The following is a 57,671-nucleotide window of genomic DNA, read 5'->3' on the forward strand; positions in this document are numbered from 1 at the left end:
CACGTCCTTGCCGTTGAGGATGTACGAGCCCGTCGACGGCGTGTCGAGGCAGCCGACGATGTTCATAAGGGTGGACTTGCCGGAGCCCGAAGGCCCCATGAACGCCACGTATTCGCCGCGCGGGATGCGGATGCTAACCGACCGTAGCGCGTGGATTTCCTCCGTGCCCATCCGGTACACTTTGGAGATGTTGGTAGTTTCGATGACAGGCGGCAGCATGAAAGTAGGGGTTAGTTCCAGGGTGCTACGGCGGCCTGGTGGATGGCGCGCCGCTTGTCGTATTGGCTACGAAAGATAGTATATTCTGTGGATGGAAGCAACGTGCCAAGTTTGCTCAGCGCATTGGCCGCGTATTCGTCCAAACCCGCATCAACAGCGGTCAAAACAAAGCTTTTCAGCAGTGGTACTGACTCGGGGTTATAGGACAGTGCACGCTGTAGCAGCTCGTAGGCCGTGAGGGGATCCTGTCCGCGGACAAAGAACTCAGCAGCCTGCAACACGCCTGCTTCGTCGAAGGGGTCGGCGGCGACCAGACGGCGGTACTGCCGAGCGGCCGCCTTGGAGTCGGAAGCCGCTAGCTTGGCGGCAGCAGCAAAAGCGGCCTGGAACGGGCGGCCGACGGCGGCTGGACGGGGCGCCGCACCGGTCAGCAATTGCTGCAGGCCGGCGGTCGGTGTGACTTTGAGGGCGCGCCGGGCGGCGGTACGAGCCGAATCCGGTTGGCCGGCCCACGCCAGGGCGTACGATTCAGGCAAAGCTGCGGCGGAATTGCCCGCTGCTTCGGCCGCAGCAAAGCGTGCCGCTGCCGAGGCATACAGGCCGCGCGTGAGCAGGTAATTTCCCAGTACCTGCTGGTAATAGCCCGCCGACTCGCCGGTGGCCAACGCTTCCAGCTGATCAAAACCGGCGGCGGGCTGAGTGCTGCGCAACTGCTGCAGGCCGCTCAAAAACGCCAACTGATCGGCAAAAGCATCGTTGCTGCGCACCTGGCGCAGGCGGCGCACGGCCGGCAGCAGCGTGGTGTCGTGACGGGCGGCCTGGGCCAAGCCCACGTGGTAGAGCTGCGCAAACTGTGCCACCGTCAGCGTGGTATCGATGGCCGGCTGGGTGGTAGCGACGGGCTGAAACTGGCCTTGCAGCAGGTTGAGTACCCACGCGTTGTTCTGCCAGGCGGGCCAGTCCGTTTGCGGTTTATCGGCCGCGGCTTGCCGGGCGGCCGGGAGCTGCGTGCTTTTCAGCAGGAAGGCCAGCCAATTGGTGCGGGCCACAGGGTTGGCTTCGTCGGCTGCCACGGCGCGCCGGTAGTAGTACTGCACCGAGTCGGCCAGCGTGGAGCGGGCAAACAGCTGAGCCAGCTCGGCGTTGACGCGGCTGCTGGCCGGGAAGGCGCGCAGGGCCTGCCGCAGCACCTGCTGACGGTCAAAAAAGTCGGTGGGTTGATCGAAGCGGGCAGCTAGGCGCAGCAGGACCTTTTCGTTGGGCTCACGCTGCAGGGCGGTATGCAGAATGTTCAGCTCATTTTGGCGCTGAGCGCGAGCCTGGTAAAGGGCCGCCCGGCCCCAGGCGGCGCGGGCGTTGCGCGGGTCCAGTTGGTCGGCTTCGGCGTAATAACGCTCGGCGAGGGCCGCCAGGTAGAAATTATCCGGTTGCTGCTCGCTTTGGTAGCGCGTCAGGTCGCCAAGCTGGATATAAGAGCCGGCCCGGGCAAAGTCGAGCAGGTCGAAGTTGTTGCGCATCAGTACGGCCGCAATGATGCCGATGCCCAGCAGGTACGCCGCGAAGAAGGGTACGCGGCGCGGGTCGTAGGCCACGCGGTGCACTTGCAGCTTCTGGCGAATCAGCGGGGCAAAATTCAGCAGCAGGTATAGGAAGAACGCCACGCCAATGCCCGCCAGCGCCAGGTTGACGAACTGCCGGCTGGCGCGCAGCAGCGGCTCGTTGGCCGTGGCCGCGGCGTACGCAACGGAAGCCGTGGCCAGCGTCACCAGCACGAGATACAGGGGCGCGGCCGCACGCAGCGGCACCAGGGCCTGGTAAGTGGGCAGGCGACGCGGCAGGCTCCACCAGCCCACTACGGCCGCCACCAGCAGCAGCAGGAAGGGTTCCAGGTGAATGCCGGGCAGCACGGCCAGCTGGCCGTTGTTCCAGTAATACAGCGTGAGGATGCCCAGCAGCAGCACGCTGGAAATAAGGAAAGGTGGCAGACCGAAACGCCCGCCGGGGCTGGCGCCCTGGGTATTGAGCCACAGCAGGCCGTAAATCAACTCACCGCCCAGCCACAGGCTCAGCAGCACCAGCGCCACCACGCCGGCCAGCGTGCCGTAGGCGGCCAAGTGCAAGACGATAAAGTCGGCGGAATGCGGGGCCTTGACGAACAGCACGGCAGCCAGTATTGCCACCAGCACCAGCATCAGCAGCACGCGCCAGCCAAGGCCGACCTGCTCGAAGAAGGCGTGCAGCAAAAAGGACGGGACCAGCAGCAGGCCCAGCGCCAGCAAGAGGAAATATTGACTTTGCGCGCCGAATACGTCCAGCACATCCGCGCTGAGCGACATCAGCAGAAATATCACCAGGCCCGCGCCCACCACGAAGGGCAGGCGCTGCAACTGGCTAATCACCGCCAGCCACACAGCGAGGCAAACGCCCAGCACCCCCGCCCAGATAGCCGCTGCGGCGGGCCAGAGCTGCGGGCCGGCTACGTCGTAGGTCTGGGTGATGAGGTAGCCATTAGCCTGTAGAGCCAGGCTGTCGGTGCCGGCCGCGAGGCGGTCGAGGGTGACGGGTAGGGGCGTGAGCTGGGCCACCGTACCGATGGGCAGGGTGTGGTCGTCGCCGGTAAAGTAGCAGTACAGCGCCCACCCCAGCACCAGCAGGAGTAGGGCGCCGAGCCCGCCCACCAGCGCGCGTTGGCTGAGGGGCCGGGCCGCAGAAGCGTCGCGCACGCCTTATTCGAGAACTTTGGGTACGCGGAAGTAGTCCGAATCCTTGCGCGGGGCGTTTTTGAGGCCCTCGGTGTGGCTCACCGTGTTGCGCGGCTCATCGGTCCGTAGTACGTTGAGCTCGTGCGAAAGGTGCACCAGCGGCTCCACGCTGCTGGTGTCGAGGCTGTTGAGTTGGTCAACCCAGTTGAGGATTTCGTTGAGGTCGGAAAGCATTTTCTGCTCATTCCGCTCGTCGAATTCGAGGCGGGCAAGGTGGGCCAGTTGGCGCAGGGTATTCAGGTCGGTGCTCACGGAAAGCGGAACGTTAGGGTCGAAGAAAAGGAATCAGCGGGCCACGGATTTGGCCTGCTCGGGCTCGGGCGGGGTAGCCCGCAAACGGCTGGGACCGGGGATGCCGGCCGCCGCCGGGTCAAATTCGCTGGCAATGATACGCGCCACGCGCTCTTTCAGGGCGGGAATGTCGGCCGGCGTCATGCCCAGCGTGGAAATTGGCTCGTGCAGCACGATGCGCAGCTTGGAATAGCGCACCCGCAGCCCTTTGACGCCGGGCATGAAGCGGTGGTTGTAGGGCATCGTGACGGGCACCAGCGGAGCGCCCGTGGCAATGGCCAGCTGAAACGGACCGTCCTTAAAGGGCATCAGCTCCTCGCCGGGCTTTTCGGCAATGGCGCCTTCGGGGAAGATGACCACGGAGCGGCCGGCCAGCAGCGTCTGGCGGGCCTGCACCACGGAGCGGCCCCGGCTCACGGCGCTGTTGCGGTCGACGGTGATGTAGGCGCGCCCGAAGATGGGCCCCCACAGCGGCGTTTTGGCCAGTGAGCTTTTGCCCATGATGTTCAGGTGCCCGGGAATGGCCTTGAACAGCAGCGGAATGTCGATGTAGGAGCCGTGGTTGGGCACGTATATCACCGGCTGGCCCGGCGGAATGCTGCCGCGGCGCTCCACCGATACGGGCATGCCCCACATACGAATGAAGAGGATGGACCACCACCGGTTGAGCCCGTGCAGGTAGCGGTGCCAGCGGGGCTGTTTCGACAACAGCACCTGCAGCGGATAGGTCACGATGAAAGGAAACACAAACCAGAACGTCGCCCAGGTTGTGTACAGGCGGTGACCGAGGTATTGGAGCAGCCGACGCATACCTACAAAGGTAACAAGCCGCGGGCGGACGCCCGCTACTTCCGCTACAGCGGCCCCATTACCCCCAAACTATCTACTTCGTGCCGGCTTGGCGGGCGGCCAGAACATGGGCCGCTTTGAGCAGGCCCGCCACGCTGATGGCGTCGGTGATGCGGCTGTCCAGGGCCATCTGCACCGCTTCGTGGAGTGGTAGCTTCCACAGGTGCAGCTCCTCGGTTTCTTCGGGCTCGGTCTGGCCGTGCTCCAGGTCTTCGGCCAGGAATACGAAGCCCTCCTCGTCGGTCACGGAGTTGGAGGTGTGCAGCCGGGCGATGTTGGTCCAGCGCCGCGCTGTCATGCCGGTTTCCTCGCGCAGCTCCCGCTGGGCCGATTCCAGAATGTCGACTTCGATGGGGCCGCCGCCCATGGGAATTTCCCAGGAATACTCGTTGAGCGCGTAGCGGTACTGACCGACCAGCCAGGTGTTGCCGTCGGCATCGACGGGGATGATGCCCAGCGCCTTGTTCTTCATGCTGACCACGCCGTAAATGCCGCGTCCGCCCTTGGGGTTGATAACCTGGTCTTCGCGCACGCTGATCCAGGGGTTCTGGTACTTAAGCTCGGTGCTAAGAGTCTGCCACGGGTTATGGGTTTCGTCGGGGGCTGGGTGCATGTGCTAATGGAAAAGTTGCCGCTTCGGCAAAGCTAGCAGAGCCAATCAAAGCAGGGCTTCGAGCAACAGCTGCCCTAAGTTTATATTATTGAAACTATATATTTAAAGCTGCTAAATCCAGTTTTGGGACAGCTACGTAGGTGCTCTATTTGTTTCGGAACAAAATTGTACTTATTTTATTTTATTGTGGTTATTCTTTGCTAATAGTGCAGTTGGTCAGTTAGTTTTGCGTCAGCACTTGCTGAGGCGGTCAGCAATTTGACCAAATCCCTGGTTGTCGAGCACGGGAGGTTTCCTAAATCCAGAGGGTAATTCTATTTATGGGATATGCGCATCCCGGTAGTAGAAGTTCAGCTAGGAGATACAACTGTTCAGCTAGCGAACCGGTGCATTAGCCCAGAAACCCGGAATTGAGGTGACAAGCCAAAATAGTTTTGCAGGCCTAGAAAGTCCGCTCCAAGGCCACTAAATGAGTTTTTTCATCCATTCAACTACATACTCAATGAAAACAGCCTTACGCTTGTTAGCGTTGCTGGGTTTGTTGCTGCCGGTGCTCAGTAATCCAGCGCTGGCTCAGTCAACACCAGGGAGTGCCGGTGCTGCATTCTCCTGTGACGGTACCTTCTACATCATCCGGCAGGTAGCCAATGCCAACGGAGTGACTGGTGTCGACCGTTCGCAACTGTTTCGGGTAAACCGCAACGTGGTTCCTGCTGCTGATCCGACCACTACCCAGTATACCAACACGCTGGTGTACGACCTGGGCACGGGCGCTGGCGTGGCTGCCAACACCAACTTTGTGGTTAACGGCTTGGCGTACAACCCGCGCGATGGGTATTTGTATGCCCTGACTTATCCCGTTAGCAACACCGGTTTTCCGGTCGTCAACCTGTACCGCATCGGGCAGGGCGGCGTCGAAAACCTAGGTACCATCACCATCGGTGGCGCTGCCCCCACCGGCAACTACCCGCAATTTGCGGCCGGCGTTATCGACCAGAACGGCTTCTACTACGCCGCCCCGCGTAACCTGGCCGATGCTTCGTACCAATCGTCGCTGTTCCGCTTCGATCTGAACCAAGCGACCAACGCTAACAAGCGTAACGCAACGGTTATTCCGATGCGCTTTTACGTGTCGACGGCACCAACCACGCAGGTAGCGCCGACGAATACGACCGACTTCAGCTTTATCGACCTGGGCTTCAACCCCGCCGACAATACCTTGTACGGGGTATACGGACTGGGAACCATCTACAAATTTGACTTCACGACGACGGCGGGTGTGGCCCGCGTGACGCGTACCGGCCCCGTACCCGATGGTACGGTTAACCTCGGTTCGGCCAGCTTCGACGTATCGGGCAACTTCTACGCGTACTCCAACGAGGGTAACTTTTACTCCATCAACACCAGCACCGGGGCCGCTACTGATATCGGGGACGTGCCGACGGCCTCGGTAACCGACGGCGCCAGCTGCGTGAATCCGGATCAACGCCTGGACGTGGTGAAGGAAGTGACGGGCGTAACGGCCGTAAACGCCACGACCTATAACGTGAGCTTCGCTATCCGGGTGAAAAATACCGGTACGGTGACGACTACCAACGTGCAGGTAAGCGACTTCTTGCGCGGTTCTGCTACGAACAGCACCTTCCCAACGTCGTCTTCGGTAACGGTCAGCAACTTGGCAGTAGCCAATGCCGGGGGCTCGTTAGCCGTAAATACGGCCTTCACCGGGCAGGGAGCCAATGCTGACCTGCTCACCGGCAACCAGTCGCTGACGGCTGGGCAGAGCGCCACCATTACGTTTACGGCGCAGGTGGTATACCCCACCGGCAGCGTACCCACCACGGCCCAGAACAACACGGCTTACGCATCCAGCGTGGCTGGCACCACAACTAATCCCGGCTACTCGCTGCAGGGCAACGGCACGCTGATAGTACCTCCCGGCGACCTGCTGGCCGTAGATGCTTCCACCAACAGCGCCTCGCTGCCGACTACTCCCAACGGCGATACGCCGTCGCCGAGCCCGGTGTATTTTACGCCAGCCATTCTTGGTAACGTATTCGAAGACTTCAACTATGGCGGCGGCGCCGGCCGCTCGCAGGCTACCAGCCAGGGTTTGGCAACGGTTGCCGGTACCCGTGTAGAACTGTACTCCGCTGGTCTTACCGCCGCGTTGCAGCGCCTCATTGCCGTGACGACTACGGATGCGGCGGGTAACTACCGGTTTGTGGATGGCCAAAACAACGGCGCTGGCACGGCGCTGGATCTGAGCAGCAACACCAGCTATATCGTCCGAGTAGTAAGCACGTCGGCGGCTAGCCAACGCCTGAACAGCGGCGTGACGGCTTCGACGCTGATTCCAGTGCAGACATTTGTTAGCAACGGGGTAACCAATGATACCGAGCGCGTAGGGGGCGAAAACAACACCCTGGCAGAAGCTGGGAACGGCACCACCATCGGCAACGGTACCTCATCTGGTACGACCATTGCTTCGCTCACCGGTACTGCTGCGGTTCCCCAGTCCATCACCACCGTCACGCTGCCCGCTAGCGGCCCCCGCGTGGGCGTTGATTTCGGCTTCAACTTCAGCACCATCATCAACACCAACGCCTCCGGACGCGGTTCGCTGAGCCAGTTCATCACCAACGCCAACGGGCTCAGCAATACGGGCCTGGCGCAGGTAGGGCAGACGGCCGGGGTAGAAACCAGCATCTTCATGATCTACAACGGGGCGGACGTAGCTGGTTACACTGCTCCCCGCACGGGCCTGACCGATATGGTTGACGCCAACGGGGTAGCTGTTATCACGCAGACGGCTGACTTGCCCTTCCTGTCGGATGCCAACACCTCCATCGACGGCACGACGCAAACGGCCAACATCGGTAACTCCAACACGGGCACCCTCGGCGTAGGCGGTACTGTCGGCACGGCCGCTACGGCACTGAGCACGGTTAATCAGCCCGAAATTCAGATTGTGGGTTCGACGGCTCGCCTGATTGGCTTGGACGTGCGCAGCACCGCTATCAATACCCGCATCGAAGGTATTTCGATTTACGGTTTTGGCAATACTCCTGACAACGACGGTAGTGCCAACATTCGCGTGGCGGCCGACAACACGACCATCACGGGCAGCGTGATTGGCAACACCGCCAACAACTTTACCACAGCCCCGGGCACGGCGACCAACGCCGACAACATTCGGGTAATCGGTGGCACCGACGTGCAGATCAGCAACAACCTCATCGGTTTTGCCAACGGCAAGGGCGTGGCTATCAAGCTTGGGGTGACCAACACGACGGTGACCAACAACGAAATCCGTCAGAACGCCAACATCCCTGCGTTTTATTACCTCGACGGCATCGACGCGCAGGGCAACAACGCGACCATTACCAACAACCTGATCATTAACAACCGCGGTAACGGTATCGACAGCTACAACGGCGGCAGCAACCATACCATCACGGGCAACACCATCACGGGCAACGGCGGTGGTAACTCGGAAACGGCCGCTATCCGCCTGTTTGGGTCGGGTTCGACGGTGGGCAACAACATCATCAACGCCAACTTCGGCGCCGGCATCCTGGGTACTTCGGGCTCGAACAACAACACGTTCACCCAGAACTCCATCTTTGCCAACGGTACCGTCCTGAGTGTGGGCGGCTCGGCCGCTACCTACCAGATCGGTATCGACCTGCTCGGGACTACGGACAACAGCGCGACGGGTACGCCGAATTACGTAACCCTGAACGACAACAACGGCACGACCAACGACATTGACGCGGGCGGCAACGGCCTGCTCAACTTCCCGGTGATTCAGACCGCCACGATTCGCAACGGCAATCTGATCCTGACGGGTTTCGCCACGGCCGGCAGCAACCTGGAATTCTTCCTGGCAGCTAACGACGACAGCGGCTTCGGCGAAGGCCAGACCTATTTGTTCAGCCGCGTCGAAGGCTCGGGCAACGACCTGAACGCCGGCACGGGCAGCTACAGCGGCCTGATCAACGGCCTGAACCAGGGCGCGGAAGTAAACCAGAGCCGCTTTACGTTCTCGATTCCGCTTTCCTCGCTGACCGCGACCCAGCAGAGCGCGCTGAACGCCGGTACGGCCCTGCTGACGGCTACGGCCACGGTAACGGGCACCGGCACTTCGGAATTCTCGGGCAACGTACCGGTACGCTCGGCCCCGGTGGCCGCCAACGACCAGGCAGTAACGGGCCCCGGCACCGCCGTGACGCTGAACGTAGCCGGCAACGACCAGAACAGCATCGACGCGGCCAGCATCAACCTAGCGGCTCAGGGCATCGGCAACAGCTACACCGTAGCCGGCCAGGGCACCTTCACCTGGGCCAGCAGCGGGCAGATTGCCTTCACGCCGGCAGCCGGTTTCACGGGCATCGTCACGATTCCCTACACGATCAACAACACTTCGGGCAACACCTCCAACACCGCCTTCATCACGGTGGAAGTGCGCAACCCGAACGCGGACCTGCAGGCCACCATCACGGGGCCGCTCAACAACACGGCCATCAACGGCGGGGCCAGCCTGAACTACACGGTGGTGGCCACCAACAACACCGCGGGCATAACGGCCACGGGCGTGGTGGAAACCCTGCAGCTGCCGGCCGGCCTGACCAGCAACGGCGGCACGGTGACCATCGGTAACGGCGCCAACGCGGCTGCCGCTACGTACAACAACACGACCGGCTTGGTAACCATCCCGGTGGGCACGCTCATCAATGGCTTCCCCCAGACCTACGCCGTAACGGTATCGAACATGCCCGGTAGCGGCCCGATTACGGCCACGGCCAACATCAGCGGCGCCGTAACGGAGACGAACACGACGAACAACACGGCCGCTACGACGGTAACCATCAACCCGCGTTACGACGTGGCTACCACCATCAGCGGGCCCACGGCGGGCGTGGTGCGCGGCAACGAGGTAACCTACACCGTGACGACCAGCAACCTGAGCACGACTTCGGGCTCGGTGTCGACGGCCACCAACGTGGTGCAGACGGTACAGCTGCCGGCCGGCCTGACGGGCGTCTTCGCCTCGAACGGCGGTACCTACGACGCCGCTTCGGGCGTAGTGACCTTCCCGACCATCGGCACGCTGCCGGTGGGCCAGACGGTGGTCAACTCCATCAGCTTTGCCGCACCCACGACGGGCACGAGCTTCGTGTCGCCCTCGGCCACGGTGACGGCCAGCACCAACAACCCCGGCGACCTGAACACGGTCAACAACTCGGCTTTCCTGAACGGCGCTGCGGCTCTGGGCAACGTGGCTACCACGGCTCCGACCGGCACGCCGGCCGCACCTGGCACGGCTCAGACGGGCACGGTGGCCAACGTGTACACCAACGTGACGTCGCCGGCCGCTAACGTGGCCCCCGGCGCCCCCGTGACGCTGACGGTAACCACCGGCAACGCCGGCCCGAACGCCGCCGGCACGGTAGCCCAGACGCTGCTGCTGCCCGCCAACCTGACGGGCGTGACGGTAACGAACGGCACCTACGCGCCGAGCACCGGTCTGGTGACCTTCAGCAGCATTGCTACGCTGAACCCGGGCACGACCAACACTACGGGCGGCAATAACCTGCCCTTCACGGTGAGCTTCACCGCGCCGGCTCAGGGCTTCGTGCTGGCTACGGCCACCGTAACCAGCGCAACCACCGACGTGGTACCGGCTGACAACCTGGCCCAGACCAAAGTGGAAGTAAACCCCGTAGCCGACCTGGCCACGGTGCTGGCCGGCCCGAGCACAGTATCGACGGGGCAGCAAGTGACCTACACGGTGACGACGACCAACAACGGCGGCGAAGCTGCGGTGGGCACGGTGCAGCGCGTAACGCTGCCGGCCGGCCTGACGAACGTGACGGTATCGAACGGGGGCAGCTACGACGCCAACACCGGCATCGTAACCTTCAACATCGCCGGCACGCTGGCGCAGGGCCAGCTGCAGACCAACTCGGTTTCCTACGCCGTACCCACGGGCGCTACCAGCTTCACGGCTACGGCCAGCGTGAGCAGCAGCACCCCGGAGACGGTACTGACCAACAACACGGCCACCGTGTATACCACGGTGCTGGCTACGGCCGACGTGACCGTGGCTGTAGCTGGTCCGGCTACGGGTCTGGTGGGCAGCCCGGTAGTGTACGCCGTAACGACGACCAACAACGGCCCCTCGCCGGCTACCTCCGTGGTGCCGACGCTGCAACTGCCCGCTGGCCTGACCAACAACGGCACCGTGACGGTGTACGGCGGCGGTAGCTACGACAACGCCACCGGCCTGGTGACCTTCAGCATCGTTTCGTTGCCGAGCGGCCGCAGCGTATCGAACTCGGTTATCCTGACCGTGCCCGACGTGACGCAGATCAACGGCGTGGCCCGCGTAAGTTCGGCCGCCGCTGAAACCAACTACGACAACAACTTCGCCTCCGTCGTGACGACCATCAGCCCGGCCACGGCGGCGGTAGCCAACCTCGGTACCACCATCGGCGCGTCGGCTACCTCGGTAGGTCCTGGCACCAGCGTGACGCTGACGGCTAACTTCTCGAATGCGGCTGGTGCCGGTGCCGCTACGGCCGTGGTGCCGACGCTGTACCTGCCCGCCGGCCTGACCAGCAACGGCAACACGGTAACGGTAGTTGGCGGTACGAACGGCAGCTACAACAACATGACCGGCGTGGTGACCTGGAGCAGCCCCGGCGACCTGGCAGGCGGCGCTTCGCTGCCCGCCAATACCTACCGCGTAACGTTTGTAGCCCCGAACAGCGGCAGCATCACCGCCAGCTCGGTTATCAACTCCAGCACGTCGGATTCGGCGCCCGCCAACAACGTGGCCAGCACCACTATCACGGTGAACCCCTCGGCCAACGTCTCGACGGGCATCAGCGGCCCGGCTATCGTACAGTCCGGTGCCCCCGTGACCTACGCCGTAACGACCCTGAACAACGGCGGCTCGCCCGCTTCGTCGACGCAGGCGGTTACGCTGCCCGCCGGCGCCACGAACATCACCTACTCGGGCGCTAACGGCCCGGTAACGGCGGCCAACGGTACGACGACTATCACTTTCCCGGCCATCAGCAGCCAGGCGGTAGGTGCGGCCGGCCAGGTAACCAACTACGTGTCGTTTACCGCTCCGGCGGCCGACTTCACGGTGACGGCCAACCTGACGCCCGGCACGACCACCGGTGACGTGACAACGGACAACACGGCATCGGTAACCACGCGCATCAACCGCGCGCCGGTGGCCTACAACGTGGTAAACAACCTGCAGACGCCGCAAGCCAATACGGCCGGTTCGCTGGGCCTCTCGCCGCTGGTAGCTACCGACGCCGATGGCAACACGCTGACCTACAACATTACCTCGCTGCCAGCCACGGCTGCCGGTACCCTGTACGTAGGTACTACGCTTGTCTCCACCAGCACGCCGCTGACCGCCGCGCAAATTAACGCGCTGCGCTTCGACCCGGCCGCCGGCTTCATCGGCAACGCCTTCTTCTCCTACACGGCCACCGACAACGCGGCCACGCCGGCTACCTCCAACACGGCTATCTACACCATCGCTGTGGGCCAGGACGCCAGCTCGGTGTACACCTCCACGGTGAAGGGCGGCAGCACCGCTACGGCTTACCAGAACGGTGACCTGATTGCCGCCGTGGCGGACGCCAACGCCTCCCGCTCCAACACCAGCGGCGTGGTGTACGACTACGCCGCTGTCAACGCCAACGGCTCGACCGGTAAGCTGGTGGGTACCGAAAACGGCGTCCGCTCGGCCACGACCGACACGAACGGGGCGGCCACGCTGAGCCTGCTGGGCCTGACGCTGGACCCGGTGACGGGTGAAATCCGGGTGCAGGACCGCACCAAGCTGGCGCTGCGCTCGGGCACCTACTCGCTCAACGTAACGACGGTAGACGTGAACGGCGGTACCAACGCGCAGACGGTGAGCTTCACCATCGGCTTCGGTCCGTTGCCCGTGACGCTGGTGGAGTTCGGGGTGAAAGCTCAGAACAACGACGCGCTGCTGACCTGGACCACGGCCCAGGAGAAGGACAACGACCACTTCGACGTGGAGCGCAGCCTCGACGGGCGCACGTTTGAGAAAGTGGGCGAAGTCGCCGGCCACGGCACGGTGAGCAACGCCCAGCACTACCGCTTCACCGACGCCAACGCCGCCCGCCTCGGCCAGCTGGTGTACTACCGCCTGCGCCAGGTCGACTTCGACCGCGCCGACAGCTACTCGGCCATCCAGTCGGTGAGCTTCGGCCAGCTGACCACGGTGGAGCTGACGCTCTTCCCCAACCCGGCTACCGAAGTGCTGAACGTGCGCCTGAGCGGCCCGGCTACCCAAGCTGCCGTGACGGTGTACAGCGCCACCGGCGCGCTGGTGCTGAAAGGCCAGCTCGATGGCTCGCTGAGCACAATTCTTGACGTGCGGGCCCTGCCCGCCGGAACGTACCTAGTAAAGGTGCAGGCGGCCAACGGCCTGCCCCTTACCCGCCGCTTCGTGAAGCACTAGGGTGGATGGAACCCACGAACGGCAAAAGCCGCTGTCCTGCAAAGGGCAGCGGCTTTTTTCTTGGGCGGCGTAACATAGACTTAACTCCATATTAGCTAAAGCCGTAACTTAAGCTAAGCTGGTCGCTGACATTCCGGCCGGCTCACTGCACTACTATGGCCAACTCGCAGAAAAACAACAACCAGAACGCCGACACTCCGGGCGACCCGCTGTTCAACCTGAAGCACGCCCAGGCCGAAGCCGAGCTGCAGCAGCAAACCGGCGGCCTCGGCCCGATAACCAACGAATACATCAGCACCGACGAAGACGGGGAGCTGGACGAAGGCCCCCGTGACAGCCAGGGCCTGCGCCGCGGCGAAGCCACCGATAACCTGCCCGGCAGTACGGCCGGTAAGCATTAATTCCGCTGACGCGAATTCTTACGCTGCCGCCCGCCTTGGTCTTCCGACTGAGGCGGGCGGCACTTTTTTAATTGTGTAGCGGCCGAAGCGTGCCCGTGTGGCTAGCTTTGCGGGCACTTATGCTTCCCGTTTCTTTTACCGACCATCCGTTGGAGGCCGGCCTCGACGAAGCCGGCCGGGGCTGCCTCGCCGGGCCCGTGTTTGCCGCGGCTGTGGTGCTGCCGCCCGACTTCGTGGCCGCCGGCCTTACCGATTCCAAGCAGCTCAGCGCTCGGCGCCGTGAGCAGCTGCGCGATATTATCTGCCGCGATGCCGTGGCCTGGGCCGTGGCCGAGGCCTCGCCCGACGAAATTGCCAGCATCAACATCGCCCAGGCCAGCTACCTGGCCATGCACCGTGCCGTAGCCAGCCTCGGCCTCACACCCACGCACCTGGCCGTCGACGGCAACCGCTTTCGGGCGTACGTGGGCATCGCGCACACGTGCATTGTGAAGGGCGACGGGAAGTACCTGAACATTGCCGCGGCCTCGGTGCTGGCCAAAACCTTCCGCGACGAGCGGATGCGCGAGCTGGCTGCCGAATTTCCGCACTACGGCTGGCAGCAGAATGCCGGCTACCCCACGGAGCTGCACCGGGCCGCCATCCGGGCGCACGGCCCCTCGCCGCACCACCGCATGGGATTTCGACTATTGTAGACATCAGTATTAAAGAAGCGCGAGGTAAGACGCCGTTCTGATTCGTCAGAACGGCGTCTTACCTCGCGCTTCTTTATACTCTATACTATTTTGAGGCTTGTTCTTTGAGCTGGAGCAGGTCCAGAAACAGGCTGAAGCCGTCGACGGTAGAGCCGCCTTCGCCGAACTTGTCGAAGCTCAGCGGCTTGATGATGTAGCCGCTCACGGCCAGGTCGCGGGCCTTCAGGCGGTCCGACTCCAGATCCGAAGTCGTCATGATGAACACGTTCAGCCCCACGAATTCGGAGTCAGAGCGCAGGGCTTCGAGCAGCTCCAGGCCGTTCATGCGCGGCATATTGATGTCGAGCATCACCACGCTGGGCTTGGGAATCTGCTCTTTATCGCCTTCGCCGCGCAGCAGAGCCAGGGCCTCGCGGCCGTTGCGGGCCACGTACAAGGGGACAGTGATGTTGTGCTTGCGCAGCTCGCGTTGCACATTCATGATGTCCATTTGGTCGTCTTCGACGAGCAGAATGCTAGGCGGGGAAGCGGAATCGGTAGACATGGGAGAGCGGTGATGAGAGTGGAGAAGCCGCCCCGGGAGGCGCTTCTCTGCCGTGGTATACGGGGGCCGGCCGTTATTGGCTGACGTTGGCCGTAGCGGCTGTGGCGGCCACCGTCCGGGCCAAGGTCTTCGGCCAGGTAAAGGTGAACGTGGCGCCCGCTCCCTCGTGCGACTCCAGCCGGATGGCGCCGCCGTGCCGCTCAATGATTTTCTTGACGATGGCCAGGCCCACACCGGTGCTTTCCAGCGTGTCGCGCTCGGTCAGCGTCTGAAAGATGACAAAGACCCGCTCGTGGTACTCCGGCGCAATGCCCGGGCCGTTATCCGCCACCGTGAACGTGTATTCCTCGGTGGTCTCGCGCAGCCCGATGCGCACCAGCCCGTGGGCCGGGTCGTGGTGGTACTTCAGGGCGTTGCTGATGAGGTTGCTGAATACCTGCTGCAGCTCCACGCGCGAGGCCATGAGCACCGGCAGGTAGGGGGGGAGCATTACCTGGAAGCCTTCGGGCGGGGCCAGCGAGTCGATGATTTCGTGGAGCAACTCGCGGATGTTCACGCGCTCCTGCTGCTGCTCCACCCGCCCGATGCGAGCCAGCTCCAGAATGCCGCTGATGAGGTTTTCCATGCGGTGCACGCGGGTGCGCATCAGCACCAGGAACTCCCGGATGTGCTCGGGCAGCTCGGCGTCCATGTCTTCCTCGATCCAGCGCGAAGCACTTTCGATGCCCCGCAGCGGCGCTTTCAAATCGTGCGACACCACGTAGGCAAACTGATCCAGCTCCTGGTTGCGGCGCTCCAGCTGCGTGATGGTCGATTCGATGGTACCGGCCATGGAGTTGAGCGAGGTAGCCAGCTCGGTCAGCTCGTCCTGGTCGTGGTCGGTGAGGCGCACGTGGTACTCGCCCTTGGCAATGCGGGTGGCCAGCTGCACCATGCCCGTGAGGCGGCGCGAAAGCAGCCGGGCCAGCAGGTACGCCCCGATCAGCCCGAGCACCACGGCCAGCAGCGTGAGCACTACCGACAGGATGCGCGTTTCGCGGATGCTTTCGGCCAGCTTCTGGCGCTGCTTTTCGCGGGTGTTCAGCTCGTCGCGGTCGAAACCGCGAAAAATCACCCGAATCTGGTCCATGAGCTGCTTGCCGGTGCCGTCTTCCACCAGCGAGCGGTGCTCCATCCCGTCGACGCCCTCCTGGCGGGCACTGCGCTTGCGGGCGGCGCGCTTTTCGCCGATGAGCAGGTGCGAGTAAGCCGCCCACCGCTCGTAGAGCTGCTGGGCGCGCGTCATGCGGGCGTACTGCGGGTCGTCGGGGGTGAACTCGTGGCGCAGGGCCATGAAGGAGCCCAGCAGCTGCCGCTCGCCTTCGTAGTAGGATTCCAGCAGGCCTTCGTTGCCCACCAGCAGGTAGCCCCGAAAACCCGATTCCATGTCCACGATGTGGCCGAGCATGCGCGTGGCCTGCGCCGTGCGGTTCTGCGACTGGGCAATGCGCTCGGAATTGCGCAGCACCTGCCGCGAGAGTTGATAGTTGACGATGCCAACCATCACAAACAGCAGCGCAATGGCCGCAAAACCAATAAAGAGGCGGGTAGAAAGCTTGAGCTTCATGCAAAAGAGGGTAGCGCGCGGGCGCTAGCGGCTCTCTTTACGCAAGTTTCGCTCGATGGTATTGAGCAGGTCCAGCACCTGGTCGGTCAGGGTGGTCGTTTCGCGCAACCCCTGCACCGCTTCTTCCACTTGGCCCGCTTGGTGAAGATCGAGCAGTCGGTTGGCTACCTGATGGAGGTGGCGGTGTAAGCGGTTGAGTTCCTGGGTCTCGGGCAGATAACCAAACTGTGGCAACGCCACGGTATTGATCCATTGCCCCAGCGCGCAGACATCCGGGTCGCGCACGGGTGATTCGTTGGTGCCGGCGCCGTACAGGAATGTGCGCAGCTTCGCCTTAAATAAGATGTGCTTCAGGCGGGCAGCGTCGAACTCGCGCTTGAGATTATCGTCCATGCAGGAAACCAGGGGCGGCGTGCAGCTGCCGGCACCGGCAAAGATACCAAATTGGGCGCGGCCGGCTTTTGGAGTACTTTTGCTTTGGCCTAGCGGGCGCGCTGCCCCGGGCTCTTTCCCGAACCGCAAGTATTCCCCGATGAGCGACCTGAAGACCGTTGTGCTGAACGACGTGCACCAGCAACTCGGCGCCAAGATGGTGCCTTTCGCCGGCTACAACATGCCCGTGCGCTACTCCTCCGACCTCGACGAGCACCACACCGTGCGTCGGGCCGTGGGCATCTTCGACGTGTCGCACATGGGCGAATTCCGGGTGCGCGGCCCGCAGGCCCTGCCCCTGATTCAGCGCGTGACCAGCAACGACGCCAGCAAGCTGCAGGACGGCAAGGCCCAGTACAGCTGCCTGCCCAACGAGCAGGGTGGCATCGTGGACGACCTGCTGGTGTACAAGCTGGCCGACGAGGACTACATGCTCGTCGTCAACGCCTCCAACATCGAAAAGGACTGGAACTGGATTCAGCAGTACAACCAGGAGTTTGGCGCCGATATGGAAAACGTATCGGACCAGCTGAGCCTGTTCGCGGTGCAAGGCCCCAAAGCGGCCGACGCGCTGCAGAGCCTGGCCCCGGAGGTAGACCTGAAGAGCATTCCGTACTACGGCTTCGTGCAGGGCACCTTCGCCGGCCAGCCCGACGTGATTATCTCGGCCACGGGTTACACCGGCGCCGGCGGCTTCGAGCTGTACATCCCGAATGAGTCGGCCCACGAGGTGTGGAGCAAGATTCTGGAAGCCGGCAAGCCCTTCGGCCTGAAGCCTATCGGCCTCGGCGCCCGCGACACCCTGCGCCTGGAAATGGGCTACTGCCTCTACGGCAACGACATCGACGACGCCACCTCGCCGCTGGAAGGCGGGCTGGGCTGGATTACCAAGTTCACCAAGGAATTCACCAACAGCGAGGCGCTCAAGCAGCAAAAAGAACAAGGCGTGACGCGCAAGCTGGTGGGCTTTGTGATGGACGGCCCCGGCATTCCGCGCGCCCACTACGAGCTGGTGGACGAAGCCGGTGAGAAAGTAGGGGAGGTAACTTCGGGCACCCAGTCGCCTTCCATGAGCAAGGGCATTGGCCTGGGCTACGTGAAAACGGAGCTGAGCGCGCCCGGCAGCAAGATTTTCGTGCAGGTGCGCGGCAAGAACCTGCCCGCCACCGTGACGAAGCTGCCCTTCGTGAAAGGCACCGAAGAATAAGCCAGTAATTTCCTCCAAACGTCATTCCGAGCGAAGTCGAGGAATCCCGCGTGCTGACGCCGGATAGCAATGTTCTCGTTCAACGAGGATTTCACTATCTGACCAAACACGCGAGATTCCTCGACTTCGCTCGGAATGATGTTCTGTTTTTCTTTTCAGATAACAGTCTGACCTCATGCCCTCCGTCGACATCTGCTTCTCCCCGGAGCTGCTGCCCCTCTATGACCTGCGCGGCCGCGTGGCCGTGGTGGTTGATATTCTGCGCGCCACGTCCAGCATCGTTACGGCCCTAGCCAACGGCGTGACGCACATCTTCCCCGTCGCGGAGCTGGCCGAGTGCCAGGCCCTGGGCCAGCAGCACGGCTGCCTGACCGCCGCCGAGCGCGACGGCCGCCAGGCCGAGGGCTTTGACCTCGGCAATTCGCCCTTCGGCTACCTCGACGGCGTGGTACCCGTGCAGGGCCGCGCCGTGGTCATCAGCACCACCAATGGCACCCAGGCCCTGCGCCGCTCCCTCACGGCCGACGCCGTGGTGGTTGGGGCCTTCCTGAATCTGCAGGCCGTAGCCGATTTTGCCCGCGCCCAGCAAAAGGACGTGGTAGTCGTCTGCGCCGGCTGGAAGGGCAAGTTCTGCCTCGAAGACACCGTTTTCGGCGGCGCTCTGGCCGAGCGGCTGGCCCAGGACTTCGACGTGAGCAGCTCCGACGCTACGCTGGCCGCCCTGCACCTGTGGCAGCAGGCTAAGGCCGACCTGAACGGCTACCTGTTGCAGTCCTCGCACGTGCGCCGCCTGAACTCGCTCGAAGCCAACAAGGACTTTGAGTTCTGCCTGAAGACTGACGAATACCCCGGCGTACTGCCCGTGTGGCGGGAAGATCGGCTGGTACTGGCTTAGCAAAGCACGGCCGTCCTCTATCCAACGCCTGTCAAAAGGACCTTCTCACGCCAGCGCAAGTCGTTATAACGATTGTCGTTCTGGCGTGAGAAGGTCCTTCTTGCGTTAGGATGACGGACGGAGCGTAGCCGGTTTAATCGGCTACTGCAGCTTCTGGTTTTGCTTGTGTCGGTCGGCGTCGCGCTGGGTTTTCTTCTCGAGGTTGCGCTGTAGGGCTTCGGTGAGGTTGACGCCGGTTTGGTTGGCCAGACAAATCACCACGAACAGCACGTCGGCCAGCTCATCGGCCAGCACTTTGTCGCGGTCGGAAGGCTTGAAGGACTGCTCGCCGTACTGCCGGGCGATGATGCGGGCCACTTCGCCTACTTCCTCCGTGAGCATGGCCATGTTGGTCAGCTCGTTGAAATACCGCACGCCCGTAGTCTGAATCCAGTGGTCGACGGTCTGTTGGGCTTCTTCGATGGTCATCTTAATGAGTTTAAGAGTTAAGGAGGTTAGGGGTTTATGAGTTGTATTGAGGGTGAGGATAGGCAGGTAGAACCGCGCTTTGTCCGGCCAGCAACTCGTAAACCCTCACCCTCCTTAACTCTTAAACTGACGTGGCTTCGCGGTCCAGCACAATAGTTACGGGGCCGTCGTTGAGCAGGCGCACTTTCATGTCGGCGCCGAAGCGTCCGGTGGCTACGGCGCGGCCCAGCAGAGCGGTCAGCTGGCGTACAAACTCTTCGTAGAGCGGAATGGCTACAGGGGGGGGCGCCGCTTGCACGTAGCTGGGGCGCGTGCCCTTACGCACATCGGCCAGCAGCGTAAACTGGCTGACTACGAGCACGTCGCCGCCTACATCCTGCACCGAGAGGTTCATTTTGTCGTCCGCGTCGGAAAAGATGCGGAGCTGCACCAGCTTGCGGGCCATCCAGTCCAGTTCGGCGGCTGTATCGGCGTGGGTGAAGCCGGCCAGTACCAGCAGGCCCGGCCCAATCTGGCCGGTGATTTCGCCGTCGACGGTAACCGAAGCTTCCGTGACGCGCTGCACAACTACGCGCATAGGGCAGGGGAGAAGGAGGTGAAGCCGCAAAGAAACGCAGCAAATGCCCATCTTCGCCGCCGTGTCGTTGCGCCCCGTTTCGCCCTTTGTGCCCGTTGACCCCGTCGAAGACGTCGCGGCCTGCCGCTGGCTGGGGGCGGCGTTGCTGCTGGTGCTGGCGCTGCGCCTGTGGGGCCTGCCTACGCTGACCCTGCCGGATTACGATTCGGTGCGCAACTGGCAAATCGTGCAGGAAGTGGCCCATGGGAACCTAACGCACCTTTTCCACCACGGCAGCCCCGGCTTCTACCTGCTCTACGCCCCCGTCGCGGCCATTACCACTGACCACCGTGTTTTTCTGCTGCTCAACGCCCTGCTGGCCGTAGCCGCGCTGGGCCTGATGACCGACTGGATAGCCTGTGCCGCCCGCCTGCGCGGCCCTGAAACCGCGCTGCTCACGCTGCTGGCTGGCTCGTCGGTGTTCCTGACCTTTTCCGGCCGCGACTTTACCATGAGTTCGGCCAGCTTGCTTGCACTGGCTTTGCTGCTGCGGGCACATTGGCAGCGGCTGCGGCACCCCAGCCGCGCGGCGCTACTGCGCACCGCCGTGGTGCTGGCCGTGGGGCTGAGCATCAACTACAAGTTTCTGCTCACCGTGCCTATTCTGGTGGTGCTGGAGTGGCAGCAGGCCGATGGGCTGATGTGGCGCCGGAGCAACTGGTGGCGCGTGCTGCTGATTCTGGCGGCGCCTTTCGCGGTGCTGGGGCTGCTGGCCTGGGTGGTGTCGGGCGTGCCGGTATACCGCTGGCCGGCGGTGTACTTCGTCATCATGTTTCCGGCAGCGGCCAACGCCGCCGGCCGGCAGGGCACGGTGCAGGTCGATTTCGCGTACTATCTGCGCTACCTCGCGGAGTTTGAGTCGCCGGTGCTGCTGCCGGGGCTGGGCGCGGCGCTGGTCTGGTTCAGCGGTGGTTTGCGGCAGCGGCCGTTGCCCATCAGTGCTTACCTGCTGGTGTGGGCGGCCTGCACGCTGGCGGGTATGTCGTTGCTGATCAAGGCGCCGCGTGGGCTGCTGTTCGGCTACGTTCCCCTGTATGCGCTGGCAGTGCTGTGGGTGCAGCGCTGGCCGCGGGGCCTGGCTCTGGGCCTGCTAACTGCCGCCGTTCTCTACAACGGCTGGCGGGTGCAGCAACAGATTTACGCCTATCAGCCCTCCCACTACCCGCAAGTGGCGGCGTGGCTGCGACAACACCGAATTCCGCGCGTAGTCACCACCGTCGGCATCAGCTTGCTGCCCGTGGCCGGCCACCTGGACGTGCAAAGCGCCAAAAATCCGGCGGAGCTAGCTGCCCTGCGCCGCCAAGGCTACCGCTACGTGCTACTCGACGACTACTACCGCGTGGCCGGGGTGCCCGGCTTCGACTCGCTGCGTACGCTGCCAGTCGTAGCGGCCTGGCCCGAGCCCCTGCTCGCTTCGCCGCTGCTGTACCTGGAGCACTCCGAATTTACCGGCCAAGGCTACGCCGGTACGCTGGCCCGTCAGCGCCAGGCCGCGCAGGATACCGTGCAGCTGCTGCTGCTGCGGCTGCCGTGAGCCGCGACTTTGGTATCGACTCTGGCGGGGCTCAGCGCTTAATATTCAGGCTGTCGAGCCAGTGCTGGTAGCGGCGGGCGTTTTGCTTGTGCTCGGCGAAGGTGGCCGCAAAATCGGAGTAGCCGCTGCCGCCGGGGCGGGCGCAGAAGAAAAGGTAGTTGTGCGCCGCGGGCTTCAGCACCGCGTCGAGGCTTTGGCGGTTGGCCGAGGTGATGGGCCCAGGTGGCAGGCCCTTGTGCTTGTACGTGTTGTAGGGAGAGTCGACGAGCTTATCCTTGTTGAGCACGCGCCGCACGCCGAAGTTGCCGATGGCCCAGAGCAGCGTGGGGTCGGCCTGCAGCTTCATGCCGCGGCGCAGGCGGTTCAGGTACACTCCCGCAATTACCGGCTTGTCTTCCTTCTTGGCCGTTTCGCGCTGCACAATGCTGGCCAGCACGTGCACCTCGGTTTGCGTCAGGCGCAGCGAATCGGCCCGGTGCTGCCGCTCGGTCGTCCAGAAGCGGCGGTAGTGCGCCGCCATGCTGTCGACAAACTGTTCCGACGAAGTATTCCACACGAAACGGTAGCGGCCGGGGATGAACAGCGTCAGCACCGAGGTCGTGTCCACGCGGTAGCGCCGCTGCAGCAGGTCCTGTTCATTGAGCAGGCGCCGCAGCACCGACGAATCCACTTCCAGCTGCCGGCTGACCTGCCGCGCCAATTGGGGCTTGTACTTGAAGGCATCGAGCACAAAATCCACCGTGTCCTGCTCCCCGCGCATCAGGCGGTCCAGCAAGGCCGCGTTGCCCAGCTTGAAATCCAGGCGGTAGCGGCCGGCGCGCACGTGCTGCGGGTAGCCGCGCTGCTCGGCCAGCCACTGGAAGGTGCGCGGCTCGCGCAGCAGCTCGTGGCGTTCCAGCGAATCCAGCACTTCGTTGTAGCCAGCGCCCGTGCGCACAAACAAATACGCCGGTCCGTAGGGCGACTCTGTCACGTTGGGTTTCCACAGCACGCGCCAAGCTGCGTACAGGCCGATTCCGCCCAGCAGGAGCAGGGCCAGCAGCACCGCCCAGCCCACGCGGGCCCACAAACGAAGAGAAGAAGGCGAAACGGACAAGGCAAGCGAAGAGGTGATGGAACCACGAAGATACGACGGGCCCGGCGGGGCCCCAGCCACGCGCTTTGGGCTCGGGTACTATTCCTCGGGTTCGTGAAACAGTTCGTAAGCGGCAGCTTCCAGCTCGCCGAAGTTGGCGTCGCCGGTAATCAGCCGGCCTGCTTCGTCGCGCACCTCGTAGGTTTGTTGCACGCCGGCCATGGAGGCGCCCCCGCCCAGAATGCACAAGACTGAGAAATAAGTGTCCGTCAGGGCCGTATCCAGCAGTTGCCGCAGCAGCGGAGCTTGGCGCTCATCCAGCCGTAGTTCCTGAAGCAGCGCCCCAACGGCGGTGCTGGCGCCGTGGTTCAGGTATAAGTCGAGGTGATGCTGTTTCTCGTGGAAGAAGCCCTGGGCAAATTCTTCTGCGTTCATGGCAAGTCAGAGGGATTGAAGCTGCTTTACCGCCCCTGCACCAAGGCCTGCACCGCCGTGGCCAGCTGCTGCTGCCGGGCCCGCCGTTCGATTTCCACCGGTGGGGCGGCGCGTACTTCGCAATCAGGTATCGAGCACCGTTCGCAGGTTTCGTTCACCCAGCGCACGGGGATGCTGTCGTCGTCGAGGAACTTCACTTTCTGGCGCAGGTTGTCGTCCACGGGCAGGCCCACGGTGACGCTGGTGGCGTGGCCGGAGGCATCGAAGCGGGCCACGGTGAGGCAGAGGTACTCGTCGGGCGTTTGCCAGTAGCGGGAGCGTTGGGCGGCCACGCGCAGGCCGGGGCCGCCCGCCTGGCGGGCCTGCTCCATCAGCCACAGACTCACCCAGCGGCGGCAGTAGTGCTCCTGCAGCTCATTGGCGTGCGGGTTGTGCAGGCGCGCGAGGTGCAGCTCCTTGGTCAGCTGAAAGCGCGTGTCGCCCGCGGCCTGGTCGAAGCGCAGGAAGAACAGGCTGCCGATGCCGAAGTGCCGCGCCAGCAGGTTGGTCACCCGCTGCAGCATCATCTCCGGCGACACCTCGTAGCGCGTCAGCAGGCCCAGCAGCAGGGCCGCGTTCCAGCGCGGGTAGGAGAAAAACGCCTGCAGATCGGCCACCAGCTGGCTTTCCTCCATCAGCAAAGCCACGGCGAAGTAGGAGGCCCGGAAGTGGTTCAGTACCTGCTCAAACGAGCCCGGCGTGGCGGCCGGTACGTTGGTGTACGGCCGGTCCTTCAGCCCGAGGTAATTGAAAGCCACCTCGCGCCCGAGCACGAAGGCTTCCTGCGCCCGCGTGAGGCCGGGCCGCAGCAGCAGCCGTTTGGCCACGGGTTGGTACACCGAGCGCAGCCCTTGCAGCTCCGGCAGGGTGCCCAGCGTGGTGCGGTCCACGAGGTAGTCGTATTCCTGGCCGAGCAGCTCCTCCAGCTGGTGCAGGTCGAAAGGCGCGTCGGTGCGCAGGTGGTAGCGCGCCACGCAGCTGCGCACGGCATCTTCCAGGTCATCGAAGTAGTTATCGTGCATCTCCTGATAGGAGCGCAGCGCGGCCAGGTAGAAGTGCTCCTGCCGCACCTCGTAGTTGCGGGCCAGCTCCCAGAGCGTGCTGATAAATGCCATGACCCGCGTGGGCGCGTCCATGATCAGTTCGATGAGCCGCGCCGGGTCCAGGCCAAACATTTCCAGCGGAAACTCCCGCAGCACGCTCGATTGCAGCAGCTCCGATACCGGGGCCAGCTTTTTATCCAGCATGAGCGACACCAGCCCGTCGTAGCTCACCCCAAGCACGCGCGCAAAGGCGAGGATTTTGTCGGCCTTCGGGTACTTTTTCCCCTTCTCAATCTCATTCAGGTACGATACGGACACATCAACGGCCTGCGCCAGTGCCGCTGGGGTGAGGCCGCGCTCTTGCCGCAGCTGGCGAATCTTGAGGCCGAAGATGAGGCGAACAACCTGCGTCTGGGTAAGCATAATGGAAGTAAGCGGCTTTACCACCCGCTTAGATGCGGCTCCGCTCATGCAAAGAAAGCAAAAGGCTTTTATGCCTGTGAAAAACGCCTGTTTAGCTAAAACATTACTATTAGCGAAAATTCGCTTTATAAGTTTTATTCGCAGACGTATGTTTGTTCAACTCTTTGCTCTTTTCACTTACCCAACCAAAACACATGGAAACCATTGATCAACCAGCCATTAGCCCAGCAAGTGCTTGCCGTTGTCCGGCGCGCATTAAAGTAGTGGGCGGTTACCGTGCCGAATTCGTGGAAGTCTTGACGCCTTCAGCCTTAGCTTTTGCTGCTGCTCTGCACCGACGGTTCGAGCCGCGGCGGCAGGAGCTATTGCAGCGTCGCCGGCAGCGGCAAACCGGATTTGACAGTGGTAAACTTCCCGACTTTCTGCCGGAGACGACGCAACTGCGTGAAAGCGACTGGCAGGTAGCGCCGCTGCCGGCTGATTTGCTGGACCGCCGCGTGGAAATAACCGGCCCCACGGAGCGCAAGATGATTATCAATGCGCTAAACTCCGGGGCGCGGCTATTCATGGCCAACTGCGAGGATTCCTTGGCGCCAACCTGGGAAAATGTGGTACAGGGCCAGCTGAACCTGCGCGATGCCGTGCGCCGCACCATCTCGCTCGTGACGCCGCAGAAAACGTATCGGCTCCAGGAGCGCACCGCTTCGCTGATGGTGCGGCCGCGCGGCTGGCACCTGAGCGAGAAGCACGTGCTTATTGACGGGGAAGAAATCAGTGGGGCGCTGTTTGATTTCGGCCTGTATTTCTTTCACAACGCCCACGAGCTGCTGGCCCGCGGCAGCGGCCCGTACTTCTACTTGCTCAAGCTGGAAAGTTACTCGAAGCGCGGCTGTAGAACGAGGTATTTGAGTTTGCGCAGTGGGAGCTGAAGATTCCCAAGGGTACCATCAAAGCCACCGTGCTCATCGAAACGCTGCCCGCTGCCTTCGAAACGCACGAAATTCTCTGGGAGCTGCGCCAGCACTCGGCGGGGCTGAACTGCGGGCGCTGGGACTACATTTTCTCCTACGTCAAAACCCTCGGTGCCCGCCCCGAGTACCGCCTGCCTGACCGCGCCCAGGTAACGATGACCGTGCCCAATATGGCCGCCTACGTGCGCCTGGTTATCGATACCTGCCACCGCCGCGGCGTGCACGCCATGGGCGGTATGGCCGCGCAGATTCCCATCAAGGACAACCCTGCCGAAAATGCCATTGCCCTGGACAAAGTGCACATGGATAAGCTGCGCGAGGCCCAACTAGGCCACGACGGCACCTGGGTGGCGCATCCGGCCCTGGTGCCCATCGCGCTGGCGGTATTCGATGAGCTGATGCCCGGCGCCAATCAGATCGACAAACCGCGCGCTACTGAACCGCTGCCCACGGCCGCCGAGCTGCTGCAGGCGCCGCAGGGCTCGATAACCGAAGCCGGCCTGCGCCAGAACATCGACGTGGCCCTGCGCTACCTCGGCACCTAGCTGAGCAGCAACGGCTGCGTGCCACTCTACCACTTGATGGAGGACGCGGCCACCGCCGAAATATCCCGGGTGCAACTCTGGCAGTGGCTGCACATGCCCGGCACCGCGCTGGCTGATGGCCAGTCACGCCCGAGCTATACCGCGTGCTGCTGCACGAAGTAGTGGGCAAGCTGCGCCAGGAAGTAGGGGAGGACGTGTACGCCGACTTCTACCGCCCGGCGCTGCAGCTGCTCGACCGGCTGGTGCTGGCCGACGAATGCGCACCCTTCCTGACGCTGCCTGCCTACCAGCTGCTGCCGTGACGTTGCCCGCCGTAGCGTAAGCCGACGGTGGTCCACGTGGCGCGGGCCGTACAGTGCGCCCTCGCCCTAAGGTTCAACTCTGCCTTTTCAGAATGCCTGTTCCGATGCTCAGAAAGCGTCGACAGCTACCTCTTTGCCCAACTCATTCCCCTTTTCCACAACCAAAACCCTGTTTCCTATGACCCGCACCGAATGCGCCGCCGCGCAGGCCCACGACTGGGCTACCAATCCCCGCTGGAACGGCATCGAACGGCCCTACTCACCCCAGGACGTGGTGAAGCTGCAGGGCTCTGTTCACATCGAATACACGCTGGCCCGGCAGGGCGCCGAGCGCCTGGCAGCTGCTGCACCAGGAAGACTACGTGGCCGGCCTCGGTGCCCTCACCGGCAACCAAGCCGTGCAGGAGGTGCAGGCCGGCCTGAAGGCCATCTACCTCTCAGGCTGGCAGGTGGCTGCCGATGCCAACCTGGCCGGCCAGATGTACCCCACGGAAGAAGCTCAGTTTCAGCGCTAGCAATAGTGGGCATATAAGACATTCGGCCTGATACTATCCTGTGTAGCCCAATCAAAAAAGCCCGGCGTGTTTGCCGGGCTTTTTTGATTGTTCTGATGCTATGTTAAGCCCTAACGCTGCGTAGCCCAGGGAAAGGGCTGCGAAATAAAACCGTAGTCGAGGCCGCGGTTCTGCGTCACGTCGCGCAGGATCTGCTGCTGCCAGGGGCGCAGGGCCGCATCGGCACCGAGTTCGATGATGTCGGCAATGAGGCGGTTGGAGAGGACCAGGTTGGCCACGTAGCTATTCAGGTCCTGCGCTACATGGGCCTTCAGGTTGACGAGAAACTGCTCGCGGGCATCAGCCTGCGCAGCCTTTTCGCCATTGAGTCGGCGTCGGAAGGGGAAGCGTCGGGCTTCGGCGGCTTGCGGCGGCTCGGGCACGGCCACGAAGTTCTCGGGCGAGAAGGTCAGCAACTGCTCGAAGTACGGGGCGCGCTTCAGCTCGGGGTGCAGGCCGCGGGCCGCTTTCCAGTCGTTGGCCGTGCGAGGCGTGTCGCGCACCAGCTCCGAAAGCCGGTCGTTGCTGAACACCATGTAGGGCGGGCGGTCTAGCTCCTGGGCCACTTTATCACGCAGCAGGTACAAGTCGCGGAACAGGGGCATTTCCTGGGGCAGGATGCGGTACTTGCTAGCCATGCGCAGGTAGGGCCGCTCGTCGCGGGTATAGCGCACGTCTTCCAGCGCCGCGTTTTCCTCCTCGGCCCAGTTGAGGCGGCCCAGGTCGGCTAGCTTGGCGGTGAGGCGGTCGGCCAGCTCCAGCAGGTAGAGCACGTCGTTGGCGGCGTAGATCTTCTGTGCTTCCGTCAGCGGCCGCTTCAGCCAGTTGGATTTCTGCTCACCCTTGTCTACTTCCACACCTAGTTCGCTCTGAATCAGGCGGCCCAGCGAAATGTTGTTGTCCGATTCGGCCAGCAAGGTGTGCAGCACGCTGGTATCGGTGATGTGGCGCACCCGCACCTGGTACAGCTCGTCGAGCAGCAGGATGTCGGATTTGCAGCTGTGGAACACCTTTTCCACCGCCGGGTCGCCGAGCACGGCCCACAGCGGCGCCAGCTCCTCGGCGGGGTTGGTCAGGGGCACCGGATCGAGCAGAAACACGGTCTGCCCGTCGTAAATCTGAATCAGCGCCAGATTGCGCCCGTAGTGGTGGCGCATGTCGTCAAACTCTAAGTCGACGGCGAGGCGGGGTTGGGTACGCAGCCAGTCCGCTGCTTGCTGCATAGCGGCCGGCGTAGTGAGGTATTGTATTTCAGCCATTAAAACTAAGGTAGGCCATCAGATGAGTGCCGGCCAGGACGGCGGCGGGTAGCACCTGCTTCGGGTAAAGGTAGGTAGGAGTAGCGGCCTAATCTAATGTAGGCAACGCCGCAGCTGGTAAACAACAGAATCTACCGATGAATTGTGTGGACGCGGCAGTTCCTAATAGCAGGGGCGAAGTTGGAAGCTGGCCGCAAGGATTAGGTTTAGCCGGGAGCGAAAACCAACCTGCGCTGACCGTAAGTCTACGGTAAATGTAACGGTTGCTGATGGATGGACTTATAACAAGAGAATTGAAGAATAATAGTAAACAAGGTGCAATTACCCCTTCTCAATACTGAAAGGGAAGCATGAAGTGTACAGAAATATTAGCAATTTGTAAATTGGCTTATCACTCACTCCAAACGGGCTTCAGGCCCATACCCTATGAACCGAAAACTATTACTCTCTCTGGCCCTTGCGGTGCCGGTGACGGTAGTAGCTCAGGCGCAGACGCGAACCGTCAGCGGCCGGGTTACATCCGTAGCCGATGGTACGGGGCTACCGGGGGTGACCGTGCTTGAGCGCGGCACCACCAACGGCACTAGCACCGATGCCGACGGAAACTTCCGCCTGACCGTGCAGCCGGGAGCTACGCTGGTACTCAGTTCCATTGGTTTTGCCACGCAGGAAGTAGCCGTGGGCGACCAAACGACGGTGAACGTGAATATGCGGGGTAGCGAAACGTTGCTTGGCGAAACTGTCGTGGTGGGCTACGGCACGCAGGCCAAACGCGAACTGACGGGCGCCATCACGCAAGTGGGCAGCAAAGAAGTAGAGAACGTGCCCACCGTCAGCTTTGAGCAGGCCATTCAGGGCCGCACGCCAGGTGTGCAGATCAACCAGGGCACGGGTAAGCTGGGAGCCGGCGTGCAGATCCGCGTGCGTGGCTCTTCGTCGGTGACGGCATCCAACCAGCCTCTCTATGTTATCGATGGAATTCCCGTCACTTCCACAGATGTAGGAAGTGTGGTAGCCGACGAGCCCATCAACCCCCTGGCCGACCTGAACCCGAATGACATCGAGTCCATTTCGATTCTGAAGGATGCCGCAGCTTCGGCTATCTACGGCTCGCGCGCTTCCAACGGGGTAATCCTCGTAACGACCAAAAAGGGACGGCAAGGCCAAACGCGTGTCAATGTAGGCGCCTATTTCGGCACGAGCGAGGCTACGCGCATTCGTAAGTTTTTGAATGCAGCCGAATACCGGGAGCTGTTTAATGAGTCGGTGCAAAACGCGTTGACTAACCCTAATAGCTTCCTGCGTACGGAGCTGCAACTGCCCGCCAACACCTCGACGGCGGAGGTCTTCGAGCTGTTTTCTGGCAACGACGACTTCAACTCCTCCAATGATACACCGTGGAACAAGCTGGCGTTTCGCAAGGGGAAAGTAGCTCAGTACGACGCCAACATATCAGGCGGTGACGCCAAAACCCGGTTCTACATCAGCGCCAATTACAACGACCAAACCGGTATCATCATCGGGAACCGGTACCGCCGTGGCTCGTTACGCACCAATTTTGACCACTCGATTACCGACAAGCTGAAAATCGGGTTGAATATTTCGGCAACGCGAGCCGTAAACGACCGGGTGCCCGATGACAATGCCTTCACCAACCCGGTGCAGCTGAACGCACTACCGCCCGTACAATCGCCTTATAACCCGGCCGACCCAACGGGCTTCAACCGGACGCTGCTCTATGAAAACGCGCTGGTGGCCGTCAATCGGAATACCAACCGCTCGAGCAACTACCGCTCGTTCAGCAACCTGTCGCTGCAGTATCAGCCCATCCAAGGCCTGACACTGCGTTCCGAAATCGGCGGCGACCTGCTGGCGCTGCGTGAAGACGTGTACTGGAGTCGCTTCACGGCTGATGCCGCCGGCGAAGGTCAGGCGTTGAGCAACCAAATCCAGGCCGTCAACTACACCACTAACCAAACGGCGACTTACCTGCGTACCATCGGCGGCGACCACACCGTGGAGGGGTTGTTAGGGTATTCGTACCAGCGCTTCGACAGCGAGCAGACGGCCGCAGTAGGCCGGGGCTTCTCCAGCGACCAGTTCCGCAAAGTGGCTTCGGCGGCAGTGTACTCGCCCGGTACCACCAGCGCCGGCACCGGCTACGACTTCCAGTCGGTATTCGGGCGGGTGAACTACACGTTCCGCAACAAGTACCTCCTCTCAGGTAGCCTGCGCGCTGACTACTCTTCTCGTTTCGGCTCTAAAGACCCCTGGGGCTACTTCCCAGCCGCTTCGGTAGGGTGGGTGCTCACGGAGGAAGGCTTCCTGCAAGGCAATAAAGCCGTGAGCCTGCTGAAGCTACGCGGTAGCTATGGCCTCACGGGTAATGCCGAGGTAGGTAACTTTGCTTCGCGCACGTTGTACAGCGGTGCTCAGTACCAAACCGAGCCCGGCATCATTCCCGATGCCCGCCTAGGGGACAATACGCTGACCTGGGAGAATACCGCTCAGGCCGACATCGGTATCGAGTTCGGTTTCCTCAACGACCGCATTGCTGGTGAAGTCGACGTGTACCATAAGAAAACCACTGACTTGTTGCTCGACCAGCAACTGCCCTACACCGGCGGCTACCAATTGGTACAACGCAACCTGGGTACGCTGGTCAACAAAGGGGTAGAATTGACGCTGAACACGCGTAACCTCGACGGCGAGTTTAAGTGGAATACCAACTTCAACATCTCGCTCAACCGCAACAAAGTAACCGACCTAGCTGGGCAGGAACTGATTTCGGGCTCCCGAAACCTGGGGCGCGTGCGGGAAGGCGAACCTATTGGGGTATTTTGGGGACGTGAGTACGCGGGTGTCGATCCGGCCAACGGCGACGCACTCTACTACCTAAACACGCCCAACGCCGACGGCTCGGTAGACCGTAGTACTACGAATAACCCCAATGCCGCTGCACTGGTGAAGCTAGGCGACCCAAACCCCAAGTTTACGGGTGGTTTTACTAACACCTTCTCCTACAAAGGGTTTGAGCTGAGCCTGCTCACGCAGTTTACCTACGGCAATGACATTTACAACATTGCCGGCCTGTACCAATCGGTGAACGGGGATTACTTCGATAACCAAACCCGTGACCAGCTCAAACGCTGGCGGCAGCCCGGCGACATCACCGACGTGCCGCAGGCCCGCTTCTACGAGGGGAATGGCACGGCCGCCTCTTCGCGCTGGATTCAGGATGGCTCGTTCTTCCGCTTCAAGAACCTGACGCTGGCCTATAATCTGCCCAAGAGCTGGGCTTCGAAAGCCATGCTGCAGAGCGCCCGCATTTACGTTACCGGTCAGAACCTGATTACCCTGACCAACTACGAAGGGTACGACCCCGAGGTAAATACCTCTGGCCTGAACACGGCCGCTGCCAACTACTTGCTGGGTCACGACTTCTACACGCCGCCACTGGCCAAAACCTGGTTGGTTGGCTTTAACCTCGGTTTTTAACCTTAACCGATGCGTACTGACATGATCAAAATGACTACTCGCGCCCTATTGGCGGCGCTGCTGCTCGGAGCTGGTCTGCTGACCTCGGCTTGTCAGCAGGAAATAAACCCAGAGCAATCCATCGACACCGAAACGGCCCTCAGCGATGAGCAAGGCGTGCAAACGGCGGTGGTAGGGGCATACTCACGCCTGTATCAGCCCGCGCTGTACGGCACCAACTTGATCCTGATACCCGATCTGCTGGCTTCACCGGGCTACCTATCGTGGCAAGGGTCGTTTCAGTCGTACCGTGAAATTTCTTCGGTACAGATTACCACTGTCAACGCGGATGTGCAGCGCACATGGCGTGACGCTTACCGCCTGATCAACATCAACAACCTCGTGCTGGAAGCGCTGCCCGTGATTCGCGATGCGGGCGAGCGGGAACGGCTTCAGGGCGAGATGCAGCTGATGCGGGGCTTGATGTATTTCGAACTGGTGCGCCTGTACGGGCAACCTAGCCTGAGTAGCACTTACGGAGTACCGCTGGTAACGCGTGCCAACCGCACCGTAGACGAAGCTTCGGCGCGCCTGCCGCGCAACACCGTACAGCAGGTATATGATCAGATCCTGGCCGACATGCGTGCTGCCGAACAGGTGCTGCCAACCCAAAACGAAACCGGCCGCTTCGACCGCTACGATGCCAAAGCTTTGCTGGCCCGCGTGTACCTGCAGATCGGTAACTACGCGCAAGCCCGCGACTTGGCCAACGAGGTCATCCAGAGCAGCGGCGCCACGTTGAACTCGTCGGTGCTGGAGGCTTTCACGGGCGACGGGTCATCGGAAGTATTGTTTGAGGTGCTGCAGAACGAGCAGAACAATGCTGGTGCCGCCAATGACGGCTTGGCGACCTTCTACTCAGGTAAGTCGGTTGGCTTCCAAGGCCGCGCTGACGTAGCCGTTTCGGCCACTTTTGCGGCGCAGTACGAAGCCAATGATGAGCGCGGTCAGCAGGCCAATATCGGCGAAGGCTTGATTTACGTGGGCGACGCTGTGCGCACCGGCCAACTGCGCTCCTTTAAATGGAATGACTTTGCTCAAAACATCCCGGTTATCCGTCTGGCTGAGATGCTCCTAATCCGGGCTGAGACCAATCAGCGTCTGGGTACCACCATCGGAGCCACGCCCTTGGCCGATATCAACGCTATTCGGCAGCGAGCAGGAGCCACGCCTAAAGTTGCCGTTACGCTGAACGATATCCTGTTGGAACGGGAGTTGGAGCTAGCTTTCGAGGGCTTCCGCATTCATGACTACCGCCGTACCGGCCGTAACTTGGGCAGCAACCCCTCCACGGCTGATGCCCGCGTGCTGCCCGTTCCACAGTACGAAATCAATCTGGGCAACGGTACCCCGCAAACACCGGGCTACTTGTAAGCTGATGCTTGGTCCCTAAAAAAAGCCGCTCCGGAATTTCCGGAGCGGCTTTTTTATTGAAGCGCAAGTCGGCTCGATAAAAATGGGACGGGACCGATAAGCTACTGCCAGCTAGTCCTCGTCGTCCTCATGTGGGGCATCGAAGTCCAGGTCGTCGACCAGCTCGGCGGCCTCCTGAATCACGGCGTCCATGGCCGGAATGGAGTCGGCGTCGAGGGTACGCTCGAAGAGGTGCAGCAGCTGCTCGCCCTCGTCGTTGACGTACAAATCGGTGTACAACCGCTCAAAGTGGTGAGCTTCCTTCGTAATGACGGCGTCGATCTGATCGGCGGATTTGGCCTTGAGGGCCTTGTGCAGCACTTGTAACACCTGCCGGCTTTCCTCATGGTCGCCGAGGTCGGCCAGAGCTTTCATCAGGCTCATGGCCACCAGCAGCCGCACCCGCTCAAAGCGAAAACCCTGCTCGCGCGGGGCTGCCCGTTGCAAATCCGAGTAGGCTTGCAGATCGGTGTGGGGCAGGTAATCGGCGGCTTCCTGGCGGAAGGCGCCGTGGAGCAGCTGCTGAAACAGGGTAGCAGACATGGGCAGCGGAAATCAAGTGGAAGGTGCAAAGGAACACAAACGCCCGCAGCTACGGCGCACCAGCAGCATCGGCGGGCGCACTTTTGCCGTAAGCTTCAGGATGCGGCCGCAGAAAGCGGCCGTGCTTTCACCTACGTACGTTTGCCCGATGACGCACAAATCCAAATGGTTGCTGTTTGCCCCCAGCGGCCTGGTTGTAATTGGTTTCGGTACCTGCCTGATTCAGTGGGCCACGGCCATGAAGCAGGAAAAAGCCCCTACCGCCCAGTGGGTGGCTGCGGGCACGCTGGCCCTAGGCGTGTTCAACGCGGGCGTTAGCCTGTTTGGCCGCGGCGTGGCCGAGAGTGTGCTGTACCAGATTAAGGAAAAGCCGCAGGAAAAGGATCAGCAATCAACTGCCGATAATCAGGGGTAAACCTTGCCGGCGGGTTGTGCCGGCACGACTCACCGGCAAGTAGGAAGGCGGCTATATAGCGGAAGCCGGACGCGCGGTGTACTTTCGCTCAGGCGCCGTTTGGAGCCTGTTCATCCGTTTTGTTTCGGCAAATTTCATGTTCCGACCTTTTTTGCGCCTGCTTGGCGCTGCGGTGCTGGCCTCGGGGCTACTGATGGCCGTACCCGCTGTGGCTCAATCGGCTGGCGGGGGGCCTCAGTCGCCCGAACAGTTCCTGGGCTATCGGCTCGGCAGCCGCTTCACCTTCCACGCCGATGTGCTGCGCTACGCAGCCTACCTGGCCCAGCAGTACCCCGACCGGTTGCGCATCGTGCCCTACGGCAAAACCTACGAGGGCCGGCCGCTGGAAGTGGTGCAGGTAGCTTCGGCCCGCAACCTGGCCCGCCTCGACGACATCCGTCACAGCAACCTGCGCCGTACCGGTGTGGAAAGCGGCACGCCCGCTATTGATCAGCCGGCCATCGTGTGGCTGAGCTACAACGTGCACGGCAACGAAGCGGTGTCGTCGGAGGCGGTGCTGCAGGTACTCTACGACTTTGCCAACCCGCAGAACGCCGATGCCCAGGCCCTGCTCGATAAGGTAGTACTGCTGCTCGACCCGTGCGTGAACCCGGACGGCCGCGAGCGGTACGTGCAGTGGTACCAGCGCGTGGCGGCCGGCCCCACCAACGCCTCGCCGCTGAGCTGGGAGCACCGCGAGCCGTGGCCTGGTGGCCGCTACAACCACTACTATTTCGACCTGAACCGCGACTGGGCCTGGCAGACGCAGCGCGAAAGTCAGCAGCGCATTGCCTTGTACAACCAGTGGCTGCCCCAGGTGCACGCCGATTTCCACGAAATGGGCCCGGAAGCGCCGTATTACTTCTCGCCCGCGGCCAAGCCTTTCCACGAGGATATTACCACCTACCAGCGCAGCTTCCAGAACCGCATCGGCGACTACAACCGGCAGACCTTCGATAAGAACGGCTGGCTGTACTTCACCCGCGAAACGTACGACCTGTTTGCGCCCAGCTACGGCGACACCTGGCCGTCGTTCAACGGGGCCATCGGCATGACCTACGAGCAAGGCGGGGGCGGCCGCGGCGGCGTGCGCATCATCAAGGCCGACGGCGATACACTCACGCTGAGCCAGCGCATCGCGCACCACCACGCTGCCAGCTGGGCCACCATCCGCGCGGCGGCCGACCACCAGTCCGAGCTGCTGAAGGAATTTGGCCGCTACTACGCCGACGCCCGGCAGAAGCCGCGTGGGCAGTACAAGAGCTTCGTGGTGAGCGGCTCGCCGGAGCGCCTGGCGCCGCTGGCCGAGTACCTGCAGCGCCAGCAAATCGAGTTTGGCTACGTGGGCGAGCGGCGCAAAACGTCGGCGTACAACTACACCAGCGGCCGGCGTGAGTCGGTAGCGCTGCAGCCTACGGACCTGGTCGTAAGCATGTACCAGCCCAAGTCTACACTTGTGAAGGTGCTGTTTGAGCCGCAGTCGGCGCTGGAAGACTCGCTGACCTATGACATCACGGCGTGGTCGTTGCCTTACGCCTATGGCCTGCAGGGATACGCTCTTACCAGCACGCTGAAGGCGGCCAGGTCTGCCCCGGCGGCCACCATGGTGAAGGCTGCCCCGGCTGCTACTGCCGCGCCGTATGCCTACTTGGCTCGCTGGAACTCCCTGCGCGATGCCCGGCTGCTGGCAGCCCTGCTGCAGCGGCAGGTGCGCGTGCGCGTGGCGTATCAGGCATTCGAAGCTGATGGCCGGCAGTTTCAGCCCGGCACGCTCATCATCAACCGGGGCAACAACGAAGGCCTGGGCCGCCGTTTCGATGATATCGTGCGCACCATGGCCGATTCTATCGGCACGGAGCTGACGCCGGTGCAAACCGGGTTCGTGAGTACCGGCAGCGACTTAGGCTCCAGCAACGTGCACGGTGTGGGCCGGCCAAACGTGGCCGTGCTGGCCGGCAACGGCGTCGACGCGACGGCGTTTGGCGAGGTCTGGCACTTCTTCGAGCAGCAGCTGGGCTACCCGCTTACCGTGCTCGGCACAGATTACTTTGCCTCGGTGCCGCTGACCAAATTTGACGTCATCATCCTGCCCGATGGCAGCTACGCCGAAGCCCTGCCCGAGCGGCAGCTCGACGTCCTCAAGGCCTGGGTACGCGGCGGTGGCCGGCTGATTGCCATGGAAGGCGCCATGAGCTACCTGGCCGGCAAAAAAGACTTCGCGCTGAAGGCCAAAGGTGCCGATACCACGCGCGCCCGCCGCGCCGACCCCTACCGCCTGCTGCGCCGCTACGGCTCGGCCGAACGGGAGTCCTTGCAGGAGCTGGTGCAGGGCAGCGTGTACTCCGTGCAGCTCGACAACACGCATCCGCTGGCCTTTGGCTACGGCAACACCTACTACGCGCTGGTGCGCAGCCCGCTCAACTACCAGTTTCTGGGCGAGGGCAGCTGGAACGTGGGCGTGCTCAAGAAAGGGCAAGCCGCTGCGGGCTTCACCGGCAGCCAGGCCCGCCGCAAGCTCAACGATACCGTGGTGCTGGGCGTGCAGGAAATGGGCCGCGGCCAGGTAGTGTACCTCGGCGACAACCCGCTGTTCCGGGGCTTCTGGCACGCCGGCAAGCTGTTGTTCAGCAACGCCGTATTCTTCGTCGGGCAGTAGTAGGTCAGCCGACAACAAAAAGCCCCGCCAAAGTTATTTGGCGGGGCTTTTTGCGTTTTTCAGACCAGGTAGCCTTAGTCTACTGCGTCTTCAGCTTTGTTGCCGACTTTCTTGGCGCCTTTCTTCACGCCGTGGCCGACTTTCTTAGCGCCCTTGCCCACGGCATGGCCTACTTTTTTGCCACCGCGCTTGGCGTCGCTGGCGGTGTTGCTCACCATTTTGCCGGCTTTGCTACGCTCGTAAGGAGTATTGCTTTCGGTCGTCGTGGTGGTCGTAGTCGTCGACGGCGTCGTTTGGGTCGGGGTGGTCTGCGTCGTTTGCGTCGGGGTCGTTTGGGCCAGGGCCGAAACGCTGGTCACCGCTACGGCAGCCAGCATCATCATTATCTTTTTCATCGGAATGGAGGTCAGGAGTTAGGTGACTTGCCTTCTACGCGGCCTCGTTCCGAAGGATACTCAAATGTGCGCTTTCGCAGTGTGCATTCAGCCAAACTTCATGCGGCAAGCGGCCCTAGGGCAGCAGCAGCGAACTGTCGCCGTAGCTCAGGAAGCGGTAGCCGTGCTGCAGGGCGTGGTCGTACACGCGGCGCCAATCCGGCCCGATAAGCGCAGAAACCAGCAGCAGCAGCGTGCTTTCGGGCTGGTGGAAATTGGTGACGAGGCCCTGGACCACTCGGAATCGATATCCGGGAGCAATCAGCAGTTGGGTGCTGGCGCGCACGGCCCCTTCGCCGCTTTGCTCTAGGGCATCCAGCAAAGCCTGTAGTGCGTCGGCCGTGGAAATATCGGATTCGGGCTCGTAGGGCTCCCACTGCTGCACCTGCCCGCTGAAGGTGCCGCCCCGCACCACCTGGCAGCCGAGCCAGTAAAGGCTTTCGAGCGTGCGCAGGCTGGTGGTACCCACCGCAATAACCGGCTTGGGCGCGTGCTCCAGTAGCTGCCGTAGCACTTGCCGCGTTGCGCTGATGGGCTCGGCGTGCATGGCGTGCTCCTGCATGTAGGCAGCCTTTACCGGCTGAAAGGTGCCCGCGCCCACGTGCAGCGTGAGTTGGGCCGTGCCGATGTGCCGCTGGGCCAGTTCGCGCAGTACGGCGTCGGTGAAGTGCAGGCCGGCCGTGGGAGCGGCTACGGCCCCGTCGTGGGCAGCGTATACCGTCTGGTACCGTTCGTCGTCCTCGCCGGTAGCCTGGCGGCCGAGGTAGGGCGGCAGCGGCAACTGCCCGGCCCCGGCCAGCACCTGCGCAAAAGGCAGCTCCTGCGGCTGCCAGTGGAATTGGATCAGCGAACTGCCGTCCTCGGAGGCTGCTCGCTCGGCCGTCAGCGTGGCCGTTCGGCCGTCGGCAGTTGCGAAGGTGGTTTCAATAGTGCCGCTTTTCCAGCGTTTGCCGTTGCCCACCAGGCAGCGCCAAGTACACTCACCCGTCTGCTGCATGGCCAGCTCGATGGCGCTGTGCGGCGCCACCGGCTCCAGGCAAAACAGCTCAATCTGGCCGCCGCTGGGCTTGTGCAAGTACAGCCGGGCCCGCACCACTTTGGTATTGTTGAAGACCAGCAGGGCATCGGGGGGGAGCTGGGCCGGCAGTTCGCGGAAGCCCAGATCCGTAATTTGCCCGTGGCGGTACACTAGCAAACGCGAGGCGTCGCGGTCGGGTAGGGGGGCCGGGGCAATGCGCTCAGCCGGCAGGTGGTAGGTGTAGTCCTGAATGGAGAGCAGGCGCGGATCGACGGGGTTACTCATGCCCGGCAAAGGTAAAATGTATTGCCGCGGATTGCTGCGCCCACGCCGGGACTCCTGGCTCCGGCTGTACCGGCAGCCGGCTTACTGGCGCTGAAAAATCAGCAGGTGCTGCTGGGGCAGGGATTTGTCGTTCTGCACGAACTTCAGACCCACGGCTTCCATCTCCCGGCGGGCCTGCTCCTCGCTCATGCGGTGAATGCGCTTGATGGTAAGCTTAGGGTCCTCGGCCCGGTATTCAACCAGGGCAAGCCGGCCGCCGGGCTTCAGCGAGTTGCGCACGGCGCGCATCATCTCCCGGGGGTGGTCAAACTCGTGGTACGCATCCACGATGAGCACCAGATCGAGGCTGTTGGCGGGCAGATTGGGGTTGCGCACGGTGCCCAGTACCGGCTCCACGTTGGTGACGTGCAGCTTGGTGCTGGTGGCCCGTAGCTTATCCAGCATTTCGGGCTGAATATCCACGGCCAGCACTTTGCCCTTGGGGACCAAGGAACTCATGCGGAACGAAAAATAACCGGTGCCCGCGCCCAGATCGGCTACCACATCGGTAGGCTTGAGCTTCAGGGCCCGCAGCAGGATATCGGTGCCTTCCTCCTGCTGCCGGTCGGGGCGTTCCAGCCAGCCGGAAGCTTCGTGGCCCATGACGTGGGCAATCTGCCGGCCCATGTAATACTTGCCGATGCCGTTGGGGTCCTGCGGGGCTTTGCGCTGGTAGCCCGCGCTGTCCGGCGTCGAGCCAATGCGGCGCTGCGCCATCAGGGCCGCGTCGCTTTCCGCGATGGGCGTTTGGGTGCAGGCAAGCATGAAGGCCGGCGCCAGAAAACTGGCTGGCAGCAGGCGCACGAAGAAAAAACGGTGCTTGAGGAGCATATTGACTGCAAATAAAGCGTCATTGGGCTAACAGTGCTGAAGCGGAGTACGTTCGCGGCGGCGCCCAACCCCACGGGGACGGTCTGCGTAAGGGCGCCAACCAGTGGCCGCAGCCGCATTTAAATGGCGGTTTTTATTTTGCAGCCGTAGCACACCTAATGCCAACGCTTTTTCATCCCCTAAATTCCAAACTCATGAAGCACCTTGCCAAACTGCTCTCGCAACTCTCCAGCGCAGCGCTGGTGGCCGTTGCTCTCACCGGTTGCGGCCGCGGCGAATACGCCATGTTGCCCAAAACCAGTGCTTACCACGACACCCACCGCGCCGTAGCAGTAACGCCTGCTGCCCCCCGCGTGCAGACTAAAGCCGTGGTAGCACCCGAGCCCGCAGTGGCCGAGCCGGCCCCGGCCGCCATCGAGCCCAAGGCCACTCCCATTGCAGCCGCTCCGGTTACTGCAGCGGCTCCCGCTGCGGCAGCGGTTGCTCAGCCGGCCCCCGTGGCCCAAAGCAGCACGGCACAAGCGCCGACGGCTGCTCCCAAGCTGAACCTGGTGCAAAAAGCTTTGCTGCACAAGGCCATGAACAAGGCCAACAAGATGGTGGCCAAAACCCAGCTTAAGAAGCACAGTAACGCCGCCGAATCGCAGCGCCTCGACCAGCGCCTGCGCCTGGCCCTGGTGATTCTGGCCATTGGTTTGATCCTGGGCCTGTTCTCGGGCGTCAACGGCATCTTCGCGGTACTGGCTACCATTGCCGTCATCATCGCCGTAGTGCTGCTGATCCTCTGGTTGCTGGATCAGGCCTAACTTTCCGGTAGTGCTATCAACAAAAAGCCCCCGCCAGTACTGGCGGGGGCTTTTTTTGTGGGCTTCACCGAAACAAGCTGAGGTGCCCTTGCAGAGGTCAGTTCGCGGGATCCTGCAGGCGACTACATCGGGTCCACGTCGGCCACGAAGCGCGCCTGACGGAAATCTTTGTCTTCGCGCATCAGGTTTAGCGCATCCAGAATCTGCGCCTTAGCGTGCTTGAGCACGGTATGCTCACGGCTGAGCTTGATGGTAATTTCCTGCAGGTAGAAGTTGCGGATGCGGAAAATGTATGGCGCTTCGGGCCCGAGCACGGCGTCGCGCCCTAGGCGGTCCACCAGCTCCTGCGTCAGGCGCACGGCCGCGTCGAGGGCCACGCGCTCCTCCACGTGCTTTACCGTGAGCTTGATGACGCGCGCAAAGGGCGGGTACATATGCTCGCGGCGTTGCGCTATTTCGTACTCGTAGAACTCCACGTAGTCGTTGCGCATCACCTTATCAAAGATCTGCTGCTGCGGGTCGCCGGTCTGAATGATGACCTTGCCCTTCTTGCCCTTGCGGCCCGCGCGCCCGCTCACCTGCACAAACATCTGGTACGCCCGCTCGTGCGCCCGGAAATCGGGGTAATGGATGATGCTATCGGCGTTGATGATGCCCACCAGGCTCACGTTGCCGAAGTCCAGGCCCTTGGTTACCATCTGCGTGCCCACCAGCACGTTGGTGCGCTGCTGCTCAAAGTCACTGATGATCTGTTGGTAGGCGTTTTTGGCGCGGGTCGTGTCCAGGTCCATGCGCTGCACCTGCGCCTCGGGCAGCATCAGCTTCAGGTCATCCTCAATGCGCTCGGTGCCGAAGCCGATAGCCTTGATGGCGCGGGAGCCGCAGGCCGGGCACTCGCGCGGCATCTGGTCGTGGTGGCCGCAGTAGTGGCAGCGCAGCTCGTGGGCGTGCTTGTGGTAGCTCAGGCTCACGGCGCAGCTCTTGCACTTCGGTATCCAGCCGCAGTCGAGGCAGCTGATGAAGGGCGAGTAGCCGCGGCGGTTCTGGAACAGAATCACCTGCTCGCCCTGGCTGAGCTTGCCTTCGATGGCGGCCGTCAGCTCGGGCGTGAAATGGTGCGTAGGTTTTTTCTGGCCGGCTTGCGCGTTGCGGCGGGTGTCAATCAGCTCGATGTCGGGCAGGCCGGCCTCGCCGAAGCGCTTCGTGAGCGACACCAGGCCCCAGCGGCCGGCACGGCACTGGTAATAGGTTTCTACCGAGGGCGTAGCCGAGCCCAGCAGGACCTTGGCGCCCTGAAAGGTGCCCATCATCAGGGCTACTTCGCGGGCGTTGTAGCGCGGGGCCGGGTCGTACTGCTTGTAGCTCGATTCGTGCTCCTCGTCGACGATGATGAGCGAGAGGTTGTCGAAGGGCAGAAACACGGCCGAGCGCACGCCCACGACCACCTGAAAGCGGCCCGACAGCACGCCGTTCCACACTTCCACCCGTTCGTTATCGGAGAACTTCGAGTGGTACACGCCCAGGCGCGAGCCGAACACGCGCATCAGGCGGGTCACAATCTGGGCCGTGAGGGCAATTTCGGGCAGCAGGTACAGCACCTGCCCCCCGCCTTCCAGCGCCGAGCGAATCAGGTCGATGTAGATTTCCGTCTTGCCCGCACCCGTCACGCCGTGCAGCAGGGTTATGTCTTTCTGTCCGAAAAAGTCCATGATCTGGTCCCGGGCCGAGGTCTGTGCTTCGCTCAGCGCAAACGGCATCTGGTTGCGCTCCACCTCGTCGAGCGGAAAGCGCGACACAATCTGGTCGAACTGTTCCAGCACACCGTTCTTAATCAGTGTGTTAACGGCGGAAGGCGAGAGGTGCGGGCTGCTGGTCAGGGCGGCCTTCTCGATGCCGTTGTGGTTGAGGTGCTCGTTCTGATACACCGGCACGCGCTGGATGTAGCGCATGAGCACATCCAGCTGCTTGGGCTTGCTGGCCAAGCCCTCAAACAAGCCTTCCAGCGCCGCCTCGGCCACGAAGTGATGCGCCAGGCGCACCTTCTTCACCACCTTGGGCGCGTACTTATCTGCAATGTGCTCGAACAGGAAGATAACGTCCTTCTGAATCAAGGACTTGATAACCTTGTGGAAGGAGCTGATGCCCAGGATTTCGCCTACTTCCGAGAAGGTTAAGGCCTTGCCATCTACCTTCTCTTCGCCCGGCCCCAAAGCTGCCACGATTTTCTCCTCCTGCTCGGTAAGCGGGTACGGCGTGCCTTCCGACAGGTACTGCGGGTGCAGCTGAATGCGCGACTCCGAGCTGAGCTTAAGCGCGGAGGGCAGGGCCGCATTGATGACCTCACCCAGCGTGCACATGTAGTAGTCCGCAATCCAGCGAAACAGCTTCAGCTGGGGCTGCGTCACCACCGGCGCGTCGTCGATAAACTCTAGGATGTACTTGGCCTGGTAGTCCTTGGGCGGCGTCTCGTGCACGGCTGCTACAATGCAGCTCAGCGTCTTCTTTGCTCCAAACTGCACCAGCACCCGCCCGCCGATGACGACCTGGTCGTTCAGCTCGAAGGGCACGCGGTAGGTGTAGAGCTTGGGCAGCGGCAAGGGCAGCACCACGTCGGCGAAGAGCGTGACACGGTCCTGCGTGGCGGCAGGCTCCTGGTTGGGAAGGGCAAATAGGTGAGTCTGGGACACGGCGAAGGCAACGGCGAACTGCAAAGATAGACCGCCGAGGGGCTATGATTGTTCGCTATCAGCCAAGATGTGTACGGGGCTCACTGCACCGTAATTCAGCATGGAAACATGGCTATGCCAGCATGTTGCGCTGCGTCAAGGCCTTGCAAGTAGCCCTCTAAAGCTGGGGGTTAGACTTCCCGTTGAGCTGCTTGCCAGGCGGCGCGTAGCTGTGCCAGCGCTTCCGTCGCCGAGGCCACTGGCTGCTGGCAGGCGTGGTTGTAGCACACATAAATCAGGCTCCGCTCAGGCTGAAAGCGGCCCTGCAGAAGCGGCAAGTTGCTTTCCATAGCGGCCCCCGTCAGCACGGCATTGGGCAGGGGGTGGCGGCTGAGCTCCTGGCGAAGCTGCTCGGCGGCTGGGCCGGCAATAGCCACCTCCGCCAGCGGAAACAGCAGGCTCAGGTATAGGCTAGCCCAGCCAGCTAGGTGCTGCGGCTCTTTCACGGCCATATCCTGCACCAGAGCCAGCATGGCAGCGGCTTGCTCGCGCCACGCCGGCACATCGAGCAGGGTGCCGAGGCGCAGCAGGTTGTGCGCCATCACGGAGTTGGAGCCCGGAATAACGTTGTCGAACAGCTCCTTTTTTCGGGCAATCAGGGCCTCGCCGGTGGCATCGGTGTAGAAAAAGTGCGGCTCGGCCGGGTCGGCAAAGTTCTGTAGCACATATTCCGTCAGCTCCCGGGCCCGCTGCAGCCAGCGCTCCGCAAAAGTGGCTTCGTAGAGCGCCGTGTAAGCATCGATGAGCAAGGCGTAGTCTTCGAGAAATGCCGGAATGGTGGCGCGCCCGTTCTTGGTGGTGCGCCAGAGGCCCCCGTGCGCCCGGCGCAGGTTGTTTTCGATAAACTCCGCGTTCTGCAACGCTAGTTGCAGGTACTCGGGCTGATGAAAAGCGCGGTAAGCGTCTACCAGACCGCGCAGCATCAGCGCGTTCCAGCCGGTCAGAATTTTGTCGTCGAGGCCGGGACGTACGCGCTGGCTGCGGTAGGCGAGGAGCCGCTCGCGCCAGCCTTGCAACAGCTCGGCCACTACGCCGGGGGTGAGTTGATGCGTTTGGGCAAAGTCGGCGTCGGAGTGGCGGCGGTGCAAAATGTTGCGGCCGTGCTCCCAGTTGCCTTCGGCCGTGCAGCGGTAGTAGTCGGCGGCCAGCGGTGCTTCGTCGCCGAGGGCTTCGCGCAGCTCGTCGAGGGTAAAGACGTAGAACTTGCCTTCCTCGCCTTCGCTGTCGGCGTCGAGCGAGGAGTAGAAGCCGCCTTCCGGACTCATCAGCTCCCGCCGGGCCCAGGCCACGGTCTGCTCTACCACGTCGCGGTACAGCTCGTCCTGGGTGAGCTGGTAGGCTTCGGCGTAAAGGCTCAGAAGCTGGCCGTTGTCGTAGAGCATTTTCTCGAAGTGCGGCACCAACCATTGCTCATCCACCGAGTAGCGGGCAAAGCCCCCGCCGATCTGGTCGTAGATGCCGCCCCAGGCCATTTCGCGCAGGGTTAGTTGCGTTTGTTGCAGAGCGGCGTGGTTGTCGGTCAAGGCGTGGGCTCTCAGCAAAAAGCGCCAGATAACCGGCATCGGAAACTTGGGCGCCTGGCCCGTACCGCCCAGCTGGGTATCGAAGCGCTTCTCCAGGTTCTGCAGCAGCATTTGCAGCTCACGCCGCGATACGCTCACGCCTACCGTCTGCGCCCCGTACTTTTCCAGGTCGTTGGCCCGCAGCACCCGCGCAAAGTCCTCGGCCGACTTGTCCAGCTCCGGTCGGTGTTCGGCGGATGCGTAGGCATTGGAAACCTGTTGCAGCAGCTCAAACCAGTTGCGCGGCGGAAAGTACGTGCCGCCGTAGAACGGCTTGGCTTCCGGCGTCAGAAACACATTCAGCGGCCAGCCGCCGCCCAACCCCATGGCGTGGATGGCGTCCATATACACCTGATCCACGTCGGGCCGTTCCTCGCGGTCTACCTTGATGCACACGAACCGCTCGTTCATCATCTGCGCAATCTGCTCGTGCTCAAAGGATTCGCGCTCCATTACGTGGCACCAGTGGCAGGCTGCGTACCCGATGCTTACCAGAATCGGCTTTTGCTCTGCCTGCGCGCGGCTCAGTGCCTCCTCGCCCCACGGGTACCAGTCCACCGGGTTGTAGGCGTGCTGCAGCAGGTACGGGCTCGATTCGTGGATGAGGCGGTTGGGCTGCGCGTCGGGAGCGTGGGTAGTCATGGTGAGCTGAAGTTGGCGGAACAGGTTATGCAACGGTTACAGTGTACGTGCAACCCGTGAAAAACAGTAAACCCGGCCGCTTGGGGCCGGGTTTAGCTTAACTGTTAGTCTCGGGCGTATCGGGCTTCCGACGCGGGGGGCGGCTGCGCTTTTTCGGCGCAGGCGGCGTTTCGGGCGTTGGGTCCGGTACGGCAGGAACATCAGGGGCCGGAGCGGGAGCCGCTGCTTCTGCGGCTTTCCGTCGCGGCGCGGCGCGTCGCCGGGGCGGTGCCGGGGCTTGCGGTGCCTCCGCTTCGGGTGCTGCCAGGGGCGTCACAGGTTCTACGGGCGGCAAGATGGCCGGCGTAGCGGTAACTGCCGGGGCCGGTAAAGCCTCCGCTGAGGCGTCGGGCCCCGGTGCGGCTGCTTTGGTTTTGCGCCCGCCTCGTGCTGGCCGACGGCCCGGCCGTTGCGGAGTTACCTCGGCTGGGCTATCAGGTTCGGCTGTGTCCGTCGATATTGCTGGAGTTGCTGACTCAGCCGCTGCTGATTCGGCAACTACTTCCGGCTCTTCAGGCACTGGCAGTTCCACCGGCACCGAGGCTACTGCGGCGGGTTCGTCGGCCCGTTCTGCCTGCAGCTCCGCCGACGGTTCATCGCCCGGCACTTGTTCGGCATACAGCGCTGGCTTTTTGCGGTTCGGCCGCTTACGCCGCTTGGACGAGGCTGGTATCGGCTCTTCCGCAGCCGGCAACTCCACAGGTTCGGTTACTTGTTCTGCCGTGGTATTTGCTGGTTCTTCCTCAGGCGCTGGCGCCTGTTCTACCACTACAGACACAGTGCCCTCCGCTACTGCGGGTTCCGCCATAGCTTCCGTTATGACCTCATTCGCTTCCGAAGCGTCGGCCGGGCCACCTTGCTCTTCAGCAGAGCGGTTACCCTTTTTCTTGTGCTTACGGCCGCCACGTTTGCGTTTGCGCCGCTTGCCGGCACCGGCTTCGCCAGGCAGCGCAGCTTCCGCTTCGTTGACGACCCCGGCAGCATCCTCAAGCTCCTCAGTTGCGTCCGCGGTTTCCTCTGCTGGTTCTTCCTCAGCCGCCAAAATCTCAGCCCAGGTAGGTTCAGCTTTCACCGGCGCAGGCGCTACTACTTCCGGCTCCACTCTCGGAGTTGCCGGGGCCGTTGCGTCCTCGTAACCGATGTCTATGCGTTCTTCCCCGTCATCCACATCCTCTGCTGGCGCGGGCGGCGGGGGCGGGGGAAGGGCAGCTAGTCGGTCTTGCACGTCGAGCAGTTCCAGGCGCACGTCCACGTTTCGGCTAAGCAGCCGCTCTAGGCGCTTCTGCGTTTGCTCCAGGAACTCGCGGTGCTCCGGTGCTCCTTCGTGCAGTGGCCGATGGTTCAGGGAGCGTTGAATGCCCTCCCATTCGTGCACGAACTGCTTGAAGTTGGCGTCGAAATAGACCTGTGTAAACTTTTCCCAGATATACTGTTCGGCCACCTCCGAAGGGTGCAGCATGTCGGACGCGTAGAAGCGGTAATCCCGTAAGTCGTCCAGCAGCAGCTCATAGGCCGGAAAGTAAGAGGCACCGGGCAGCAGCTCGCTCAGGTAGTGGCAGGCCACGCGCAGCACCGACTTGCTCACGGCATTCAGCGGCAGCGTATCCTTGAGGTGCCGCACGGGGCTCACCGTCAGCACCAGTCGCAGCTTGGGGTTTTGCTGACGCAGTAGCGCATACGCCTCCGTCACGGCCGATACGATTTCCTCTGCCGTCAGCAGCTCTTTATCAAAGCGCTCCGCCGGCACTTTGTGGCAGTTGTTCACCACTTCGCCCGTGTCGCGCAGCCGGTAGCCGTAGGCTGTGCCCAGCGTCCAGACCAATACATCGGCGCGACGGGCAAATGCGGCCGTTTCGCGAACCGTCTGCTCGATGCGTTCCAGCAGGGCAGGAGGGGAGTCGGCCCCCACGGTGGCGTGCAGGTCGTAGCTCTGCCAGCGGCCCCGGGCTTCCACTAGGTGCTGTTGCCAGTCGGTGTCCTCGCCAGCTACGGCGCGCAGCAGCCGCGCGGCGGCCAGGGGATTAAACACGGTGCCAAACGGGTTTGCCAGCGTCCGGACCTTGTGGCCGGCTAGCTGCTCCCCGATGACATCCGAAAAGCACGACCCGATGGTAAGTACCCGCGCCCCCTGATTAAGGAGTTGCGCGGCGGGTCGAAGGGATAATTCAGTTCGAAACATTAGCAAAAACAGTCCTGGCGGCAGCAACTAGAAAGCCAACCTACATAACCGCAGGCTGACCACCAAACGCTCGGGGCCGGCGCGGCTTCTCCTGAAGCCAGCGGCACCGCGTCCGGATGGTGTTGCAGATAAAGCAACGTACGTGCTTCCGCCTACGCAAGCTAAGGCTTATACGACAAAAAAAAGCCCTGCCACGGGGGCAGGGCTTTTGAAAGCGCAGTCAGCAGCCGGATTACTCAGCTACTACGTTTACGCGAATCTTGTGCTTCACCTCGCGGTGCAGGTCGATCGAAGCGGTGTACTCACCTACGCTCGAAGGATCCGAGTCGAGGCTGATGCGCTTGCGGTCCACGTCGAAGCCTTTGGCTTTCAGCGCGTCGGCAATCTGCAGCGTGGTTACGCGGCCGAAGATCTTGCCCGAATCACCCACCTTGGCGGGGATGTCGATGCTCAGGTCGCCGATGTTGTTGGCCAGGGTCTGAGCGTCGGTTTTCACCTTCTCAGCCTTGTGCGACGCCTGGCGTACGTTCTCGGCTACGATTTTCTTGTTGGTCTTGTCGGCTACTACGGCCAGACCCTGGGGCAGCAGGTAATTGCGGCCGTAGCCGGGCTTTACCGTCACGACGTCGTTCTTGTAGCCCAAGCCTTTTACGTCGTCTTTCAGGATAACTTCCATCTTGCGGAGTCGTCGTTAAGGGTAATGGACTATTTCAGCTGGTCAGCCACGTAGGGCATCAGGGCCAGGTGACGGGCTTTTGCCACGGCCTGGGCCACTTTGCGCTGGAATTTCAGGCTGGTGCCCGTGATGCGGCGGGGCAGAATGCGGCCCTGCTCGTTCACGAACTTCAGCAGGAAGTCCGGGTTTTTGTAGTCTACGTAGCGGATACCAGCCTTCTTGAAGCGGCAGTACTTGGTGCGCTGCTCCTGCTTGTGGATGCGTTCGTTGGCGAGGCTCATCTGATTACTGGGCTACGGCTTCGGTTTGTTTTGCTTTCTGCGAGTTCAGTTCGCCTTTGCGGCGACGCTCGTTGTAAGCCACGGCGTGCTTGTCGAGCACCGTGGTCAGGAAGCGGATTACCCGCTCGTCGCGGCGGTAAGCCAGTTCCAGCACGTCGATAGCGCCGGCGGGAGCGGTGAACTCAACCAGGTAGTAGTACCCGGTCGATTTTTTCTGAATCGGATAGGCCAGCTTGCGCAAGCCCCAGTTTTCCGTGTTCAGGAGGTCGGCGCCATTTTCCTTAAGCACCTGCGTGAACTTCTCGATCGTCTCTTGAACCTGCGCGTCATTGAGGACGGGCGTCAGTACGAAGACGGTCTCATAGTTTCTGTTTGCCATTGCGGAACAGAGAAAAAGTAAGTGAGACGATGAATGAGCCGGCAAAGGTAAGACTTTTACCTATTGGCTCGGACTGTACTCGACAAATAATTTCTCAAAACAGTTCGGCAAGCTTCTGACTCTCAACTCGCAAACCAAAGCCTGCGTAGGGATAGGGGAGCATGATGACAAGCCAGAGGGCAAGCGCGGAGTTGGACGTTTTCAGGGCGACTTTTCTATACCTATATATAATAAGGTGTAGAATAGAGCTTTTTAGAATGGTTCTAAGTAGGCTGAATAGGCCGAAAATTAGCCATACCCGGTTTGTTCTCTGCCGTTCGTGGGCTACATTTGTGGCCCTAAAGCACCCTGCTTTTACGTTTTTCCAGCACGTTTTGCAATGAGTAGCTACCGACTACGCTCTTTTTCACACTGGCTTCTCGCTCTGTTCCTGACGTTTACTGCCGTTGGCCAAGTGGCCGCGCAGGACGCCGCGACGGTGAGTAAGGATGGTGTGGTGCCCGGCCAAACTGCCGCCGCTGCTCCCGCAGCCGCCGCAGGTGGCGCCGCGCCAGCCGGTGACGCCGCCGCTGTTGCGGCCGGCGACGCCCTGTTCAAAGGCAACTGCGCCCAGTGCCACGCCGTCAACGACGTAGTCGTAGGTCCGGCTTTGGCCGGCATCGACCAGCGCCGTCCCCTGCCCTGGATTATTAAATGGGTGAAGAACTCCAGCAAGATGGTCGCCAGCGGCGACGAGTACGCGGTGAAGCTCTTCAACCAGTACCAGAAGCAGCAAATGCCCAACTTTGCGCTCAGCGACGAAGAAATTACCTCGATTGTTGCCTACGTTAAGTCGCAAACCGGCCCTGGCGCTGGCACGAAGCAGGAGCAAGGTGGCTCGCCTGATCAAGGCGCACAAGCCAACCAAGGCGGTGCTGCCGGTGCCGATGACGCTGCCGGCGCTGGCAAATACGTCAACGTGGTTCTGATTGTCCTGATTGTAGTGCTGATTGTGCTGGTGGTAACACTGGTTATCATCGCCAACATCATGAAGGACGTACTGCGGGGCCGCAAAGATCTTGATGGCCGCGACGTAGAACTCCTCGATCAGAAAACCGACTGGATGGGTATCCTGAAGTCGGGCTGGTTTAAAGGCGTTGTGGGTACGCTGTTCGTACTCGTTGTGCTCTACGAGTCTATCCAAGGTATTATGGCTGTGGGTCTTACCCAAGGTTACCAGCCGGCCCAGCCCATTGCCTTCTCGCACAAACTGCACGCCGGTGAGCACCAGATCAACTGTGCTTACTGCCACACCTCGGTATACAAGAGCAAGTCGGCTAACATTCCGTCGGCCAACATCTGTATGAACTGCCACTCGCAGATCAAGACGACGTCGCCGGAAATCAAGAAAATCTACCGCGCTATTCAGCGTCAGCAGCCGATCCAGTGGGTACGTATCCACAACCTGCCGGACCTGGCTTACTTCAACCACTCGCAGCACACCCAAGTAGGTGGCATCGAGTGCCAGACCTGCCACGGCCCGATCCAGAACATGGACGTGGTGTACCAGTACTCGGCCCTGACCATGGGCTGGTGCATCAACTGCCACCGCGAGACGCCGCTGAACACCAAAGGCAACGGCTACTACGACAACCTCGTGAAGCTGCACGACGAGGCTAACGCCAGCGCTCCGTTCACCGTGTCGTCGAACGGCGGTACCGAATGCTCGAAGTGCCACTACTAATAGGTTGCTAGGATTTCGGAGACGCTGAATCTAGCATTCGGCGCCTCCCTTTCCGCTTTCACGTCGAAACAGAGATACACTTGGGCACTGACGGCCGCCAATACGTCACCGCACAGTCCCTAAGTACCCATACACACATGCAAGAGTCGCCTAAGTACTGGAAGGGAATCGAGGAGCTCGAAAACTCGCCGGAGTTTCTGCATAATGCCCTGAGTGAGTTCGGGTCGATGCCGATGAAGGAGAGCCGTCCCTCGTCGGACGACACGGTCGCCCCGCGCCGCGACTTCCTCAAGCTGATGGGCTTCGGCCTGGCCGCTGCCACGCTGGCAAGCTGCGAAACGCCCGTTCGCAAAGCAATTCCGTACCTGAACAAGCCCGAGGAGGTAGATCCGGGTATTGCTAACTTCTACGCCTCGACCTATTTCAACGGTCAGGACTACAACAGCGTGCTCGTGAAGACGCGCGAAGGTCGTCCGATCAAGGTCGAAGGCAACCCTGAGTCGCCCATCACGCGTGGTGGTCTGTCGGCTCGCGGCCAAGCTTCGCTGCTGAACCTGTACGACCAGAATCGTCTGCAGTCGTTTGCCATCAATGGCAAGCCGGTCGATAAGGATCAGGTGGACCAGGAAATCCGCACCAAGCTGGCAGGCGTAACCGGCCGTATCGCCATCGTTTCGCCGACCATCATCAGCCCGAGCACCAAGCGTGCCATTGCTGACTTCGCCGGCCGCTACGCCAACACCGAACACGTACAGTACGACGCCGTTTCGGCTTCGGGCCTGCTGCGCGCCAACGGTGGCGTCGTTCCGGGTTACGACTTCAGCCAAGCTGCTGTTATCGTGAGTCTGGGCGCTGACTTCCTCGGCACCTGGATTTCGCCGGTAGAGTATGCTGCGCAGTATATCGTAAACCGCAAGGTGTCGAACACCAAGCGTTCAATGTCGCGCCACTTCCAGTTCGAGTCGAACATGTCGCTGACCGGCGCCAACGCCGACGTCCGCGTAGCTGTGAGGCCTTCGGACCTGAACCAGGTCGCGCTGGCTATCTACAACGGTATCGTAGGCGGTGGTGCCGCTTCGAACTACAAAGCCACGCCGACGCTGACCAAGGCCATCGACGAGCTGAAAGCCGCTGGTAGCCGCGCTCTGGTAGTTTCGGGCTCCGACGATGTAGCCGTACAAACTTTGGTAACGGCCATCAACGCCGCTCTCGGTAACACCGGCACGACCATCAACCCGAATGCACCTTCTTACGTGCGTCAGGGTGATGACGCCCGCATGGAGCGTTTGGTGCGTGACCTTGGCACCGGTGGGGTAGGGGCTGTAATCTTCTACCACGCTAACCCGGCTTACGACCATCCGCTGGCTGAGCAGGTACAGAAGGCCCTGCAGAATAAAAACCTGCTGAGCATTTCGTTCAACGAAAAGATGGACGAAACCACCTCGCTGTGCCAGTACCAGTGCCCCGACCATCACTGGATGGAGTCGTGGAACGATTACGAGCCTAAGCGTGGCTTCCTCAGCCTTGCCCAGCCGGTTATCACGCCGCTGTTCAAGACCCGTCAGGCGCAAGAAAGCTTATTGGCTTGGGCTGGTAACCCCAATACGTACTACAACTACCTGCGTAACAACTGGCGCGGTGTTGTTGCTGGCCAGGCTGGCTGGGACAAAGCCGTGCACGATGGCGTAGCCGTTGGCACCTTAACCCCAGCCCCGGCCGCTCAGCTAGCTCCGGCTGTTGCCGCCGCCGAGGCTGCCAACACGGTAGCTGGTCAGAAAGGTGGTGCAGTTGAATTTGCTCTCTACGAAAAAGTAGGCGTTGGCAACGGCCAGCAAGCCAACAACCCTTGGCTACAGGAGCTGCCCGACCCCGTGTCGAAGGCAACCTGGGGCAACTACATAACTGTTTCGCGCACTATGGCGAAGCAGCAGAACTGGGAACAGGGCGACGTAGTGAAAGTAACTGCCAACGGCAAGTCGCTGGAATTGCCCGTGCTGATTCAGCCGGGTCAGGCCCAAGGCTCCATTGGTATTGCAGTGGGCTACGGCCGCGAGAAAGCCGGCAAAGTAGGCGACAAAGTAGGCGCTAATGCTTACCCGCTGGCTCAACTGCGCAACGGTGCCATCATGTACACCGGCGTAGCCACGTTGGCTGGTGCAGGTTCGAAGCAGCCGATTGCCCAGACGCAGACCCACCACACCATCATGGACCGTAAGCCGGTGGTGCAGGAAGCTACGCTGGCCCAGTACATCGCTGACCCCAAGAAGGTAACCGAGTACGATAAGATTGCCACGCCTGATGGCTTGGAGAAGCCCAACAAGGTTTCGCTGTGGCAGGATTATGAGTACAAGAACCACCACTGGGCCATGGCTATCGACCTCAACTCGTGCATTGGCTGCGGCTCGTGCGTGGTGGGTTGCCAGGTAGAGAACAACATCCCGGTAGTAGGTAAGCAGGAGGTTATCAACCGTCGCGAAATGCACTGGTTGCGTATCGACCGCTACTACAGCTCGGACCACCACAAAGACGAATTCGCGACGGAAGGCAAGTTGGCTACCTACGCCAACATGGAAGACCCCTCGGACAACCCGCAGGTTATCTTCCAGCCGATGCTCTGCCAGCACTGCAACCACGCTCCCTGCGAAACGGTGTGCCCGGTACTGGCTACCACCCACAGCACGGAAGGTCTGAACCAGATGACCTACAACCGCTGCGTGGGTACGCGCTACTGCGCTAACAACTGCCCGTACAAAGTGCGTCGCTTTAACTGGTTCTCGTACTACTCCAACGAGAAGTTCGAATCGGTAAACGGCCACATGTTCACCGACCTGGGCCGCATGACGCTGAACCCGGACGTAATGGTTCGTGCCCGCGGCGTTATCGAGAAGTGCTCGTTCTGCGTGCAGCGCATTCAGCTCGGCAAACTCGAAGCTAAGAAGCAGAAGCGTCGCCCGCAGGATGGTGAAGTGGTAACGGCCTGCGCCCAGTCCTGCCCCACCCAAGCCATTGTCTTCGGTGACCTGAAGGACCCGAACTCGCGCGTTAGCCAGATCTGGCGCCGTGAGGATGGTGAGCGGGGCTTCAAGGTCCTGGACGCTATCAATACGCAGCCCAACATTACGTATCTGACCAAGATCCGTAACACGGATGTGTCGAACTTCTTCGCTCCCGAGGAAGAAGGTGAAAAAGCTGGTAAAAAGGCGGAAGCCCACAACGCCTAAGTCAACACGAACCAATTAACCAACCAATATGCAGCACGTTTCGCCTGTACGCATACCGCTCGTAACCAGCGGTAAGACGTACCACGACGTCACCGAGGACGTGTGCCGCCAGGTAGAGGCCAAGCCGAACATCCGCTGGATGGCCGCCTTGAGTGTCGCCCTGTTTTTCCTTGGTGTTTTCCTCTACTCCGTGTACCGCACCCTGTGGTATGGTATCGGGGAATGGGGTCTGAACAAAACCGTTGACTGGGCCTGGGACATCACCAACTTCGTATGGTGGGTAGGTATCGGCCACGCCGGTACCTTGATTTCGGCCGTACTGCTGCTGTTTCGTCAGAAGTGGCGGACCTCCATCAACCGCGCGGCTGAGGCAATGACCATCTTCGCCGTAATCTGCGCGGCTATGTTCCCGGTACTGCACATGGGCCGTCCGTGGCTCGCTTTCTGGGTACTGCCGCTGCAAAACACGTTCGGCTCGCTATGGGCGAACTTCAATTCGCCGCTGCTCTGGGACGTATTCGCAATTTCGACCTACTTCTCGGTGTCGCTGGTGTTCTGGTACACCGGTCTAGTACCCGACTTCGCTACCATCCGTGACCGTGCCAAAGGTCCGATTGCCCGCCGCGCGTACGCCCTGCTGAGCTTTGGCTGGAAGGGCGGGGCTAAGCACTGGTCGCGCTACGAAACGGTGTCGCTGATTCTGGCCGGTGTTTCCACGCCGCTGGTACTGTCGGTACACACCATTGTATCGATGGACTTTGCTACCTCGGTAGTACCGGGCTGGCACACCACCATCTTCCCGCCCTACTTCGTTGCTGGTGCTATCTTCTCCGGCTTCGCCATGGTACTCACGCTGATGCTCATCACCCGCGTGGTGTTTAAGCTGGAAGATTACATCACGCTGGAGCACATTGCGTTGATGAACAAAATCATGATGATTACCGGCTCCATCGTAGGTGTGGCTTACATCACGGAGTTCTTCATCGCCTGGTACTCGCAGGTGGAGTTCGAACAGTACGCCTTCATCAACCGCGCTACCGGTCCTTACTGGTGGGCGTACTGGTCGATGATGACCTGCAACGTGATTTCGCCCCAGCTGGTGTGGATCCGTCGCATCCGCTACAGCATCCCGGCCACCTTTGTTCTCTCGATCATCGTGAACATCGGTATGTGGTTCGAACGCTTTGTAATCATCGTGACGTCGCTGCACCGCGACTACCTGCCGTCGTCCTGGGCTATGTTCTCGCCCTCCATTATCGACATCGGCATCTACGTCGGCACGCTGGGCCTGTTCTTCACCCTGTTCCTGCTCTTCGCCAAGTTCTTCCCCGTGATTAACATGGCCGAAGTGAAATCGATCCTGAAATACGGTGTGGACAACGGTCCGACCTACGGTGGCCCGAACACGGGTGCCCAACAGTCGACCTACCGCCCCACCGGTGCTCCTGCCTCCGCCCCCGTAAACTACAACAAGCATGACTAAGCGTTACGCGCTCGGCATCTTCGAGGACGAAGACGTGCTCCTGCACGCCATTGAGAACGTCCGTGCTGCCGGCGTAAAAATCTACGACGTTTTCTCGCCCTACCCGGTGCACGGCATCGACGACGCCCTGGGTATCGAACGCTCCCGTCTGCCGATTGCTGCCTTCTTCTATGGGCTGTGCGGTCTGTCGTTTGCGCTGTGGATGCAGATCTACATGCTAGGCTTCGACTGGCCGATGATTATCGGCGGTAAGCCCCACATTTCGCTGCCTTCGTTTATCCCGGTTGCTTTCGAGCTGACAGTGCTTTTCTGCTGTCACGGCATGGTTATCACCTTCTACACGATCAGTGGGCTCTACCCCCGCATGAAAGTGCCGGTGATGGACGTGCGCTCTACTGACGATAAGTTCGTCATGGCTATCGAGTTGAAGGAAGGAACGGATATGGGTAACCTAACCCAGTTGCTTCGCTCGAACGGCGCTTCCGAAGTGAACGAGAAAGAAATGACCAAAGAATAATGACGCACTCTTTTAAATACGGCGTCCAGGCTTCGGCCATTCTGTTTGCTTCGGTGCTGACTACGGCCTGCAACGACGCCAACGACCCGGGTCTGGAATATGCGCCGCAGATGTACGAGTCTATTCCGTACGACCCGCTGCGCCAGGTAGATGCCAATACGGTTAACCCGATGGGCATCAATGAGCGCACCCCGGCCATTGGCACGGTACCCCGCGGCAAGCTCAGCTACTTCAACCATATCGGTAAAGACAGCACGGGCATTGCCGAGCGTACGTTGCGCAACCCGTTGCGCTACACCACGGCCAACCTCGAAGAAGGCAAAGTTCTCTACACCCGCAACTGCCAGCACTGCCACGGCGAGCAAGGTGATGGTCAGGGCCCAGTGGGGGTGAAGTTCAAAGGTGTCCCTAACTACTCGCAGGGTGCCTACGTGAACATGAACGAAGGCCATATCTACCACGTCATCCAGTGGGGCAAAGGCCGCATGATGCCGCACGGCTCCCAGGTTAATCCCGAGGAACGCTGGAAGATTGCCATGTACGTTCGCGTGTTGCAGAAGGGCAAAGGCCCGGAAGGCATGAGCGAATTGGTGCAGGACGAACTTGAACCTTCGCAGAAAACCAACCCCGAAAACCAGGCTCCTTACGGTCAAGCTCAAGCCAACGATATGTCGGAAGAGCAAGGCCAGGGTGAGAAAGCACGTAACGGCACGGCTCAGTAATTATGGCATCAACGCATCATCATCATGAACCGGTAACGGCCGAGTTTCTGGAGCTTTCGGCTGCAGCGCGTCGTCGGTTCATCCTGTTCATCGTCGCCGGGGTCGTGCTTATGGCCATCGGTTTGATCATGTCCGCCATGAATATTGGCGGCCACCACGAAGTAGCCGGTGCAGCCCACGGGGCTGGCCAAGGTGCTTCGGCTCACGGTTCGGAGCACGCGCCTATCTGGCTGCGTCGCCTGTTTGCTTCACTGTGGCAGAGCAACGTGTTCTTCCTCGGCATTTCAGCTGTAGGTACTGTGTTTGTAGCTATTCACACGGTAGCCTATGCCGGCTGGTCCATCATGGTTCGTCGCATTGCTGAAGCCTTCAGTGCCTGGATTCTGCCTGGTGGTGTAATCCTGCTACTGGTGTTCTTCGCTAGCGGCCACAACCTGTTCCACTGGCGTACCGAAGGCATTATGGAGCCGGGTAGTGCCAACTACGATGCCATCATTGCGGGTAAGGCGGGTTTCCTCAACATTGGCTTCTACGTAGGCCGCATGGTGGCTTTCATTGCCATCTGGTGGTTCTTCTCGAAGCGCCTCCGCGACTTGTCGCTGCAGGAAGACCAACTGGGTGGTACTGGCTTCTGGGATAAGAGCATCAACGTATCGGCCATGTTCCTCGTGCTCTACGCCGTTACGTCATCCATCTCGGCTTGGGACTGGGTAATGTCGATTGACACGCACTGGTTCTCGACGATGTTTGGTTGGTATGTTTTTGCTTCGTGGTGGGTATCGGGCATCGCCGGCATTTTGCTGACGGCCATCTACCTGAAGCAGGCAGGCTATCTGCGTTTCCTGAACGCTAACCATCTGCACGACCTTGGCAAACTGATGTTTGGCTTCAGCATTTTCTGGACCTACGTATGGTTCTCGCAGTTCATGCTGATCTGGTACGCCAACCTACCTGAAGAAGCCGTGTACTTCAACCAGCGCCTCGGCGGTTTTGACGGTAAGTACACCTGGCTGTTTTTCTTCAACCTGATTATCAACTTCGCCTTCCCCTTCCTCGTGCTGATGACTCGTGACGCTAAGCGTCAGATCATTATGCTGAAGATCGTAGCTACCGCGGTGTTGATTGGCCACTGGCTGGACTTCTACATGATGATCATGCCCGGAACGCTTCAGGGCGACAGCGGGTTTATCATTGAAATTGGTA

The 57,671-nt window shown here is 61.5% G+C and carries 45 protein-coding genes and 1 pseudogene (2 of these 46 running past the window's edge); 22 read left to right on the top strand and 24 right to left on the bottom strand.

Translation table 11 applies throughout. The annotated features are described in order from the left end of the window. The 5 genes from B0919_RS10515 to B0919_RS10535 all read right to left on the bottom strand — a co-directional run. A protein-coding gene (locus B0919_RS10515) for an ABC transporter ATP-binding protein (protein WP_078012210.1) crosses the window boundary here: on the bottom strand, positions 1–219 show its 5' portion. It extends 504 nt beyond the left edge of the window; the window shows 219 of its 723 coding nt (coding positions 1–219); it begins with the start codon at positions 217–219; its stop codon lies off the left edge, out of view. A gap of 11 nt (positions 220–230) precedes the next feature. Beyond that, a complete protein-coding gene (locus B0919_RS10520; RefSeq protein ID WP_078012211.1) occupies positions 231–2,942 on the bottom strand; it encodes a hypothetical protein in 2,712 nt (903 codons plus the stop codon). 3 nt (positions 2,943–2,945) lie between these two features. Further along, the gene (gene gatC / locus B0919_RS10525; RefSeq protein ID WP_078012212.1) at positions 2,946–3,233 is read right to left on the bottom strand and encodes an Asp-tRNA(Asn)/Glu-tRNA(Gln) amidotransferase subunit GatC; all 288 of its coding nucleotides are present in this window, start codon (positions 3,231–3,233) and stop codon (positions 2,946–2,948) included. A 33-nt stretch (positions 3,234–3,266) separates the two neighbouring features. Further along, positions 3,267–4,082: a lysophospholipid acyltransferase family protein gene (locus tag B0919_RS10530; protein ID WP_078012213.1), complete on the bottom strand. Its 816-nt coding sequence runs from the start codon at positions 4,080–4,082 to the stop codon at positions 3,267–3,269. Positions 4,083–4,155: 73 nt separating this feature from the next. Beyond that, entirely contained in the window at positions 4,156–4,734 is a 579-nt protein-coding gene (locus B0919_RS10535) for an NUDIX domain-containing protein (RefSeq protein WP_078012214.1), read from the bottom strand. A 502-nt stretch (positions 4,735–5,236) separates the two neighbouring features. Between B0919_RS10535 and B0919_RS10540 the strand changes: the two genes are divergently transcribed. The 3 genes from B0919_RS10540 to B0919_RS10550 all read left to right on the top strand — a co-directional run bounded on the left by B0919_RS10540 (position 5,237) and on the right by B0919_RS10550 (position 14,354). Beyond that, positions 5,237–13,258, top strand: coding sequence for an Ig-like domain-containing protein (locus tag B0919_RS10540; protein ID WP_176132990.1), 8,022 nt, complete (start codon positions 5,237–5,239; stop codon positions 13,256–13,258). 155 nt (positions 13,259–13,413) lie between these two features. After that, positions 13,414–13,659 (top strand): hypothetical protein, encoded by a 246-nt coding sequence (locus B0919_RS10545; protein ID WP_078012216.1) that lies wholly within the window; start codon positions 13,414–13,416, stop codon positions 13,657–13,659. Between the two features lie 119 nt (positions 13,660–13,778). Continuing rightward, complete coding sequence (locus B0919_RS10550) at positions 13,779–14,354, top strand: ribonuclease HII (protein ID WP_078012217.1); 576 nt, start codon at positions 13,779–13,781, stop codon at positions 14,352–14,354. An 85-nt stretch (positions 14,355–14,439) separates the two neighbouring features. Here B0919_RS10550 and B0919_RS10555 read toward each other — a convergent pair whose 3' ends face one another. The 3 genes from B0919_RS10555 to B0919_RS10565 form a co-directional block, all read right to left on the bottom strand. Further along, positions 14,440–14,898: a response regulator gene (locus tag B0919_RS10555; RefSeq protein ID WP_078012218.1), complete on the bottom strand. Its 459-nt coding sequence runs from the start codon at positions 14,896–14,898 to the stop codon at positions 14,440–14,442. Between the two features lie 73 nt (positions 14,899–14,971). After that, positions 14,972–16,504 carry a sensor histidine kinase gene (locus B0919_RS10560; RefSeq protein ID WP_078012219.1) on the bottom strand — a complete coding sequence of 511 codons (1,533 nt, stop codon included), beginning with the start codon at positions 16,502–16,504 and terminating at the stop codon, positions 14,972–14,974. 24 nt (positions 16,505–16,528) lie between these two features. Beyond that, positions 16,529–16,897 (bottom strand): CZB domain-containing protein, encoded by a 369-nt coding sequence (locus B0919_RS10565; protein WP_078012220.1) that lies wholly within the window; start codon positions 16,895–16,897, stop codon positions 16,529–16,531. Positions 16,898–17,036: 139 nt separating this feature from the next. On the opposite strand from B0919_RS10565, the gene gcvT reads away from it, so the two are divergent. Both gcvT and B0919_RS10575 read left to right on the top strand, forming a co-directional pair. After that, positions 17,037–18,143 (top strand): glycine cleavage system aminomethyltransferase GcvT, encoded by a 1,107-nt coding sequence (gene gcvT / locus B0919_RS10570; RefSeq protein WP_078012221.1) that lies wholly within the window; start codon positions 17,037–17,039, stop codon positions 18,141–18,143. A 175-nt stretch (positions 18,144–18,318) separates the two neighbouring features. Continuing rightward, positions 18,319–19,038, top strand: a complete 720-nt coding sequence (locus B0919_RS10575) for a 2-phosphosulfolactate phosphatase (RefSeq protein ID WP_078012222.1) — start codon at positions 18,319–18,321, stop codon at positions 19,036–19,038. Between the two features lie 141 nt (positions 19,039–19,179). On the opposite strand, the gene B0919_RS10580 is transcribed toward B0919_RS10575, so the two are convergent. Both B0919_RS10580 and dtd read right to left on the bottom strand, forming a co-directional pair. Further along, positions 19,180–19,506, bottom strand: a complete 327-nt coding sequence (locus B0919_RS10580) for a nucleotide pyrophosphohydrolase (RefSeq protein WP_078012223.1) — start codon at positions 19,504–19,506, stop codon at positions 19,180–19,182. Positions 19,507–19,627: 121 nt separating this feature from the next. Then, positions 19,628–20,083 carry a D-aminoacyl-tRNA deacylase gene (gene dtd / locus B0919_RS10585; protein WP_078012224.1) on the bottom strand — a complete coding sequence of 152 codons (456 nt, stop codon included), beginning with the start codon at positions 20,081–20,083 and terminating at the stop codon, positions 19,628–19,630. A gap of 43 nt (positions 20,084–20,126) precedes the next feature. On the opposite strand from dtd, the gene B0919_RS10590 reads away from it, so the two are divergent. Further along, the gene (locus B0919_RS10590) at positions 20,127–21,656 is read left to right on the top strand and encodes a hypothetical protein (RefSeq protein ID WP_078012225.1); all 1,530 of its coding nucleotides are present in this window, start codon (positions 20,127–20,129) and stop codon (positions 21,654–21,656) included. Between the two features lie 31 nt (positions 21,657–21,687). On the opposite strand, the gene mltG is transcribed toward B0919_RS10590, so the two are convergent. From mltG to B0919_RS10605, 3 genes are all read right to left on the bottom strand, one after another. After that, complete coding sequence (gene mltG, locus B0919_RS10595; RefSeq protein WP_176132992.1) at positions 21,688–22,752, bottom strand: endolytic transglycosylase MltG; 1,065 nt, start codon at positions 22,750–22,752, stop codon at positions 21,688–21,690. A gap of 78 nt (positions 22,753–22,830) precedes the next feature. Continuing rightward, positions 22,831–23,166 (bottom strand): hypothetical protein, encoded by a 336-nt coding sequence (locus B0919_RS10600; protein ID WP_078012227.1) that lies wholly within the window; start codon positions 23,164–23,166, stop codon positions 22,831–22,833. A gap of 26 nt (positions 23,167–23,192) precedes the next feature. After that, positions 23,193–24,671 (bottom strand): helix-turn-helix domain-containing protein, encoded by a 1,479-nt coding sequence (locus tag B0919_RS10605; protein ID WP_139362051.1) that lies wholly within the window; start codon positions 24,669–24,671, stop codon positions 23,193–23,195. Between the two features lie 194 nt (positions 24,672–24,865). Here B0919_RS10605 and B0919_RS25690 point away from each other — a divergent pair, with 194 nt between their 5' ends. From B0919_RS25690 to B0919_RS10615, 5 genes and pseudogenes are all read left to right on the top strand, one after another. Beyond that, positions 24,866–25,600 carry a hypothetical protein gene (locus B0919_RS25690; protein WP_254846543.1) on the top strand — a complete coding sequence of 245 codons (735 nt, stop codon included), beginning with the start codon at positions 24,866–24,868 and terminating at the stop codon, positions 25,598–25,600. A 17-nt stretch (positions 25,601–25,617) separates the two neighbouring features. Then, positions 25,618–26,187 carry a hypothetical protein gene (locus B0919_RS25695; RefSeq protein WP_410503622.1) on the top strand — a complete coding sequence of 190 codons (570 nt, stop codon included), beginning with the start codon at positions 25,618–25,620 and terminating at the stop codon, positions 26,185–26,187. Between the two features lie 36 nt (positions 26,188–26,223). Then, positions 26,224–26,349, top strand: coding sequence for a hypothetical protein (locus B0919_RS26055; protein WP_410503623.1), 126 nt, complete (start codon positions 26,224–26,226; stop codon positions 26,347–26,349). Beyond that, on the top strand, positions 26,331–26,489 hold the full coding sequence (locus B0919_RS25700; protein WP_254846544.1) for a hypothetical protein: 159 nt from the start codon (positions 26,331–26,333) through the stop codon (positions 26,487–26,489). The genes B0919_RS26055 and B0919_RS25700 overlap by 19 nt, the downstream gene beginning before the upstream one ends. Positions 26,490–26,667: 178 nt before the next feature. Then, positions 26,668–26,983, top strand: a pseudogene (locus tag B0919_RS10615) (isocitrate lyase); the annotation flags it as partial. A 131-nt stretch (positions 26,984–27,114) separates the two neighbouring features. Here B0919_RS10615 and B0919_RS10620 read toward each other — a convergent pair. Next, complete coding sequence (locus B0919_RS10620; protein WP_078012229.1) at positions 27,115–28,302, bottom strand: ribonuclease D; 1,188 nt, start codon at positions 28,300–28,302, stop codon at positions 27,115–27,117. 426 nt (positions 28,303–28,728) lie between these two features. Here B0919_RS10620 and B0919_RS10625 point away from each other — a divergent pair, with 426 nt between their 5' ends. Both B0919_RS10625 and B0919_RS10630 read left to right on the top strand, forming a co-directional pair. After that, positions 28,729–31,800 carry a SusC/RagA family TonB-linked outer membrane protein gene (locus B0919_RS10625; RefSeq protein WP_078012230.1) on the top strand — a complete coding sequence of 1,024 codons (3,072 nt, stop codon included), beginning with the start codon at positions 28,729–28,731 and terminating at the stop codon, positions 31,798–31,800. Positions 31,801–31,809: 9 nt separating this feature from the next. Next, positions 31,810–33,213 (top strand): RagB/SusD family nutrient uptake outer membrane protein, encoded by a 1,404-nt coding sequence (locus B0919_RS10630; RefSeq protein WP_078012231.1) that lies wholly within the window; start codon positions 31,810–31,812, stop codon positions 33,211–33,213. Between the two features lie 111 nt (positions 33,214–33,324). Here B0919_RS10630 and B0919_RS10635 read toward each other — a convergent pair whose 3' ends face one another. Beyond that, on the bottom strand, positions 33,325–33,795 hold the full coding sequence (locus tag B0919_RS10635) for a hypothetical protein (protein WP_078012232.1): 471 nt from the start codon (positions 33,793–33,795) through the stop codon (positions 33,325–33,327). Between the two features lie 148 nt (positions 33,796–33,943). Between B0919_RS10635 and B0919_RS10640 the strand changes: the two genes are divergently transcribed. Both B0919_RS10640 and B0919_RS10645 read left to right on the top strand, forming a co-directional pair. After that, positions 33,944–34,210, top strand: a complete 267-nt coding sequence (locus B0919_RS10640; RefSeq protein ID WP_078012233.1) for a hypothetical protein — start codon at positions 33,944–33,946, stop codon at positions 34,208–34,210. Between the two features lie 136 nt (positions 34,211–34,346). Then, entirely contained in the window at positions 34,347–36,905 is a 2,559-nt protein-coding gene (locus B0919_RS10645) for a M14 family metallopeptidase (RefSeq protein ID WP_078012234.1), read from the top strand. 74 nt (positions 36,906–36,979) lie between these two features. On the opposite strand, the gene B0919_RS25215 is transcribed toward B0919_RS10645, so the two are convergent. From B0919_RS25215 to B0919_RS10660, 3 genes are all read right to left on the bottom strand, one after another. After that, complete coding sequence (locus tag B0919_RS25215; RefSeq protein WP_176132993.1) at positions 36,980–37,300, bottom strand: hypothetical protein; 321 nt, start codon at positions 37,298–37,300, stop codon at positions 36,980–36,982. Positions 37,301–37,415: 115 nt separating this feature from the next. Next, on the bottom strand, positions 37,416–38,642 hold the full coding sequence (locus B0919_RS10655) for an S-adenosylmethionine:tRNA ribosyltransferase-isomerase (protein WP_078012236.1): 1,227 nt from the start codon (positions 38,640–38,642) through the stop codon (positions 37,416–37,418). Between the two features lie 81 nt (positions 38,643–38,723). Continuing rightward, the gene (locus tag B0919_RS10660) at positions 38,724–39,512 is read right to left on the bottom strand and encodes a class I SAM-dependent methyltransferase (RefSeq protein WP_254846545.1); all 789 of its coding nucleotides are present in this window, start codon (positions 39,510–39,512) and stop codon (positions 38,724–38,726) included. 194 nt (positions 39,513–39,706) lie between these two features. Between B0919_RS10660 and B0919_RS10665 the strand changes: the two genes are divergently transcribed. Next, positions 39,707–40,318: a hypothetical protein gene (locus B0919_RS10665; protein ID WP_078012237.1), complete on the top strand. Its 612-nt coding sequence runs from the start codon at positions 39,707–39,709 to the stop codon at positions 40,316–40,318. A gap of 122 nt (positions 40,319–40,440) precedes the next feature. Here the strand turns inward: B0919_RS10665 and priA are convergent, their stop codons facing one another. The 6 genes from priA to rpsF form a co-directional block, all read right to left on the bottom strand. Next, positions 40,441–43,005 carry a primosomal protein N' gene (gene priA, locus B0919_RS10670; RefSeq protein ID WP_078012274.1) on the bottom strand — a complete coding sequence of 855 codons (2,565 nt, stop codon included), beginning with the start codon at positions 43,003–43,005 and terminating at the stop codon, positions 40,441–40,443. A 170-nt stretch (positions 43,006–43,175) separates the two neighbouring features. After that, entirely contained in the window at positions 43,176–45,248 is a 2,073-nt protein-coding gene (locus B0919_RS10675; protein ID WP_078012275.1) for a thioredoxin domain-containing protein, read from the bottom strand. A 97-nt stretch (positions 45,249–45,345) separates the two neighbouring features. Further along, on the bottom strand, positions 45,346–47,466 hold the full coding sequence (locus B0919_RS10680) for a GSCFA domain-containing protein (protein ID WP_078012238.1): 2,121 nt from the start codon (positions 47,464–47,466) through the stop codon (positions 45,346–45,348). 232 nt (positions 47,467–47,698) lie between these two features. Continuing rightward, entirely contained in the window at positions 47,699–48,142 is a 444-nt protein-coding gene (rplI, locus tag B0919_RS10685; protein ID WP_078012239.1) for a 50S ribosomal protein L9, read from the bottom strand. Positions 48,143–48,171: 29 nt separating this feature from the next. Then, positions 48,172–48,423 carry a 30S ribosomal protein S18 gene (gene rpsR / locus B0919_RS10690; protein WP_078012240.1) on the bottom strand — a complete coding sequence of 84 codons (252 nt, stop codon included), beginning with the start codon at positions 48,421–48,423 and terminating at the stop codon, positions 48,172–48,174. A gap of 4 nt (positions 48,424–48,427) precedes the next feature. After that, positions 48,428–48,802 carry a 30S ribosomal protein S6 gene (gene rpsF, locus B0919_RS10695; protein ID WP_078012241.1) on the bottom strand — a complete coding sequence of 125 codons (375 nt, stop codon included), beginning with the start codon at positions 48,800–48,802 and terminating at the stop codon, positions 48,428–48,430. 379 nt (positions 48,803–49,181) lie between these two features. Here rpsF and B0919_RS10700 point away from each other — a divergent pair, with 379 nt between their 5' ends. From B0919_RS10700 to B0919_RS10725, 6 genes are all read left to right on the top strand, one after another. After that, positions 49,182–50,525 carry a cytochrome c3 family protein gene (locus B0919_RS10700; protein WP_078012242.1) on the top strand — a complete coding sequence of 448 codons (1,344 nt, stop codon included), beginning with the start codon at positions 49,182–49,184 and terminating at the stop codon, positions 50,523–50,525. Positions 50,526–50,662: 137 nt separating this feature from the next. Next, a complete protein-coding gene (locus tag B0919_RS10705; RefSeq protein WP_078012243.1) occupies positions 50,663–53,746 on the top strand; it encodes a TAT-variant-translocated molybdopterin oxidoreductase in 3,084 nt (1,027 codons plus the stop codon). Positions 53,747–53,774: 28 nt separating this feature from the next. Continuing rightward, on the top strand, positions 53,775–55,229 hold the full coding sequence (gene nrfD / locus B0919_RS10710; protein WP_078012244.1) for an NrfD/PsrC family molybdoenzyme membrane anchor subunit: 1,455 nt from the start codon (positions 53,775–53,777) through the stop codon (positions 55,227–55,229). Then, on the top strand, positions 55,222–55,746 hold the full coding sequence (locus B0919_RS10715) for a DUF3341 domain-containing protein (protein WP_078012245.1): 525 nt from the start codon (positions 55,222–55,224) through the stop codon (positions 55,744–55,746). Before nrfD ends, B0919_RS10715 begins: the two co-directional genes overlap by 8 nt. Beyond that, a complete protein-coding gene (locus B0919_RS10720; protein WP_078012246.1) occupies positions 55,746–56,468 on the top strand; it encodes a c-type cytochrome in 723 nt (240 codons plus the stop codon). The genes B0919_RS10715 and B0919_RS10720 overlap by 1 nt, the downstream gene beginning before the upstream one ends. A gap of 2 nt (positions 56,469–56,470) precedes the next feature. Next, positions 56,471–57,671, top strand: partial view of a quinol:cytochrome C oxidoreductase gene (locus B0919_RS10725; protein WP_254846546.1) — the 5' portion only. It continues 116 nt past the right edge of the window; the window shows 1,201 of its 1,317 coding nt (coding positions 1–1,201); its start codon is at positions 56,471–56,473; the stop codon falls past the right edge of the window.

Source organism: Hymenobacter sp. CRA2 (assembly GCF_002007105.1).
Classification (GTDB): domain Bacteria; phylum Bacteroidota; class Bacteroidia; order Cytophagales; family Hymenobacteraceae; genus Solirubrum.

Bases quoted from the DNA above. Each gene is read 5' to 3' on its own strand.
- B0919_RS10530 (WP_078012213.1), bottom strand. From the start codon at position 4,082: ATGCGTCGGCTGCTCCAATACCTCGGTCACCGCCTGTACACAACCTGG.
- B0919_RS10535 (WP_078012214.1), bottom strand. From the start codon at position 4,734: ATGCACCCAGCCCCCGACGAAACCCATAACCCGTGGCAGACTCTTAGC.
- B0919_RS10540 (WP_176132990.1), top strand. From the start codon at position 5,237: ATGAAAACAGCCTTACGCTTGTTAGCGTTGCTGGGTTTGTTGCTGCCG.
- B0919_RS10545 (WP_078012216.1), top strand. From the start codon at position 13,414: ATGGCCAACTCGCAGAAAAACAACAACCAGAACGCCGACACTCCGGGC.
- B0919_RS10550 (WP_078012217.1), top strand. From the start codon at position 13,779: ATGCTTCCCGTTTCTTTTACCGACCATCCGTTGGAGGCCGGCCTCGAC.
- B0919_RS10555 (WP_078012218.1), bottom strand. From the start codon at position 14,898: ATGTCTACCGATTCCGCTTCCCCGCCTAGCATTCTGCTCGTCGAAGAC.
- B0919_RS10560 (WP_078012219.1), bottom strand. From the start codon at position 16,504: ATGAAGCTCAAGCTTTCTACCCGCCTCTTTATTGGTTTTGCGGCCATT.
- B0919_RS10565 (WP_078012220.1), bottom strand. From the start codon at position 16,897: ATGGACGATAATCTCAAGCGCGAGTTCGACGCTGCCCGCCTGAAGCAC.
- gcvT (WP_078012221.1), top strand. From the start codon at position 17,037: ATGAGCGACCTGAAGACCGTTGTGCTGAACGACGTGCACCAGCAACTC.
- B0919_RS10575 (WP_078012222.1), top strand. From the start codon at position 18,319: ATGCCCTCCGTCGACATCTGCTTCTCCCCGGAGCTGCTGCCCCTCTAT.
- B0919_RS10580 (WP_078012223.1), bottom strand. From the start codon at position 19,506: ATGACCATCGAAGAAGCCCAACAGACCGTCGACCACTGGATTCAGACT.
- dtd (WP_078012224.1), bottom strand. From the start codon at position 20,083: ATGCGCGTAGTTGTGCAGCGCGTCACGGAAGCTTCGGTTACCGTCGAC.
- B0919_RS10590 (WP_078012225.1), top strand. From the start codon at position 20,127: ATGCCCATCTTCGCCGCCGTGTCGTTGCGCCCCGTTTCGCCCTTTGTG.
- B0919_RS10600 (WP_078012227.1), bottom strand. From the start codon at position 23,166: ATGAACGCAGAAGAATTTGCCCAGGGCTTCTTCCACGAGAAACAGCAT.
- B0919_RS10605 (WP_139362051.1), bottom strand. From the start codon at position 24,671: ATGCTTACCCAGACGCAGGTTGTTCGCCTCATCTTCGGCCTCAAGATT.
- B0919_RS25690 (WP_254846543.1), top strand. From the start codon at position 24,866: ATGGAAACCATTGATCAACCAGCCATTAGCCCAGCAAGTGCTTGCCGT.
- B0919_RS26055 (WP_410503623.1), top strand. From the start codon at position 26,224: ATGGAGGACGCGGCCACCGCCGAAATATCCCGGGTGCAACTCTGGCAG.
- B0919_RS10620 (WP_078012229.1), bottom strand. From the start codon at position 28,302: ATGGCTGAAATACAATACCTCACTACGCCGGCCGCTATGCAGCAAGCA.
- B0919_RS10625 (WP_078012230.1), top strand. From the start codon at position 28,729: ATGAACCGAAAACTATTACTCTCTCTGGCCCTTGCGGTGCCGGTGACG.
- B0919_RS10630 (WP_078012231.1), top strand. From the start codon at position 31,810: ATGCGTACTGACATGATCAAAATGACTACTCGCGCCCTATTGGCGGCG.
- B0919_RS10635 (WP_078012232.1), bottom strand. From the start codon at position 33,795: ATGTCTGCTACCCTGTTTCAGCAGCTGCTCCACGGCGCCTTCCGCCAG.
- B0919_RS10640 (WP_078012233.1), top strand. From the start codon at position 33,944: ATGACGCACAAATCCAAATGGTTGCTGTTTGCCCCCAGCGGCCTGGTT.
- B0919_RS10645 (WP_078012234.1), top strand. From the start codon at position 34,347: ATGTTCCGACCTTTTTTGCGCCTGCTTGGCGCTGCGGTGCTGGCCTCG.
- B0919_RS25215 (WP_176132993.1), bottom strand. From the start codon at position 37,300: ATGAAAAAGATAATGATGATGCTGGCTGCCGTAGCGGTGACCAGCGTT.
- B0919_RS10655 (WP_078012236.1), bottom strand. From the start codon at position 38,642: ATGAGTAACCCCGTCGATCCGCGCCTGCTCTCCATTCAGGACTACACC.
- B0919_RS10660 (WP_254846545.1), bottom strand. From the start codon at position 39,512: ATGCTCCTCAAGCACCGTTTTTTCTTCGTGCGCCTGCTGCCAGCCAGT.
- B0919_RS10665 (WP_078012237.1), top strand. From the start codon at position 39,707: ATGAAGCACCTTGCCAAACTGCTCTCGCAACTCTCCAGCGCAGCGCTG.
- B0919_RS10675 (WP_078012275.1), bottom strand. From the start codon at position 45,248: ATGACTACCCACGCTCCCGACGCGCAGCCCAACCGCCTCATCCACGAA.
- B0919_RS10680 (WP_078012238.1), bottom strand. From the start codon at position 47,466: ATGTTTCGAACTGAATTATCCCTTCGACCCGCCGCGCAACTCCTTAAT.
- rplI (WP_078012239.1), bottom strand. From the start codon at position 48,142: ATGGAAGTTATCCTGAAAGACGACGTAAAAGGCTTGGGCTACAAGAAC.
- rpsR (WP_078012240.1), bottom strand. From the start codon at position 48,423: ATGAGCCTCGCCAACGAACGCATCCACAAGCAGGAGCAGCGCACCAAG.
- rpsF (WP_078012241.1), bottom strand. From the start codon at position 48,802: ATGGCAAACAGAAACTATGAGACCGTCTTCGTACTGACGCCCGTCCTC.
- B0919_RS10700 (WP_078012242.1), top strand. From the start codon at position 49,182: ATGAGTAGCTACCGACTACGCTCTTTTTCACACTGGCTTCTCGCTCTG.
- B0919_RS10705 (WP_078012243.1), top strand. From the start codon at position 50,663: ATGCAAGAGTCGCCTAAGTACTGGAAGGGAATCGAGGAGCTCGAAAAC.
- nrfD (WP_078012244.1), top strand. From the start codon at position 53,775: ATGCAGCACGTTTCGCCTGTACGCATACCGCTCGTAACCAGCGGTAAG.
- B0919_RS10715 (WP_078012245.1), top strand. From the start codon at position 55,222: ATGACTAAGCGTTACGCGCTCGGCATCTTCGAGGACGAAGACGTGCTC.
- B0919_RS10720 (WP_078012246.1), top strand. From the start codon at position 55,746: ATGACGCACTCTTTTAAATACGGCGTCCAGGCTTCGGCCATTCTGTTT.